We start from the raw sequence: 56,558 nt of genomic DNA on the forward strand, positions 1-56,558 counted from the left end.
CAACCCCTCCCCGCCGTCCCGCTGCTTCTTGGTGTGGTGCCCCCACACAAACAGCTCAATCTAGAACCCACCCTGGGGGCGGCGCCCGTGGAGCCCCCCCCCCTGGCCTCCCCCCCCTCCCCGGGGCCGATGGTCAAATCTCGCTGACACCGATGAGCGCGAACTCAAGTTTGTAGACCTTCTTGACATGGAACTCGGTCTTCACCTTCTTGAGGTCGACATAGGCCGCGAAATGCAGGAACACCGGCCCTACGGGCACATTCAGCGAGTTGGCGACAGTCTCGGCCAGGATGTACACGAACGCGAACACCTCAGGCAGCGACGGCGTCACCAGCACGAGAATTCCGGTGTCGATCTGCACAGACCCTGGTGTTTCGAACAGGTATGTGTTGTAGGTGTTGTCGGACGTCAAATACGCCTGTTTGGCGTCATCGAACGCCGATTTGGAAACGGTCGGGGTGTCCATCGATATCTCCTGGATGAAGTGACATTGGTTGCGGTGGAACCGCTTTCGACTCGACGAACGTATGCAGGGACGCTCTCGATGTTGCAGCCGATCCAGTGAGCGGACCCCTTCTCATCTGACTGGCGGCACGAAACCGCCCTGTTCAGGAGGGACGCCACGGGTTTAGGGCGCCTTCTGACCCGCGCGCGAGCCACGAAGCCGCTCGCGTGCCGATCCGAGCGGATCAGGCCCGCGGGTTACTCGGGGTGAACGGACAGCTGCGCGCCCGCAGCGCAGTTGCCGGCGGGACGCGCACAGCCGATGTCACAGGCAGAGGCGGAGCACGCGAGCCTCTGTTCTCGATGTACTCAGCTGGTGCTGGCTGGTCGACTGTTCACCGAAGCCGGTCAAGCTCGGAAATCAAGAGGTCGATGTGGGCTCGGACGGCGCCGGCGGATGCGATCGTCCGCTGGTCGTCAACTGCCCGGCGGACCTTCGTGTCGCGAGGGCAAGGCGGCGAGTACGTCATCGAGGTTCTCGCCCAGGAGTTCTCGGCTGATGGCCCGCGCGCGGACAGCCAGCTGTTTCAACGGGCCTTTCTTCAAGCCCGCCCGCAGCCTGCCGTGCACGATGTCGGTGCGGTCGTGCTTGCGGTCGTTGTCGATAGCGACGTCGACCGCTGCCACAGCCAGGTCGAGATCGCCGCGCAGGTACGCGGAATAGGTGAGCCGAAGCGCGGCTTGGGTTTGGTCTTCGCCGGTGAGTGCGCGCACCAACCGCGTCCACAGGTACTCGACGGCGGCAGCGTAGGGGGCGTCGGTGAACGCGAACATGACCTGCTGGACCTTGTCGTCACGCAACGCCAAGGCCAGCTCTGCCAGGTCCCGCGGACCGGGTTCCTGGCCCGCGGTGACACGAGCGATCACGGTCAACACCGTGCGCAGGTCAACTGCGGTACTCCCGCTCGCATTCCCCGCCAGGACAGCGGTACGCGTCTGCTGCGCCGTCGAGGCGAACGCCTCGACGGCTTCCCGGGCTGCGGGGTCCGCGGCGACGGTGGTGGCCGCGTCGATCCGAGTCATGCAGTGGCCGAGCGGGTTCGAGCGGATCGGGGACCGTCGGCGGTCCCGGCGACGAACTCGGAGAGGCCGGGGTAGGTCGGGCCCACGAGCAGGAAGTACCAGTTCGCGTTCTTCGGGTCATCGCGGGTGAAGGTCATCGCGCCGTTCACGAGCCCGCCGTCCACGACCCAGTACACGCCGCCGGTGGCGGTCGCGACCTGCTGCGCGTCTACGCTGGTGATCGTGGTGGCCACGATCGACTTCGGCTTGCCGGGTCCCTTGCGGGTAGAGCAGTGCAGCTCGTACCCGGTCTGATCAGGCAGGGCCCATTCGGTAGCAGGTTCGGTGGTCATGATGGCGCCTTCCAGATACAGCGATCCATGTCGCTGAGGGTGTGGAGCCCGGTTTCTTCGGGCTCGGCACCACCCTCGCAGCGTCTATCGATCGCTGTTGCGATCTTGGCAGAGTGCCACCAGGTGAGGCCAGGCGATTGCGGACAGCGAGTGCGAGACGGCGACCGCCGCAGGCGAGCCGAACTCGCCGATGCATTCGGCGGCCGTCTGACCGGCCGCCGAAGTCATCGGTCTTCGACATTCCGAACTCATTCGGAGTGCGCATGGGCGTGGATCGCTGCGTACTCGTCTTCGATAGCCCGCTCGAGCGGAACACTCGGATCCGGTGCGGCCCGGGCGAGCGCTGTCGCGATATCGAAGCAGATCTCGCACGAACTGTCCTCGTCGATCATCGTGCAACTCCTTTTCCTGTCAACATGTTTCAAGCTCTGCATGGCTTAGCCCGGTCGATCAGTCGCGACCGTGAGTGAGGCATCGCATCGATCGCAGGAGCGGCTCGTGGTGGATCATTCAGGCGCATGGGTGATTCGTATGATCACCATCGAGGCGTTGTCGGCGTGGTCCCCGCCCGCGGCGACAGCCTTCCCGGTGACTGCGATGGCGGCGTTGTGCGCTGACGGTGACGCTGCCGCGATCGTGCCGATCTCGTCGTCGGTGAGTACACCGTGCACACCATCGGTGCACAGCACCACTTCGACGACCCGATCGTCGGTGATCGGGCAACTGAATTCGCCGGTGCCGGCGGCGTCGAGAAGGGATCGAAGCAGTTGGTTCGGAGCGGCGGGGTCGTTGTGGTCCGCGGTTACCTGCTGCAGGCGAGGGTTGGAGGTCGTACGGATGTACGCGCGGCTGTCACCACGCCAGCCCACGCTCAATCGACCGGTCGGGGTGATCACGGCAACGACCAGCGTGGTGTCCGGGCAGGTTCCGGCGCAGTGGGCGAAGTCGTCGAGTGCGTGCGCATGTCCCAGTTCGGCGTAAGACCGCAGACGGCGGGGGAGTTCGGTGCGGGTGTAGTCAACGATGTGTGCTGGGGTGAGCCGGAACTCGGAGTAGACGGCGAGCTGGCAGGCGACCGAGACCGCGCCGTGGGCGATCGTTTCCGAGCCGAAGCTTTTCCCGACGCCGTCGGCGATCGCGACCACGATCGCGTGTTCGGTGGTGTGGTCCGGGTGCGCAGCCCAGGTGTAAGCGTCCATGTTGACGCTGCGGGCGCCGATTCGGCTGGCGCCACCCAGCTCGAAGCCACCGATCCGAGCACTGCTGTCCATCGTCATCGTGTCGTCGAGCATGGCAATCTCCTGAATACGCTGAGGTCGTTGTCGAGTTCGATCGTTCCGGCGCAGCAGCGCGGTGTTTCAGAACTGTGCCTGGGATCGGTATCAGGTCTTCGGCGGAATGCCGGTGCTCAGGCAGCAGGGCGCAGGCTTCGGTCGTCGGGGGCGGAGGTGGGTTCGCTCTCGCGCTGGCCTGTGTATTGGCGGTCATTGACTATCAAGGAACTGGCGGCCCCAACTGACGGGAACGCCGTTCTGCGCGAGCTCGATGGCCTTGACCAGCTGATCGACGGAGAGCTCCGGCTTGTCGGTGAGGTACTGGGCGAACAGTTGCGCACACCGCTCGGCGTCGTCGGTCGGGGAAAAGGGTTCGTCTACACGTTCACCGCGGGCGCGTGCGATAGCCCTGATCTGCAGGCTCTTGTCTGTGATCAGCAGGACGAGATCGTTGATGCTGCGGTCTGCAAGGAGCGGACCTAAAAATGCAGCGCCCAAGTCTTTCTCGAATACTCGCCACGCGACTGCGCGGGCGGCGCGGCGCCGCGCCTCAGCGACGTTCGCAAGCTCGGTCCTCTTCGACTCACCTGACATGACTACTTCCTCGACGATTGAACGCGATGAACCGCCATCTGCGCCGATGGTCAATCCAAACTGTCTGTGTCGCAAGTATTTCCGGCAGCGCAGCACTTTACCCAGATGCCGTGGCAGATCAGAAGGTCCTGGATCCTGCGCTGACTTACCCAGACGTCGGGGTCGTCGGGGTCAAGACCTGCGTCGAGGAGAGCCTGTCGGTCGATGGAGTCGTCCATGTTCAGTTCGACGAGGTGACGACTGCGGCGGTTCCGGAGGTGATCTGACCGTCCGGTGGTTGTCCTATGCGTGGTCACTGACCGGAGTCATCAATCATGGCGTGTTGCGGCTGGAAGCCGCCTAGATTGGCGTGGTGCCTGTTTCCGGTTGGAAGCTGCACTGTTTCCCGGCTGAGTTGCCGAAGTCGACGAGGACACCCGCGTTCATGCCGCTGATCGCCGATGACTGGCGAGGGTTGAGGCCAAGGCTATCGAGGCGAAGACCCCTTCCTGCTGCCGCCTGGATTCGATTGCGATGTCGCACTGAACAGTTTCTTCCTGTCCGCCGCGGTCGACGTGGTCGCGCCCGATCCGCCCGCGAATGTCGAATCGCCGCCCTCGGGCCGACACCGACATGCTGATACCGCCGGATCGCCGTGGTCGCGCGTTCGGATTCGAGGCCACGAACAGGCCGGGCCCGTGGGGGAACCCCGAGGGGAAGGCTGCGACCCCACGAGCCCGACACCTGAACCCTCGCAGTGTCCGGCCCGCATGTTGCACGCCGACCGAGGGCGAGATCGCCCGCGCAGCGAAGGTGTCGACGCCGACCGCGTTCGGTTCCCTGCCATTCGACAGCAGTCGAGGTACTCGGACAGGGTCCGCGGTGTGGTCTGTCGAACAGGGGCCGGCCGTGCCCAGGTGTCGGCGGCCGCACGGAGTGTGACATTGACTATCTATCGGCTTCTGCGGGGCCGGAAAGGATGGATCCACAAGTCCATTCGACCCGCCGGCCCACGGCGGAACAGGAGGTTTCGATGAGCGAGCCGACCCCCATGTCATCACGCCGGCGGCGGCGTCGTCCGCGCCCGGCGGCGGCCGCCGCGACCCCGGTATCGGCCTCGGCCGTGCCCGGCCGCTGGGCCGGGGCGGTGACCACGATGTCGCTGGCTGTGGCCGCGCTGACGAGCTTGAGCGTTCAGGTCGCCGTCGGTGTCGATGTCGTTTCGGCCACCGTTGCGGTGACCGGGGTGTTGATGTGCGTCCACCGGATCGCAGGCGGTCCGCGCGGCCCGGAACCGGTCGGGCGCGCAGTCGACCACCGCACCCGGGACCGGCCGTGATCCGGCAGACGCGGGTCCTGGTGCCCGAGTCCGCGATCAACGCACTCGAGGTGATTCGAGAACGTCGAGGGCTGCGGTCCCGCAACCGGGCCATCGTCGCACTACTCGAGGAGTACGTCGAGGTCCAGCGAGTGCTCGATCCGCCCGCGCGACTGACTCACGTGGCGACCGTGATCCGGTACCCGCCTCCGCGCTCGGATCGCTGGTCCCGGACGGTCGGCACGGGACGGTCGCTGGCCCTGCGATGCGATCGAGGGCTGTGGGAGGCAGCGTGCGCGTTGGCCTTTCGACTGCCGGGGCAGTTCGCGTTCCGCGGACACCGCGACTATCAATCTCGCCCCGGCACGGACGCGGTACTGACCGCGATCGCACGCGTGCAGCCACTGGACGATCGTCTGCTGGGCAACCACCAGCTGTTGACCGTCCGCCAGGCGTCCGGGCTGTGGCACCTGGTCGTCGAAGCCACTCGCACTCACGCGGAACGCCTGGTGACCGAACGCGCCGCCGACCACGCACACCAGCGTGAGCGCGAGAAGTCCACGGGGGACAGGACCGACGCGGAACGGGTCGCGGACCAACTCGTTTACGATGTGGGCTGGCTGGGACCGCACCGGTTCACCCTGGCCCGCGAGATCGTGCTCAAGCGCTTGTCCTCGACGTACTCGCGTGCGTACCTGCGGCTGCTGGACGACGACCGCGAACCTCGTTCCAAGGTCTGGACCGAAGAGGTCGAGCACTGGAACCGCGTCGCAACCGGCGGAGACGAGGGCGACCTCGTGCAGGCAGCGCACCGCGGCGCCACCGCGGTGTGGCGCGCCGAACGCGCGGTACGCGCCCACGACATGCTGGCGTGGATTCGCGCGTCCGGAAAGGCGTCGACGCCGGAAACTTTCGTGGTCGATCCTCCGGGCTGGCAGCTGCGCCACCCTCGTGAATGGTTCGCGAGCATGGTCACGACCGAGAAGACGCTGACCGAATGGCACCAGCACATTCGGTGCGGACGTGTCCTACTCATCGACCACAGCGCCGGCCGGTTCGTGTGGCCCACGCGCGCCGCGGCCGACGAGTCCACCGAACCCGTCCCGGGCTTCGAAACGGTCATCGCGCACATGCACGCCCGCGAGGCCCGCGAGGTCATCGAAGTCGTCCTCATGGGCGGGCCGGCCCACGGCGCGATCCACCGGAGCAGGGAGATCGACCTGCGGGTGAGGGTGCCCGCGCCTGTGGCCCACGACCTGGGGCTGATCACCGCCGCCGAACGCGACACCCGGGTCGAGGCGGCCCGGCGGGCCGAATCCGACCTGCGACCACGACCGGGCTGGGAGTTGCCGATCATGAACCACGACATCGTGTTCGACGATCTCGAGCACAGCTATCGGTCCGGCGACGACCGTGCCGCGGCGCGAATGGCCTACGCCGGCGGGCTCCGATCGTTCGTGAAGTTCCTGCGAGAACGACACCACCCGTCGGTGTCCTCGCACTGGTTCTCGTGGCAGTCGTCGATCCCGGATCCGTGGACATGGGACGCGCCCTCGGTCGCCGCGGTGATCGCCGACGGCCGGCTCGGGCAGGACGTGGTCCGCTGGCTTCTGGTCTACCGGGTCGAACAGCGCCGCCGAGCCCTGTCCGTCGATGTCGAGTACCGATGGCGTACCGCCGCTACCTACTCTGACGAGCCGACACCCGTCAGTCAGGCCGAGGTACACGACAACGCGCGGGGAGAGCCGGACCTGCCCGCGCCATTCTGAGGTTCGAGCGGCGCGAGCGATACCGATTGGCGGCCCGCCGTCGGTCGGTCGGCGGGGTCGTGAGCTAGGTGGCGGTGGGAGTGGCGGTGCTCCAGTCGAATTGGAGTTCGCCTTTGGTGGCGATGGTGGCCTGCCACCAGTCGCGGTTCGCGACGTACCAGGCGACGGTCTCGGCGATGCCGCTCTCGAATTCGTGAGTGGGTCGCCAACCGAGTTCGTTCTCGATCTTCGCGGGGTTGATCAGGTAGCGGCGGTCGTGGTTGGGTCGGTCGGGGATGTGTTCGATGGAGTCGGCGGGGTCGAGTCCGAGCTCGGCGGCGATGCGGTGGGCGATGTCGAGGTTGGTGACTTCCTTGCGAGCGGAGATGTCGTAGATCGGCAGCAGCCCGGGGTCGGTGGCGGCGTCGGCGCGGACAGGGTCGAGTTCGGCGTGCAGGACCTGGTGGATGGCGGCGCAGTGGTCTGCGACGTGGAGCCAGTCGCGGCGTTGCAATCCGTCTCCGTAGACGGGGATCTTCTTGCCCCGCAGCAGGTTCGTCACGGCGAGGGGGATGAGCTTCTCGGCGAGCTGGTAGGGGCCGTAGTTGTTGGCGCAGTGCGTCATTCGCAACCGCATGTCGGGGTAGGTCTGCATGTACGCCCGAATGATCTGATCTCCCGCGGCCTTGGACGCCGAGTACGGGGTCTTGGCATTGAGGGGGCTGCGTTCGGTGAACCACTGCTCGCCCTCGGGAAGCTCGCCGTAGACCTCGATGGTCGATACGTGCACATGCGAGGTGACCGGGTGGAGTCGGCTGCATTCGGCGATCGCCTGCGCGCCCAGGGCGTTCGAGCGCATGAACACGCTCGGGTCCAGGATGGCGCGGTCGTTGTGGGACTCGGCGGCGAAGTTGACGACGTAGTCGGGCCGATAGCGTCGGTAGAGCGTTTGCATGGCGGGGAAGTCGGCGATGTCGGCCTGTTCGAAGGTGATTCGGTCGGCGACGGGGGCGAGGTTGGCGGTGTTTCCGGCGAAGCCGATGTAGTCGAGGGCGACGATGTGCGCGTCGGGTTCCCATCGGGTGAGGTGGTGGACATAGTTCGCGCCGATGAATCCGGCAGCGCCGGTGACGAGGTAGACGGGAGCCATGTCGGCGATGCTAGCGGGCGGGTTCGCCGCCGCAGCCCGGTTGTGCGGGGCTGCGGCGGCGGTACCGGTGAGGGTGAGCGTCACTGCTCGGCCAGCGCGCGGTGCACGGTGGCTATCACCTCATCGACGATCGGCGCGCTCATGCCGCGCCACAGGGGCAGGCAGATGTGCCGGTCGGCGAAGTCGTCGGCGAGCGGGTAGAGGTGGCCCAGGCCGAACCCGTCCAGCACCGGCAGGGTGTGCAGCGGCTGGTCGTAGACGCCTTTGCCGAGACCGACACCGCGCGCGCGGAGGTCTTCGCGCAGGCGGTCGCGGTCGATGCCGGGACCGAGCACGGCGATGGCTTTGTGCCCGCTGAGTCGGCCGTGGCGGTCCGGGAAGGTCAGGCCCGCGCCGGTGAGCGCGTCGGTGTAGCGGTCGATGACCTGGGTGCGGGAGTCGATGTCGCGGGAGAGGTGTGCGAGTTGGGCGTTGCCCAGCGCGGCACCGATTTCGGTCATGCGCCAGCTGCCGCCCCACAGGATGTGGGTTCCGGCGTGGTCTTTGCCCTGGTCGCGATACTGGCGGGCGGCGTGATCCAACGCGGGGTCGTCGGTGGTGATCGCGCCGCCTTCCCCGCCGGTGGAGACGACTTTGGTGGTGAAGAACGAGAACGCTGCGGCGTGACCGTGGCTTCCGGCGGGCCGGGTGCCGAGGCTGGAGCCGTGGGCGTGCGCGGCGTCCTCGATCAGGGGAACTCCGGCGGCTGCGCACAGTTCGACCAGGCGGGGCAGTTCGGGGGAGAGGTGGCCGCCGATGTGTACCACGACCACGGCCGCCACGTCGGGGGTGAGCTTGTCGTGCACGTCGGCGAGGTCGGGGTACAGGCCCGAATCGTAGAGTCGCACGCGCGCTCCGGCGTTGATCGCCGCCGCTGCGGTGGCGTAGTTGGTGTTGGTCGGCACGAGCACGGTGCGCCCGTCCACGCCGAGGCTGCGGAAGATGATCTCGAGGGCGATCGTGCCGGAGTTGACCGCGATGGCGTAGCGGGTTCCGGCCATGTCGGCCACGGCGGCTTCGAACGCGGTGGTGTGCTCGCCCAGGATCAGCTGTCCCGAACTCAGGATGTCACGTACGGCAGCGACGGTGGTTTCGATCTCGTCGGCGGGGATCTGGGCGGTGAACGGCGGAATCATCGGATTACCTCTTCGGTGTCGGTGGCCCAGGGGGCGCGGGTGACGTTGATGGTGTCGGGGTCGGTGAACGGGGAGTGCGCGGGAACGGGCAGGGGCAGCGGCTGCGGGCGGCCCGTGATTGCGGCGGCGGCGTCCCGCGAGGCGTGCAGCGCGAGCGTCATCTTGCCGGGAAGCACTGTCCACCAGCCTTTTACGCCGTCGTGGGCGTCGTGGTCGATCACCGAGTAGTTCGGCTGCGTGCCCCAGCTGTCGGAGGACTTTCCGGCGTGTTCGGTCTTGCTGCACACCCACGCCAGTCCGCTGTGCGGGTCGATCGTGTCCTCGCCGAGCAGGTCGAGGACCTCACGGGTGAGTTCGGCCGCGTACGCCAGCGGCACGGGCCACCGGCCACGTCCGGTGATGAATTGCTGCGGCGCGCCGTATCGCGAGGCCAGTACCGTCCCGCCCACAGCCGCCGGTGCCAGCGCGGGCAGTCCGAATTCCAGGCCGATGACCGGTCCGGCCACCTCGCCGCGAAAGGCCATGAGAACCTCGAGCCGCGAGCGGAGTTCGTCGGCGACGACGGACCGGGAGTTGGTGAGCAGTTCGTGTGTGCCGATTCCGCCGCAGACGATCACCGACGATCCGGCGATGAAACCGTCGGCGGTTTCGACGCCGATCACACGGCCGCGTTCGGTGACCACGCGGCGAGCGTGCGCACCGGTGAACAGGGTGGCCCCGTGAGCGAGAGCGTCGGCGGCCAGGTCCGTGAGCATGGAGCGGGTGTCGATGACCAGTTCGCGTACTGCGGCGACGTGGAAGTCGCGCTGGGGCATGCTCGCGAGCAGGGCAGCGGATTCGTCGGGATCGACCGTGCTCGTGGTGAACCCGTGTTCGCGCCACAGCCGCTGATACTCGCTCAGCGTCGCCTCGGTGCCCACGTACCGGCACTCGCGCGGCTCGACGATGCGTGCGGGGAACGACTCGTGGAATGCGTGCTGGGCCTCGGCGCACAGGGCGGCGACGTGGGGGTGGTGGCGGGCGTAGAGCGCGCCGCTGTGAATGATGCCGTGGTTGCCGGTGGTCGCGCCAGCGCCGAGGGCGTCGCGCTCGACGAGGGCGGTGCGGAGTCCGGCGTGGCTCAGGCGCACAGCGGTCATGAGTCCTGCGATGCCGCCGCCGATCACGATGGCCTCGAATGGGTCAGACACTGACATCTCCTTTTCTATAAAGACGTTTCCTACGTTTCGGAGTCGTGGTGCGTGACGCCCCGTGCATCTCCGTCGGTCTTGCTGATGTCTCCAGTCTCCGAGCCCTCGAACTCGATGTTGCAGATCGTCGAGCGTCGATAACGTCTGTGCAGCACCACCTTTCGAAACCGCCGGACAGCGCCGCGCTCGCGCGTGCACTGCCGGGCGACGTGGCGGCGCACTCGGCGCACGGCTCACCGGCCAGGAGCACCTGCCCGCTCACCACTGCTGACGTGCAGGTCACCGCCGCCGAGAGCGCATCCATCGGCCCAGGTGCGCGCCGCACAGGATCGAGCCGTACCGTCGGCCGGTGGAGCCCGGCATTCCCGATCGACCAGAACCCGCTGTGCCGCAGCAGATTCGGACAGCCCGCGTCGACGACTCACGCACCGACAGCGTTCGACAGCTGCGGCCACCGCCGGCGCCCTTCCGCACGAGGGCACCGCCCGGGCCCGATCGGGCACAACTCGACCTCTGCCCGCGCAAGGCCCGCGGCGGTGCCGCGAACTGCCCCTGGCTTGGCCCTGCGCCGCGCGGCCTGGGAGATGAGGGACTTGTAGAGTTCGGGCCATGGGCTCGGGTGTGGAGATCATCGAAACCGAGGTGCTGCGCGATCATTGGTCCGCGATGTGGAGAAAGGCTGCGGACGGACAGGTCGTCCAAGTGAACCGGTACGGCCGAGCCCCGTCCGCGATGCTGATATCGACCGGGCTGTGGCGCGAAGGCCAGCACGCGCATCCTGAACTGGCCGTAGCGGATTCGAGAGTCATCGAACGGACATCGACCACCGCGCGGATCGCGGTCAGCGAAATCATCGACGATCTAGAGCAGGGCAACCACACGCTCGTGCTGTTCCGCGGCCGCCCGCAGGCGGTGTTCGCGCCCTACGACTGGGTGCGCGCCGCGTTCCCGGAACTGAGACTGGCGGCCATCGAGGACCGGGCCGGCAACGACCTCGTCGACCAGGTGCTCGTCGTATATCGCAAAGCCCGCACCGAACAGCGACTGATACGGGAATTCGCGGCAGAAGCGGACCCGGTCTGGGAAGCCGACCGGAGACTGACATCGTTGAGAGGGCCGATTCCCGTGCGCCGGCGCGAGATCCTGCATGGCGTGGTCTACGTCGTGGACGGCAGGGTCGCCCGAGTGCGCGCGCTCGAGCCGTCGGGACACTGGCACGAAGCAGGGGCAGCGGTGAGCCTGGCGCCGGTGTCGAAGATACTGTCGCGCAAACAGATCGACGAACTGCTCCCCACTCTCCGCATGTATCCCGGCGATGCTCGGGCCGCGTCGGTAGGCGCGTCGCGCGAGTACGTGAACCTGTAGAGGACCCGCCTCGGCTCATGGGCGTGCGAACCCATGCAACGGCGATGGTGTGCGCTTCGGCGGCTGCGGTGATCGCCGAAGGCCGACTCGGACCAGGCGTGGACTGCTGGCTCCTGCCCTACCGAGTTGAACAGCGACGCAGCCGCACCTGGACCAGCGTGGTGCATCGACGGGCGCCGGGTCAGAACCCTCGCGGTGCGCACGGGGGCGGGAGTGAACGGACGCCCTGAGATGCGGTGTGCCCGTGGACCGGACAGTCGAGGACACGGCCGCTTCTGATCACCCTGGAACACCCGCATCTGGTAGCGGCGAGAATCTCGGCCATGACGAACTATGCGGGTGTGCCGGTCACCGGCCCTGGTTGGACGTTGGCCGAGCACGGCGTCGACGACCCTGACACCTGGTGGCGCACAGTCGAGTTCCCTCGGTTGGCCACCGCGATGCTCGCGCGCGACCCGCTCATCTCCCAGATCAGTGTCATGGCCCGCAACGTCGAGCGGTTCGGTGTTCCGCTGGTCGGCAGGACACGCGCGGTGTTCCGGCCCAGCGACGGCTATGTCATCAAGGTCGCTCACACCGAGGAAGGTCTGGAAGCGAACGCGTTGGAAGCAACGGTGTCACAAGCACCGAACCCGGCTGTCCCGGTCACACCCACCGAACTGCTCGATGACGGATCCGCACGCGCACAAGAGGTCCAGGTGTTGGTGGTAACCGACTATCGCACCGTGCCGAGCTGGGTAGGGTCGGTCGATTGCGCTCAGGTCGGGTACCTGGCTGATGGCCGGCTGGTCGCGTACGACCTGTGACCGTGTCCGGCAAGCTCGTTCGTTCCGCCGCGGCACGCCATCAGGGGGTCGGCCGGGTGCGGGGCAGAGCAGTACGCGGCGTGGACATGGAAGTCGTTCGCTGAGGTCGGGCCTCGACGTATCCGACTTCCCAGTCGGGGTCGGGCACTTCGTTGACGAGCCCGGCTACCTGGTGCGTGTCTCGGTCAGCAGTTGTCGAACTGCCACCGACCATCGATGACGGTCCATGTCCGCGGCGCCATCGCCGATGCTGGTGCGTTCGGGTCCGAATCCACGGTCACGACCTGTCCGGATGAGCCGTCGACCTTCACGACCCAGTCGGTGTATGCCGGGTTCCGGCCGGCGTAGAAGAGGTCGAGCATGTGCCCGTACGCCTCCTGAGACACCAGTTCGTTCTTGCAACGCTGGGAGTAGAAACTCCACGCTGTCGCCACATCGCGAGCCGACGCCGCACGGTCCAGCTTCTCCGCAGCGTCACGAAGCGAAGCCGAATCCGCCGCAGCTGCTGAGGGTTTGACCGCAGCCGAGGAGGTCACGGCCTGGGACGACGGGGCCGGAGACGGTGCCGGCTCCTGGGAAGAGCAGCCGACCAGGGCGAGTGCTGCCACACCCGCTACGACGTAGTTACGCATGCCGGGGACGATATCGGACACTTCGGACATTCGATAATCAGCCCAGCGAACCCCGTGAACCGAGTGGTTCTACCCGGCACGCCAGACGTTGCAACGCTCCGGTCCCGGTCCCGGTCCCGGACTCGAAATCGGTTGAGGCATGCACGAACTGCCCTGCTTTCGGATGAGGGCCCTGGTGGGTGCCGGCATGATTGACCCGCGGTCGACCGCCCGGCACCGAACGACCGATGGTGGTGGACGGGACCGGGCGGCGTGTGTCGTGGTGCCGCGGATCTTCGGATTCGGGATCTGCCCAATCGATTTCGCTGCGACGGTTTGTCGGGAAGGATGATGGACACGATGGGGCGGCGGATACGCCGACGACGATGGGGTGGTCATGGAGATCGAACTGGGCGACGCGGTCGCGGCTCTGCGCGATGAACTGGTGCGAGCGGCCGCGCGCCGCAGCGAGTCTGATCTGGCGTTCGCGGTGGGACCGATCGAGTTGTCGTTCGAGGTCGAACTGCGCAAGGACGCCAAAGCCAAGGCGGGTTTCAAAGCCTGGGTGGTCACCGGAGACGTCGAGGCCGGTGCCGGGCGCACACGCAAACAGCGTGTGAGCGTGACCCTCACCCCCCAGGCACCCGGCGGCGGGGACGTCCTGGTCGGTCGCACACCCGATGACGACGATCACGGTCAGGGCGTGCCCGACCGGATCGAACCCTAACCGAAACACGGCGTGGGCCCGGACCCGCACGGGCGGTAGAGGATTCCAGGACGGAGCAGCCCATGCCCATGGAAGAGACGCAGCTGATCGAGGTCTCGGGCGTGCGGACCGGTTCGGGGTACCTGATCGCGGCGCGGCTGGTCCTGACCTCCGCGCACGTGGTCGGGAGCCTGGACGCACGGGTGCGTCTGTCCCGGCCCACTGTCGCAGTCGGCGACCGCTACGACGGCACGGTGGTGTGGTGTGGTCGTGCGGGTGAGCGTGACGACGCCGCCCTGGTCCACGTCGATGACCCGCGGTGGCGGCCGCCGAGAGTGACGCCGGTGGTGTGGGGGCGTCTGGTGACCCACCGACCCGGCACCCGGTGCCAGGTATGGGGATTGCCGGACTTCGCGCGCCACCACAACAGGTCCGAGCTGCAACAAGTACTCGGGACGATAAGTCCGGGCAGCGGGCTCGTCGGTAACCGCCACATCGTCGAAGTCGCCACACAACCACCCGCTGATCTGGGGGACTCCCCGTGGGCGGGGATCTCCGGGGCCGCGGTGTACTGCGGTGACCTGTTGACCGGCGTGGTAGCCGCCGACCCCGAACACCGTCGCCACGGCGCGCTCGTGGCCGTCCCGGCCTACGTGCTGCTCGCGGATCCCCGATTCCGGGCCGCCCTCGACCTTCACACCGGACCGGGCGGAACGCGCTGGGAGCCGGTCGAGTTGCAGCCGCTGATGGACGTGCAGTCCTCACCGCGTACAGGTACAGGACCGGCCTCGCCGTCGTCGCTGCTTCTCGCGCGGCACGCGGTGGTGCCGTTCCGGCCGGGCCGCGAGGAACTCCTGGAGCAACTCCACCGCTGGGCCCAGACCGACGACGGTGCCGGGGCGTGGCTGTTGCACGGGCGCGGCGGGCAAGGAAAGACACGACTCGCCCAGCAGTTCGCCGACCAGCTCACCGCAGCGCGGTGGAGCGTGCTGTGGCTCGCCCGCCGGCCATCGGGCCCCGAGTTGGCGGTCACCGCCGAGGTCAGAACTCCGCTGCTGGTGATCGTCGACTACGCCGAAACCCGCACCACCCAGATCAGGGACCTACTGACCACGCTCGCCGGCTCCAGGAGTCAACGGCCCGTGAAAGTGCTGCTGCTGGCACGCTTTCTGGGGGAGTGGTGGAATCAGATCGCCTACGGCAGCAGCAACGCCGGGGACATCATCGAGCGCGCAACCGTGACCGAACTGCGAGCGCTCGACGATTCGCCTGTCGCGCGGCAGGACACCTACCGAGCCGCGGTCACCGCGTTCGCGGCCGCGCTACCAGCGCTGCCCGGACCGAACACCGACGTGGACTGGCCGGGCACCGCGCACCAGATCATGCGCGCACCTGTCCCGGCATTCGACACCGCGGCCACCGCACTGACGGTGCAGATGGGTGCCTTGCTCGCACTGCTCGACACGACTATCACCTCACCGAGCACGCCGGTGCCCGGGCGAAGTTTCGAGGACCGAGTCCTCGAGCACGAACACCGGTATTGGGAACACGCCGCCGCCTCCTACGGCCTCGTCGAAAAGCTCGGTCTGCCTACTCTCAAGGACGCCGTGGCCGCCACAGCGGTCCTTGCTCCGACCACCACCGGCGAACTCGACGACGTCTTGGCCAAGATGCCGGAACTGACCGATCAGCCCACGCATATCCGGAAAAGCGTCCACGCATGGCTGATGGGTTTGTATCCCGGCCACACAGTCGGCGGGTTCTCGGGACTGGCACCGGACCGGCTCGCCGAGCACGTCGTGGGGCGTCTCATGATCGACTCACGCCGCTGCGTCATCGACGACGTGATCAGCACACCACTGGTCGATCCACAGATCCAGCAGCTGCTGACAGTCTGTACGCGCGCGAGCGCGCATCCCGCTTTCCAGCCCACCGCAGGGCAGCAACTCACCGACTGGTGCCGCCGCCACCCCGCCACCTTGCTGATCAACGCGGTCACAGTAGCCACCCGCGTCGAAGTGCCCGGCCCCCTCATCGACGCTCTCGAGCAGTCCATCGAAGATCCCGCGACCTCGCTCGAGACCTTGGAGCGGCTGCGTGGAGCTGTGCCCCGCTCCACGCACGCACTCGCGTCGCTGGCCGCCGATCTCACTGGGAGGCTCACCGAGCGCTACCGCAGCGACGGCCAGTCACCCGCAACCAACCCCCGCCTCGCCCTCGCCCTGAACGACCTCACCGCCCGGATGGGGGAACTGGGACGACTCGAAGACGGGCTGACTGCGGCAGACGAAGCGATCCGCATCTACCGGACATTGGCCGACGCACGCCCCGACGACTACGTGCACGACCTCACGATGACCCTGATCAATACAGCTAACCTGCTCGGTCTACTGCAGCGATTCGACGACGGGCTGACCATGGCCGCCGAAGCCGTCAGCGTATGTCGAACCCAGGCGAGAGCCCCCGCCGAAACCCGCCTGCCCGACCTGGCAGCGAGTCTGGCCACGCTCACCGCCCGGCTGGGTGACCTGGGGCGGTTCGAGGAGGCGCTGGCCGCAGCCGAGGAAGCCACCCAGCTCTACGGCAGGCTCGCGGACGCAGATCCCGGCAGACACCTGCCCGACTACGCCCTTGTCCTGAACAGCCTCGCGATCCGACACCGCGAGCTGAGCCGGTTCGAGGAGGCGCTGGCCGCGGCCGAGAGAGCCGTCGAGATCTACCGCGGACTCGCTGACGCGGATCCCGATGCCTACCTCGGCTTCTACGCTCGGAACCTCACCCACCTTGCGGAGTATCGAGGTGCCCTGAACGGGTTCGAAGAGGCGCTGGCCGCTGCTGAAGGCGCTGTCGAGATCTACCGGAGACTGGTCCGTAGCCGTCCCGGCACCTACCTTCTTCCCGACTTCGCTCTGAGCCTGGTCGGCCTGGCGATCCGCCGACGTGATCTGGGACAGCTCGACGACGCGCTGACCGCAGGAGAGGAGGCTGTCGAGATCTATCGGACCTTGGTCGACACCCGCCCCGACGACCTCTACCGTCCCGAACGCGCCGTGAGCCTGGGCGTTGTTGCGGACATACACACTGATCGGGGACAGTCCGACAACGCGCTGACGGTGGCTTACGAAGCCTCCCAAGTCTTTCACGGGCTGGCCGTGGACAGACCCGACCAGCACATCGCTGACTACGCCGTGAGTCTGAACAAACTCGCAGCTCGGCTCGATGACGTGAACCGGTTCGAGGACGGGCTGACCGTAACCGAAACGGTAGTAGGGATCTATCGGAGCCTGGTCGATAAGCGCCCCAACTACCTTCCAGACCTCGCCACGACCTTGATCAACCTCACCGCTCGACGCGGTGCCCTCCGCCGAAACGAGGAAGCGCTGACCGCGATCGAGGACGCGGTGCAGATCTTGCGGAGACTGGCCGCAGTACATCCCGATACGTACGGATCTGACCTGGCCACCAGTCTGTACAACCTCGCAGTGGTGCTGCGTAGCCTGGGGCGGTTCAAAGCAGCGCTGACTGCGATCAGCGAAGCCGTTCAGATTCTCGGACGACATGTCGCAGCACAGCCCGCAGCCGTCCTTCCTCTCTTGTCCACCGTGCTGGTACAGCAAGCGATACAGCTCGGTGAACTGCACCGTTTCGGTGAGGGGCTGTCTGCTATCAAGTTGGCGGTCAAGGGCTATCAGAAGCTCACCGAGATGCACGGTAGTCCGCCACCAGAGCTCGACCAGGCATTGGCAATACTGGCCTGGATGAAATCCCAAGCTATGGCCTAAGCTTCGGTCGCCCTGACGTGAATCGATCGCCTTTCGAAGGTCGGAAGCGAGCAATCCGCGTCGGGTGCCGCCGCCGCGGTAGGCTTCGCTGTCACGCTTTCGGTGTGTTGCAGGGCTACGGGATGTCACCGGTTCCAGAGTTCGGTGAGGCGCGGCCAGAGCTCTTCTCTGTGTTTGGCCGCAGAATAAAGCATGGCCTGCTCGACGAGCAGGCGCCGACTGCTGCGGTTAGGCGCGGCGGACGCGAGGGCAAGAAGCGTTGCGACATCCACCTTTTCTTTCCACGCGAAAGGAATCAAATGCCCTTCGGGAGTGGTTCCAGTTGTCGCGATGTGTGTAGCAATGTCGAGAACTACAGACCTTCGATCATCATCATGGCCGCCGATGGTTCTCAATCCCAATATTGGCGACCATCCAACCTTTGGGATGAACTCCTTGGCTGCATCCCAGTAGATATCCCATGTCATCTTCGTAGAAATCGCATGGCCAGGACTGCGTAGCAGTTCTATTGTGTTCATTTTACTGACCTCAAAGGAGTAGGTCCAATATCGATCGTCATTGGCTTCGTATAATTCGACAGCGATCGGGATGATTTCCGGGCAGGGGTTGTTGTCGAGCCATCGGAGTGCGTGATTGGCTTCGATCAGCGGACCGGGGTCGGTGGCAGGCCGATGCAACTGGCCGCGAAGAGCGGTAATGGCCCGAATGGCACGCTGAAGATCCCATCGACCTGGTGGGGGTTTCAGGGGGCGATCCTGCGAACTGATCGCTCTGGACTCGCTTCCGAAGGCATGTCCCAGTAATGCCCACGGGCTGGCGTCATCGAGTTGAGTTCCTGGTGCAAATCGTCCTGCCGCGAGGGCGAATTCGGGCCCCTGGTTGCCCAATAAGAGTGAGGCGAGCGTTGTCAGGGGAGGCAATTCTCCCCCGTTCTCGAGAAAACCTTCCGGGTCGGTCGCTGTGATGTGCATCCGCTCGAACAACTCCAGCACCGGTGCAGATACGACGCGGCGTACTCGGTCCATGCGATGGCCTGGTTCGAAATTGGTCAGATTGGACACGATGTTGTTCTGGACAACCAGCTTTGCCTCACGCAGCTTATCGAGCAGGCGGGCAACGGATTCCTCCCTGAAATTCCGGAAATCTCGATATATGAGATCATCGCTCACAACCCGATCTACGATAATCGTCTCGACCAGGTCGGGGCGCGCCAACGACAGTGTTTCGAGCGAGTCTACGACTACCTGAAAATTTGCAGGCACCTCCCTCGCTATGTATTCGAGAATTGTTGCGCTTTTCAGGTCGAATGGGTCCAGTCGTTTCGCAAGGAGGGTGTGCTCTTCCCACTGCACCGACCCGCGCGGACCGCGGAAGATGTGGTCGACTGTCGTGGCGGGGTCGATCTGATGGGCCAAGAAGTAGTTGGCGTTGGCGAGAGCGGCCAGGACTCTGTGCTCGGCTGTCGGGATCGTTGGATCGGCGTGTGGGAGCAGGGCTGTGTCGATGGTGTTGCGTAGGTAGTTGTCGGGGTCGCCGGCGGCCGCGAAGTCTTCAAGGTCGGCGAGCAGAACGTCTTGGTGGTCGGGGGCCAGTTGTCCTATGGCGTGTTGGAGCGTGGTGAGCCATTCCGGTCGCAGGACGGCGGTCCGAGCGAGCGCTGTCGCGGCGGTTGCGTCGCGGGTCATGAGGTCGGCCAGATGACGTCCGGCGAGGTGCTCGTGGATGGTGCGGTGTAGCCAGCGGTAGTGGTGCTCGAGGGGGCTGAGTTGGGGGTTGGGGCTCCCGTGCAGGGTCAGCAGTCCGTCGGCGTGTAGGAGTTCGGACAGGTGTGGGCGGTGGTGATCTGGGGTGTGGTTCAGGAGTTGGTCGACGGTGTTGGTGTCGTGCCACTGACCGAGCGGGCTGCGCGTCCCGGTCATGGTCGCCATGCCCCAGGCGATGTCGGTGGCGGTGGTTTCGAGTTCGGCGATACGAATCGGGTCGCGGCGTTGCTGCGCCGCGGGTTTCCATCGTCGTTCCAGGAAGCGGGTGATGTACCGCTTGTACAGGATGTGTGTGCGGGTGGGAACGGCCTCGTCCTGGGCGACGAAGGCGACCAGACCAGCCATGACCGGGATCGCGACCAGGTCCCGCACTTCCTGGGAGGTACGGCGTGCGGTGGCGACTCGCTCGAGTCCGGCGCCGGGGTGGTGGGTGAACCAGGCTGCGAAGAACGCGTCGGCTTGGGCGGTGTCGAGCTCGTCGGTCAGGTACTCCACTTGCTGGTGCAGGGGCCGGTCGTAGCCGGTGATCCGTGAGGTGAGCACGATCCGTCCCGGGATCGGGTCGAGCAGCTTCAGCAGGCCGCGAATGTTCTCCCGGTCCGCTGGCTCGTACACCTCGTCCCAACTGTCGAGTGCGAGCAACGTGTGTGGGTTCTTCACGATCATCGAAGCGATGGCCTGTGCGCGGGCATCCGAGGAGTGCGGTCCCACACCGGGACCGTGCGCGAACCATCTGCCCGATCCGCAGTCGGCGATGAGTTCGGCTGCGTGTGTGATCGAGGTGGCTCGCTGTGTCCTCAGTGCCGCGGCGAGATCGGGCAGTGTGAGCGCGAGTGTGGGCCCGCGACGTTCGGAGCGGGCGCGGTGCGTGGCGAGCGCGGTCAGGATCGTGGATTTTCCGCTGCCGGGGTTGCCGAGCAGGACAGCGCGGTGGGCCTCGGTGAGGGTCCGCACCGCTGGAGTTCCGTCGGCGCGAACGATGTCCGCGTACAGCTCGGTCTGCGGTGAATTGCCGGGATGCTGTGTGAGCCAGTCTGGCTGGAGCTGGGTGATGCTCATCGATCCCGCGAGCGCGGTAGGTGTGAGCTGGGGCGGGTAGTAGATCGGGGCGGTATCGACCGCATCGTAGGCAGCCAGGAGCGCGGTATGGATCTGCTGGTCGAGTTCGGGGCCGCGGAGCTCGGCGCGGATCGCGAGGGCGATCGCGGCGCGAGGTAGAGGATCGAGCGCGGGCCGGGGGGCGGTGAGCAGTTGTCTCAGGTGCGGTTCGTTCTCGAGGCCGACTCCACGCGTCAGCTCGTCGGCTAGGTGTTCTGTGAGCGGTTCCCCGCGGGTGAAGTAGGCGCGAAGTTTGCTCTGGCGGTGCCGAAAGCGGTCGTGCAGCGACGCGCGCGGGCGGGTGCCGGCATGGATCGCCGCGATGTCGTTCACGGTGAGCGGGCCGGCGTTCTGCGGCTGTTGGGCAGCGACCATGAGCAGCGCGAGCGTGCTCCAACCGGGGACCACCACCGTGTCGATCGTGTCGTAACGGTCCAAGTGCGCAGCGGCCGCGAGGACGAGCTGTATGCGGTCGGAGCATCGAAGGGCGATGGTGACGAGTACACGAGCGGAATCTGGCAACACCAGCTCAGGCATGAGATGAGGGTAGTAGTCCTGGGCTGCTCAGTCGGCTGGGATGAGTATGCAGTATGTGCAGTCGATAGGTGCCCCGCATGGGCAGTGCCAGGACGGTTCGCTGACCGCAGTCTCGATTGTGTTGATATCCACCATGATCGGGAAGGACGACAGTGTCGGAACAGGACAGCGAACGAGGAGGAACCGGACAGTCGGCGGGGGAGCCAGCGCCCCCGGCGCGGGCTTCACGGCCACGCTTTCGTCACTCGCGGCAGGTGAGCGTGTGTCTGGAAGCGGTTGGGCTGGCGTTGCAGGTCAGCGGCCACGAGGAGCTGGGATCGCTCGTGCAGCAAGCAAGTTGGCTGGTGCGTCTGGCCGGCATCGTCGCTGGCCTTGTCGACACGCTGGAAAGGTGACATGAAGGGTGTTGTGAGCCAGTTGGTTCCGGCCAACCGCGCCGATCCGGTCGCTGCAGGTTTTGTCGGCGCGTGGACCCAGCAGCCGCATGCACCCCCTGTCGAACCCCTCCGAATAGCGTGTATCGGTGAGGTGATCACTGTGACGGCGCTGGTACCGAGGCACGTGCGTCGGTACCAGCGCTCACGACGGTCAGCACGTTGCAAGGGCGGCAGCCAGTGCCGTGCTGTAGACGGTGCCGGATCCGGTCAGCCCGACGACGATGTCGATCGCGGCGTGGGAGGGCGGTTGCGTGAGGGGGAGAACGCGAACCAAGGCCGGGTCGACGGGCATCGCCGCGGGGACGCGGAGACCGTACCCGAACATCCCAGTGACTGTGAGCGAGAGTGTGTCTCGCGCATCTCGACTCGGCACGACGTGCAGCAACGCGCGGGTGTCGAGGTTGTACAGCCAGGCGTCGCCGTACGGCGACCGGTCGGTGACCGGGCCGGAGCGAACATGCCAGGGCTCGCCCAACGATCGACTGATCGCGCTCACATAGGCGTCCAGCGCCGCGAGCACGAACGGTGCATGGCCGCCGGTGAGTGCTGCGTTCACTCGTGCGGCTACGACATCGGGAGAGGCGTCCGCGTCCACGACCACCGTGTGCTCGGTCTCGACGAGGATGGGTCCCCAGCCGAGCGCTCCGGTGACGGTGATGGATTCGGTTCCGTTGTGGCCGGGCGCGATGGCCACATGCAGGGCAGTCGAGCGGTCCAGGTGGTGGATGCGGACGTATCCGTTGGGGTAGTCGCGGTTGGGCTGTTGACGTTCGCTCGCCCAGTCGGGTCCCAGGCGGGCAGCGAGGTCGTCGGCGAGATGGATGAGGTGTCGAGGCATGAGCGGTTGTCCTGAACTCGTGTTCGGGTTGGCGGCGCGTCGGCCGCCGAGACGGGATGAGGCGGGTGTGGCGGCCGAGCCGTTCGCGGTCACCAGCGGGTTGTGTGCGTGAGAGTCAAGTACGGGCATCGCAGCGAGAGCCGGCGCTGCAGCCGACAGAGGTGCTTGTACGACCTGAACGGAATCTCTGGGGCCTACGCATTCACTTCCGTCGGTCGGCTCCGCGCCGGTCCGAGATCGGGGGAGTGAGGAGGGCGCGATGTCTTTCCGGCCGCTCACTCGACTGGGTCGGGAATCGCTTCATGCTGGCCGCCCTCGTCCCACGGCGTGCAGTACGGGCACCATGGCCGGAGACGATGATGTATCCACATCGAGAACATCGTCAGCGTGAGGAACGAGTCGACCGCGATCGCTACCGGCAACCAGCTGTAGAAGATCACTCCGACCGTCATGACCAGCGCGAACGCGATGATCGTCCGGAGCTTGTCCGACCAATGATCGAAGCGAAGGAACCACCTGTATCGCTGAGCCTGCCTGGCCGCGTCCGGGGGCACATCTTCCATGCAGCGAATGCACAGACGTGCGAGTTCGTGATGGACGGGGGGACCCGCAGCAGCCAGCACGGTCAGGCCGACCCCGATCAGCGCCAAAGGCACACTCTCGTACCCGAAATAGAGCGGGATGTGCACCAGAACGTTGATGGCGAGCAAATACGGAATCGCGTGAGCTGTGCCCCGGAGTACCCGTTGTAGTCGAGAGTCGTAGTTGTTGAAGGCATGGTCGATGACCGCCACCAGAAATCCCTTTCTGCCAAGTACTGAAATCGAAGTCGACCGAGATCGTGTCATCGGACTTGACCGTTGTTGCAAACCTCGGTGATCGATGCGCCTGGCCGGAAGTCGCTGTCCCACAGCCTGTTTGCCGACCGCATCCGATCGGCAACCTCGGGTGCTCCTCGTAGTGCTCGAGGTGGTAGGCGCGGTGCGCCGGCAGTACGCCGCGGTGGTCCCCGCTGGCGGCCTGGTCGCCCGGACAGCGCGTGGCGCCGAGGCTGCAGTTCGCGAGCCTGCTACTTGGCGGGCGCAGTCTTCTGCCGACTTTGGTCGTGGTTCGCGGCTCTGATCTGGTGGACAGCTCGGATCCTTCCGGGAGCTCGTCAGCCCAGATCGATGAGGCTTCGCGCCGGCCGGTGACCCCCGGCGACCTGCGGTGTTGTCAGGTTCAACTATCGCTGCGGCTGCAACGAGCCGGTGGCGGTTCGACAGTGTGGATTGCGCTCGCACCAGCAGGCACCATCCAAACAGGGCCTGCTCAACGAAAGGTCTCCCATGTCAATACCTCGCACACCGGCCCGCACGGACGCCCTGAACTCGGCGAAATGGATCGCCAGCGCAGTATCCGCCCTCTACGAACTCGAAGTCGCCGAGTGCGGTTGCGGCTTCCATATCGGGCTCGATGCCACGTTCGTCGACCAAGTGGCCGACTTCGTCATCATTTGTCCCGCATGCCATTCGGTGATCGACACCGCTGCGACTTTCGGCGCCGAACCGTCCACGATCCATCGAGTTGTCACAGGTGACCTGGGAAACGACATCTCGAATTCGACAAAGGCGCGGCGGTCTGTCGCGATGTAGTTGTCGTTTCCGGACGCATTCTCAGTTGTGCCGTCGCTTTGGCCGCTGTCGGTCTCGCCGGGGCAGCAGCGCGGGTCCGGTTGATCGAGAGTGGTGAGCGGACCTGTGTCAGTGTTCGGGCCGGTCGGTCGTGGTGGTGCCGGGTCCCCAGATGTCGTTGACTGCATTGCGGGACAAGGGATCTCGGTCGCGGGCGTATCCGATCACGGTTTTCGGGTCGCGGTGCCCGGTCTGCTTCATGATCTCGTCGAGGCTCTTGCCGTTGCGCAGGCTCTGGGTGACGAATCCCGCGCGCAGCGAATGGCCGCCGAGCAGGGCGATGACCGCCTCGTCCAGGCCCGCGACGCGGGCGCGGTCCCGCAGGATCAGGTTGACGCTCTGGTCACTCAGGGCCGCGTCGCCGAGGTTGCCGCCCTTGAGGATTCGCCGGAACAGCGCCGACCGGGCAGGCACGCTGGGCAGGGTACCGCGGCAGAGGTGGTCGTCGAAGGCGTGGGTGTCGGCGATCGCGCGGATGATCGCGGAACGGCGTTGGCGCGGGGTCCGCCCGGACTCGTGTGCGGCGAGCACGTGCATCCATCGTACGAACGCGCACGGGGTGCAGAGCCGGTGGTCGTGCGCGTAGGGGAAGGCTTTGAGGTTGCCGTGGCCTGCCTGGTCGGTCTTGGACACCGCGATCGTGACGTGGAGTCCGTCTTCGCGGTCACGAACGAGGTCACCGACTCGCAGTGAGGTCAGTTCGCCGCGGCGGAATCCGCCGGGCCAGCCCAGTAGCAGCAGGAGCGCGTCGCGTCGTTCGGCGACCGAGGCCTGCCAGCTCATCTGGCCGGCGGTCCGGGTCGCACCGAGCACGGTGACGATGTCGCGTTGGAGCAACGCTACCCGTTTGCGTTGTGGGCGGGCCTGCTCGCGGGCGTAGACGCGGGTGATGGCCGCGAGGGCGATCTTGACCAGTTCGTGTTCGCCGGGTTTGAGATACCCGCCGGTGGCGTGGATCCAGTTGATCGCCGCGACCCAACGGGCCAGGGTGGCGCGGGCGTAGACACGGGTGCCGTCCCGGGGGTCGCCGGGCAGGTCGTGGCGTTGCTCGGCGCTGGTGAGCAGGTAGTCGGCGACGGTGACCGCGCTCGCGGGCAGGGCGATGAGATCCTTGGCCCGGCACCAGGTCTCGAACTGGGTCCAGGCAGTGCGGTAGCTGCGGACGGTGCTGGTGGCGCGGCTGTCGACCAATGCCGCGCGGATCCGTGCCTGGGTGTCGGCCGGGGCCGCGGCGAGTTCGAGGCGCCAGTCGCGATGATCGGTGCCGCGGCCGGCCAGATCGAGCACGAGTTCGGTGACCGTCGGCAGCCGGACGAGTTCGGATGATGTGATGTCCTCGGCGTCGGTCACCGTGCACCCGCCGTGTGGGCGTGAGATACTTCGATGATTGGACGGGTCGGCATATCCTCGACTTCCGTCACTGTGACATAAGCAGCTAGCTGTACGGAAAACGACATGTGGATCGGCGGCGACGAGGTGGCGCCGGGGCCATCATCTTCGTGTGAGATGTTCTGGTCAACGCTGACCAGGCGAATGACAGATACGTCGCGACACATTCGAGCGTTCTCGGAGGAAATCATGTCTCGACCGGCCACCTTTCGGTTTTATTAGTGAGAATTCCCATTCTCACTAGTAAAACACAGGAGACGGTACTCGACCCGGCAACATGCCTCCGGATACGTCCTACGCACTGGACTGGCTGCGAGCGAAGGCCGAGCGCCGCAGGGAAAGACACGGCCCTGAACGATCTGGCCGTTTCCATTCGACTTTCGGCGAGTCCGAGCTGCTGACCGTACCCGTTTGACACCTCCTGTGACCTGCGGCGTTGTGCCGTCACTGCACAGACCTCCTTCCAGCCATCCCCCAGAACCTGGGGACACCTCCAGATCGGGTTATCTGCGCTGGTCAGCGAGTTGGACAGACCTCGAAGGTTGCCACAGTCCACTCATTACTCCCCGGCGAACTGAGGATCGCGTCGAATTCTCAGGGCAAGGGCGATGGAGCCAAGTTCGCCGACTGTCTCAGGTCACCAACTGTTGCTGGCGAGGGCTCGGTCTGTGCGGTCGAGAACGGTCTCGGCGAGGCGGTCGATGGTGGCATACGGGTGGCGTGGTGTGAGTCCGCCGACGACGGGGCCGGAGTTGATCTCGAGCAGAATGGAGTAGACGGCTTGAGACCCGCTGATACGCGAGATGCCGCGACCATACCCATACCTCACCTCCGTCGTACGCCCCAAACGGTGAGATCGAGCCTCACAGGCTAACGCTCAGAAACCAGCCGCCATCATTGATGGTGCCACCACCATCCAATCGCCGACAAAGTCGAGCTACGTATCCCCTTCAAACAATTGGGACTGCCTGGGGCACACTGGGTCCTCCCGACATTCATCCTCGCCACTCGACAGAGTTTCATTCGCCTGTCGGCACGAGCGGATCCCCGACTTCACGCTGAAGTTCAATGACGGCTTCGTGAAGGAGTTTCCATTCGCCTGTCGGCGAGAGCGGGCCTCCGACAACATGCTTCTGCTGTTACAAGGATACTGGAAGCTGCCTACGAGTTTCCATTCGCCTGGTCGGCGAGAGAGGGCAACCGACCCTACCCCTGTGGCACGCCCTTCGACCAGCCGTCTTCCGATCGGGTTCCACAGACCCCTCGGCCGCGTTGCGCGTGTGCCGACGAACTCCGGCACCGGGGCGCGTTTGCGCTGTTAGCAGCGGTGCACAGACCTCGCCCTTTCCTCACGTCCACTCACCACCCCGATATGTCTCAGAACACTGCTCAGAACAGCTCCTGGGTCGGCCGTGGGGATTGACCGATGACATGGCGCTGGTCCCAGCATGACCCGCCCGCACTTGACAACCGGAATCGCCAGCCGTGCGAAGACCTGCTACGAGCCGGCACCGGACCCCGCATGCCTCTCCCAGCACACGGCACGGGTCAGCGGAACAGCGGTCTCCCCTTTCGCATCATCCAGCCATCGTGGCTGCTGACATTCTTCATGACGAGAAGCCGGTGACATTTCCACGACAGCCGGTTCGCTGCTGCGGTGCTTGGACCGGCTGCCCGATCACGTGGTGGCACAGCCAGGTTGGTGGGAACGGCACGTGGTGGAGGTGCTGACCGGCCTGCCTCCCGATCCCGCGTGGGGCGCGGCACGGAGTCAGCGAACGGACCGTCCATCAAGCACTGAAATCGGCATGGCCCCAACCCCGCAAGCAGTATCCACTGCGGCCCTTACGCCTGGATGCCTACCTCCCCGCCCCTCGAGGAATCCCTCGCCCAGCACCTCCGTGACGGGATCGCTCCCCACGGAACGATCCAGAGCCTCTACAACCGACTCGTCCCCGGGCACGGCGCGACCGGGTATCAGCTACAGCATGGTCCGCACCTACCTCAGCCGCCGTCGCAGCACCACGCCCGGGCGTCGCCCGGCGAATACGCTGAGGTCCATGATCATCTGGTTGAACGGAACCTTCGGAGCCGGAAAGACCACCACAGCAAAGGAATTGACCACGCTCTTGCCCGGATCGCGCGTCTTCGACACCGAGGAAGTCGGGGTCATGCTCCGCCACGTCCTGTCCACCGAGACCGTCCGCGACTTCCAGGACTGGCAGCCCTGGCGCGTACTGGTCGTCGCCGCGGCAACCCAGATCCTCGACTACGTCGGCGGAACCCTGGTCATCCCGCAATCGGTTCTGGTCCACCAATACTGGCAAGAGATCCGTGCAGGACTCGAAACCGCCAGCATCCCGCTACAGCATTTCGTCCTGCACGCCGAACGCCGCGAACTGCTGCGCCGCATCGAGACCGACCCCACCATGCCCAACTCCGCCTGGCGTCTCGAACACCTCGACGACTACGAAGACGCCCGCTCCTGGCACCGCCAAGAGGCCCACATCATCGACACCACCGATCTGAAACCCGCACAGGTCGCGACGCGCATCGCCACCGCGGCGACCCCCACACAGACAGGCTGGAAGCCATGACGTTCCACGCGGGTATCAGGTGGCCGCCGAACTGATGGAGCCCGGCCAGCACCGGCTGGCCGGACGCCTCACCCGCGCGCTCAGCGACATGAGTCAATCGCTCAAGGCCTACTCCATCGAACCGAACGCGGTGGGCACGCGACCCGGCGTCGAACCGGCCAGAAAATCCGACACCGGCAAGAAACCGACCGTGATGAGCAGCGCCCCGGGCGAATACGCCAAGCACCTGCGCCAACTCCAGGGCCTGTCCTCGGAGAAGGCGAGCGATGTCCTCGGCTGGGAAACCTCCGACATCCGCCTGTTCGAACTCGGCTACTTCGAACCGGACAAAAGCAACATCCGACGCCTGCTCCAACTCTACGAAGTCACCGAACAGAAGATCCACCGCGAGTTCATCAGGGTCGCGGAGAACGCAGAGTAGCGCGCTGCCTCCGCCAACAGATGCTGGCGGAGGCAGTCGATGTTCGGCACGTGTTCTCAGCGCGTGGAGGTCGGCAGGACGAGCTGGTCGGCCAATTGGTTCACCGCCTGCAGACCCTGATACACCACATCATTGACCTGCGACACCGCCGTGGCCGGCACGAACGCCGGGACCTGCGCCGCGAAACCCGCGACGGTGGAATCGACCGTGCCGACCACACTGTCGATCACAGCGGACACCGGTGCCGCAACCGCGGCATCACGTTGCTGCGCATCGCCGGGAGCAGGTGAAGCGATTCGCTCAGGCATGTCGAGGGCGGCGGCTGCCGATTCCCGAACGACGTCGGGCGCAGGAGCCGCGGATTCGCGGACCGCGTCGGGGGCGGGAGCGGCCTGTTCGACCTGGCTTCCGATGAAGGGCAACAGCCCGGAGCCATCGGCCATACCCAACCCGCCTCCGTATGCGGCACCGAGGAAGCCGCCGATGGTGGCGCCGAGAACCGAGCCGATCACCATTCCGATCGGGCACCCGATGAGAAAGAACGGCAACCCGACCACACATCCCACACCCATGCCGACGAAACCGCCGAAAAGGCCGCCCTTGAAACCGATTTCCACGCCGCGCTGAATGGCCAGTTCGGCCATCCGGTCGGAATTGGGTCCCGGGTTGCTCACCGGGGTGACACCGGCGACGCTGTCCCGATCCGAGGAATCGGTGGTGGCCGCTCGAGGCTCCGCGGCGGGGTTCCGGCGCCCGGCCGTCTGCGGGAGCGAGTCGATCACCGCCTCGATCGAAGCCCGCGGCAATGGCAGGAGCGAGGTGGTCGTGATCGATGCCGGGGCGGCGGCTGCCGACGCGACGGGTGAACCGGCCCCTGCCAGTAGCGCTGATACCGTGACGATCGCCGGTACGACCAGCGATACCGACACTGTCCTTGCGGTGGCGATTCCGAAACTCATACTCTGACCCCTTTTCAATCGTTGACCCGATGAATCAGGCAGCCTGAACATGCGAAGGCCGCACATCGACGTGCTTTCCTCTGCGGAGATATGACCGGATCTGCGGGTCGTATCTCGTGAATCAGGCTGCCCGCGGTGTCGGCATGCGGTCATCACCTCATCGGGGCGAAACAGCGATCAGGTCGCGCGAACACGGTTAACTCGCAAGCGGTTTCACTGGCCGAACCAGCCGGTCACGGCACGCACACCAGCCGAAGAGACTCAGTCGGCGCACATCACGACATGCCGGCGCGGCGTCCAGTGTGTGGGTTCGCCCGTTTGAGGTGAGGCCCCCGACAGGTGGGTGCCGATATCGTCCGAACGTGATCGATCGGTGCAGTTCAGCGCCGATCGGATGTGGATCGCGGCCCGTGTACCCGATCACACCGACGGCAGGCGTCGGCACGCGCTCGCCTGTGCCCACCGTTACGAAAGCCCCTCGCGCCGAAGCACATCGGAAAGGACCATTTGCTCATGCCGACCATGACCGACGACCAATGGCGAGCGTTCGTCTCCACCGGCACTCGCACCGGCAAACTCGCCACCGTGAGCGCCGACGGCGGCCCGCACGTGGCCCCGGTGTGGTTCGACCTCGACGGCGACGACCTCGTCTTCCACACCCGGAAGGGCTCGGTCAAGGCCCGCAACCTCGCACGCGACCCACGTGCGGTGATCTCGGTGGACAACGACCGGCCCCCATTCTCCTTCGTTCTGCTGCGCGGGCGCGCCACGACCTCGGACGACCCCGGCGACGTGCGGTACTGGGCCCGGCGCCTGGCAGTCCGGTACGTGGGCGAAGCCCGCGCCCGGGAGTACGCGGTGCGCAACAGCGGACCCGAGACGGTCGTGGTCCGCATTCCGATCGAGGAGATCACCTCGTTCGCCGAGATCGCCGACCGTGCAGCCGATTCGGCGTAGCTCGGTGGAAACGACGAATCGGGGCGGACCGCGGCGGTGTTTCTGTCATGATGTGCTCGAACGAACTGAGACCACGAATTCTCACAATTCGTTCGGCTGAGTCCGACACCGTCACCGCTGTCACCACCCGCCGCGACGCGGGACTCCGCCCGCGCCCCAGGATCACCCGCCGAGTCGGGCCGATGTCAGCGAGCCCGCGCGCAAGGACCATCCCATGACCGTTTTCAACACCGGCGCAAGCCTTCTCGCCATCTCCGGACACCCGGTGTCGACGCCGCTACGCGATGTCCACGCACTGTCCCGGGAGATGGTTCGCCACTTCACCGAGCACTCCGGCCCGTGTCGGGCGTTGCCGGGCCGCGACGCCACCACGGAATTCACTCGCCTCTGTCTCGAGCTGGCGGTCAGCAGACTCGACGGGACCAACGCGCCGGGTCTGGCGGATCAGCTACGCGACATCGCGACTCGTTGGGTCCGGGCGGGAGTGCCGGTGAGCGGCGTCCTGCGCACGGTGCACGAAGCGTTCCGCGCCGGATTCACCCTGGTGGTGCAGTCCGCGACCGAGCGATGGCCGATGCCGACCTGGGGTGAGACACCCCACGCCGGATCGGTCGACCCCGCCGATGTCGCCGCGTTCACCCACAGCTGCACGGTCATGGTCGAGGTTCTCGAGGCCGTGACCACGATCATTTCCACGGCCTACGCCGGGAACATACGCAATCCCGGCACCGCGCACGACGCCGCCGCACGGACGGTGACCGCCGCACTGCTGGGCGGACGGCCCACCGCGGCGATGGCCCGCGAACTCGGTATCGCGATCGCCACGCAGTATTCGGTGCTGGCCATGTCCATGCCTCCCCTCCCGGGCCAGGACTGCCCGCAGGCCCTGGCGTACCGGCTGCGCCGAGTCCGCGCCGAACTCGTCGAACAGTGTGGTGAGCTCGCGCTGTCGATCCTGAGCACCGACGGCGGAACGATCCTGTTGCCGTGCGCGGACTTCCAACACAGCGGTATGCAGGATCTGGTGACCGCGCTGTCGAACGCCGCGCACGCTCCCCTGACAGCTGCCGTCATCACCGCAGCCCCCGCGAGTGTTCCCGCGGCGGCCGAACTTGCACACGAACTCCTCGATGTCATCCAGCGCCTACACCGCCCGCCCCGGCTCTACCGATTCCACGATCTCGCGCTGGAGTACCAGCTCACCAGGCCCGGGCAAGCCCGCGACTCGCTGGCCGCGCTGCTCGATCCGCTCGCCGACCATCCCGAGCTGATGCACACCCTGCGTGTACATCTCGGCAATCACCTCAATCGTCAGCGCACCGCGCACATGTTGGGTGTACACGCGAACACCGTCGACTACAGGCTCAAACGCGTGCACGACCTGGTCGGCTTGGACGCGACCCGACCCGCTTCCCAGCAATACCTGCACGCGGCGTTGATCGCGCGCGACTGCGAAACCCCGTGAAGCGGCCCGATCAGCAGTCGAACGACGACGGTGAACTCCCCCTCACCCCGAGCACGACCGCGCGAGGGGATCGGTCGATCAGGCGTACCGCTCGACCAACGTCGATATCGCAGCGCAGCACTTTCAACACTGACACCCGGGCGCCCGGAGTTCGGGCTGTGACCACGCACCCAAACACCAGACAGGTCCGTGACCGCACCTGGCGCCCTGGATACTTCGCGTGCACGGGCAGCGATGCTCACAGGCCGATGGCTTCGACCACCGCAAGACACGGTCACTTACCGTGCTGCTTGCGCGAAGACCGTAAGGTGCACCGGATCAGGTAGGGTCAAGCGCGTTGCGTGCGTTCGGAGTCGTTGCCCGGCAACAGCATCGGGACGAGGAAATCGCGGGCGAGCATCGCCAGCTGCTCATCGTCGTCGATGTCGACGACCTGGCTCGGGATCGCCAGGAACGAGGCGCAGATCCGGACCATCACCTCGGCGACCATGTCGATACGCACATCAGGGCAGATCGCGCCGGCGCGCTGTTCCCGGGCCAACTGCAGGACGACGAACTCTCGAACCACGGCGATCATGTGCCCGGGACGGCCGATGTGCGAGGGATCGAGCCGGTCGGCGTCGACGCCGATCATGGTGCCGATCAACGGGTTCGCGCGCAGCGCGCGCAGGGAGCCGACGAAACCCCGGACCACGCGTTCGCCCGGGGTGTTCGCCTCGGCGACCTCGATGAGGAACCGGTCGAAGTACCGACCGAACTCGCGCACGATGACCTGCTCGACCAGATCGTCCTTGGACGCGAACCGGCGGTAGACCGTCACGCGGGAAACGCCCGCCAGGCGGGCGACATCCTCCATCGTCGAGCGCTGAACTCCCCAGCGCCGGAACTGTTCCCCCGCCGCGTCGAGGATGCGCGTGCGGACCGGGTCCGCGTCCTGCTGCCCGTCGGCCGTCGTCGCGGCCGGGTACGCGCGCTCGAGCAGAGCTTTCGCGAACGCCGTGTCCGATCCTTGCCCCGATACCACCGATGTCCTCCTGTCCCAACCGACCGCCGCGCACCTACGGGCATCCGCATGCAGAGCACCAGCGCGGGGCCGCCTCGGACCCGGTTCGGCGACAACGACCGCGCATCATGCTCCCACATTGTTAGACGTCTATGACTAACGATTCGATCGTGGAGGACACCGCACCGCAGGTGGTAGCGAGCACGGTATGAGTCGGGCTATGAGTGGTGTCCTGGCAGTGCGTGGCCGGCCCGCGAGAAGATCACAGTCCTGTCCGGTCATGCGCCCGCAGGTGGACGGACAGGCTCGGAGCAAGGGCTGTTCTCGATCCCTCAGTTCAATCGCCCTCGTGGACGGCCCTTCTCCCCTGCCCGGTGCACGCCGGATGTTCGACCACAGCGCCCGGAGGCCAGCCAACCGGATCCTCGGCTATGGCCGGGGCACTTGGCCGGGACCGCGTACCGAAGGTGGAGCACAGTCGATGTGGCACACCCTGCAACAGTGCTCGGCCGCGCGGGTACCCCCTCAAACGAACGCCTGCTCACCGCGGCCGCGGTCGAAAGAACTCGCCGCGCTCCATGCGCGCGACGAGGAGCGAGACTCGCGTGAACGTAATGAGACATGGTCGAACCGAGCGCCGGTTCGCTCGCCGGAGGTTCGCATTCCGAGGTAACAGGCCACCACCGGCACGCGGTGACCTGAAGCGGCCCGCCGCGTGCGATGCAGCGGGCGTGTGTGCTCAGGGTGGATGTCGCCAACTGGGCGCGGGCTGGTGCACCGAATAGTCGCGGGGCACAGGACGATCGACGCCCTACACTTCTCTCAGCAGGTGGATCTGCGCCCCGTCGGGCAGCGCCCGGAACGCTCGAATCGCACTGTCGACGAAGCCCGCGTACTTCTTGCCCCACAGCTGCACCAACTCCAAAAACTCCTTGGCGGTTGCGAAGCTCACGGTGTCCGGCGCCGCGGCCGCCACCGCAGAGGTTCTGGCCATCTCCGCATAGGTTTCCCGAAGATCGGCCGGGCACCCCGGCCACAGCGTCGTTCCCCAGAAAGATGGAGTCGCAGAGGACAGGATCGACTGCGCCAGAGCGAAGATCCCCTGTACCGAGTCCGCCGGCACCACCGTCATGGCCACGTCCCCGTAGTCCAGATCGGCGAGCTGGATGATCTCTCGCTCGAACCGCGCGATGTCTGCGGGCGAGCATTCGGTCAACGCGTACACATCCGGACTCACCCGTACCGAGAGCTGCTCGCCACTGACCGAGGGCATCTGATGATCGAGGTCGATGTGCTCAGCGGTCTCCAGAACCTTCGGCTGCTGGACTGTGATTTCCCGAACTCGCTCCACGGCTTCGCCCACACTGGTCTCCAGAACCACCCGCGTGTTGCCGGGGCCGGTGAGGTCGACCTTCTTGATCCGATCGATCAGGCTGCCCAAGCGTTCTCGGAACAGCAGGACGACTCCACACACCAGGGCGGGCCATCTCAAGGTGTCGATGTACTCCAGAACCAGCTCGGGTGTACCCACCCAAAGATCGTAGGTACCGTCACCGTCCGACCACCGGAATTGGGCGAGTGTCGCTACCGCATCGGACTAGTCGAGACCGAACTCGACCAGTCGACCGCTTCAGTGTCCCTAGCCCCGCTGGTGACAGGCCGGTCCATCTCAGCCGATGCCTGGAAGATAATGAGTCGGTGACCGAACTGGGTGGGCCTGTCTCCTCGACCGCGGCTGTCGCTGACATGATCGGATGGAGTCCAGAATCGGTGGGCCGGTTCTGGTTCTGGTTCGCCGATCAGCGCTGGCAGTGGTCCGACCAGGTCGCGATCCTGCACGGTTACACTCCCGGCGAGGTGTCACCCACCACCGAACTGTTGCTCTCACACAAACATCCGCAGGACCGACCGCACGTCGCGGACGCTCTCGCGACCGCGGTACACGAGGGCGAGGCGTTCTCGAGTCGGCACCGGATCATCGACACCAATGGCGAGGTCCACCACGTCCTGGTCGTGGCGGATCGGCTGCACGACGCCACCGGCACTACCGTCGGGACCAGCGGCTACTACATCGACCTCACCGCCGATCGCGCCTACGATCGGCAGGTCGTCATCGAGGAAACGATGTCCGAGATGGTCAAGGACCGCGCGGCGATCGAGCAGGCCAAAGGCGTACTCATGGTCATGTACTCGGTCACCGCCGATCAGGCCTTCGACGTCTTGCGGTGGCGGTCACAGGAAACCAACACCAAACTCCGTGACCTGGCCCGCAAACTCTTGGCCGGGATGAGCGACGTCGGTGGCGGGTCACCGCGTCAGCGCACCCGGTTCGACCATCTGCTGCTGACCGTGCACGAGCACCCGGACCCTGTGGAATAGACCACAGGTCCAGATGTGTTGGGGCAGAACCTTTCCGGGTATTCGCGCGGTATGGCCGCAGGGTGGCGGGAGATCTCTCCCGGAAGAACGACGCTCATGAGCGTGCTGCTGATCATCGCGACGCCGGTACTGGCGGTCACGGCGGGATTTGTGATGGTGGCGGTGAGTTCGTGGTGGGCCGCACGCGGCACCCGCACCGCGTTGTACCCGCCCCGGTTCGGGTACGTGCGGATCGAGGAAGTCCCCGCCGGCGACCGCATCCGGTGGCCCTGAAGCCGGGACACCGGCCACCACCGGCCACCCTGTACCGCGCGCTGGCCGCATCGACGAGGTTCGGGCCCGGGCGGCTCGACGGGGTCTACTCCGATACCGCCGCGACAGCGTCGATTTCGACCAGCGCGCCGGGTACCGCCAGTCCGGCGACCTTGGCCACGGTGATGGCGGGCGGGTTGGGGCGCTGCCCCCACACCTGCTGGAAGGCCGCGAACCCCGCGCGCACGTCATGGCCGTCGACGATGAGGATCGTCCACTTCACCACGTCCTCGATCGTGGCCCCCGAGGCCGCCAGGCAGGCCTGAAGATTGGCCAGCGCCTGCCGGGATTGGGATTCGACATCCGGTCCTGCCAGGTGCCCGTCGGCGTCGAGGCCGTTCTGGCCTCCGACGTAGATCAGGTCCGCGCCCGCCCGAACCCGCACCGCTTGAGTGAAGGCCGGATTGTTGTGCATGGTCTCGGGATTGATGTGCGTCGCGATTGCCATGAACCGACTGTAACCAGTTAAACTAGTTTCATGCAATCCCGAGCGGAACTTCCACCCGCACTGCGCCGCCGGTTCAGAAGCGGCCACGCCGCACTGGATTTCGTACACACCGGCGGTGACGGGGAACTGGCCGCGTGGGAGCTCGTGCACACCGTCGATGACCTCCGACGATGGATCTGCGTCCTTCTCGAACTCGACGAGGTATCCGCCACCCCAGCGGATCTGACCGCGCTGCGCGCCCTGCGCACAGCCGTCACACACATCGCCTACGGGCTCGCTACCGGCAATCCCCCACGGCCCGAAGATATCTCGGCGGTGAACACAGCCGCCGCCGCACCGCCCCTGGTTCCCGTGCTCGACACCGACCGCACCCGCACCTACACCGCACCGTCCGCTCGAGCGGCGCTGTCGACTCTCGCGCGCGACGCCATCGACCTGTTCACCAGCCCGCTGGCGGACAGGATCCGGATCTGCGCCGCCGACGATTGCGGGCTCCTGTTCGTCGACAGCTCACGCCCGGGCCGCCGCCGATGGTGCTCGATGGAGCGTTGCGGCAATCTCACCAAAGTCCGCAAACATCGAGACGCTCAACTCCCCTGACGCGCGGGGCGGCCTCCCAGGAACTGGGATCGGATGACCCTCGAGATGTTACCGGTCGCCGACATCGACCGTGTCCGTCGCGTTCCAGGTAACCGCGACCGACGGCAACGACGCCCGCCGCGGCTCGGCTTCGGGGACGCCCGTCAGTGTCCGAGCCGCCGCGAACGCCGTGGAATCACGCGGCCATGTGGGTCGTGCCGCACGCGAATCCGGATCTGGAATCGACTCTCTCGCCCTGGACCGTTCAGCGACGATGCGGAGTCCGCTCCGTTCGGTGGGACAGTCTCTCGGCGAATGTCTCGGTCCACGCCTGGGACTCCGATTCGAGCTCATCGCCGGACGGCGGTCGGGTGACGAACGAATCGCCGTAGTCGGCCCGCCGCGACTGGGTGCCCGAACGTGAGCGCGCGGTCACAATCCGCACACACCAGCAGATGTAGTCCTGCACACTCATTCCCGCCGTGTCAGCGGCTTCAGCGAGCGCCTCCCAGTCCTGCTCGGTCACCGACACCACAATCTCCCTGTCAGCCATACGAGACGACGGTAGTACCTCTCATGCCCGCGGGCGCGAGCACGCGCTGACCGCCCACCTGGACGGCTTGTCACGGATTTCCGAGAATCCCCGCTTCCCTGCCCATCCGCTGCCCGGTCCACGCAGTGCGGGTGTAGCGGCAAGGGAGCTCAAGTGGTCACAACGCGGCGCACGGGAGCGATCATGCGAGCGGTGACCACGACAGCTCGCGATCGATCGGGTGAGGCTCACCGGCTCATGGTTCGTCAACGCGTTCTTCACCGAACCGATGGGGTCTTCGTTTCGGCGAGAAGACCATCCGCCCGATAGATGGCTCGCGCCGGCCGTCTCGGCGGTACTGGTGTCGCAGGGAAGCTGTCGGTTAAACCGGGCGCGGGCGGCCGGGCAGAGCCGTCATCTTGACTGCGAGCACGACCGCGATGCCCAGGCCGAGTCCTCCCGCGGTGGCCGTGGTGTAGGAGCCGGTGAGTGCGGCCAGACCGAGGAACAGCACCAGGCAGGTCAGCGCGGTGAGCGCGGCGGTGGTCAGATCGGTCCGGGAACGAGCGAATCGGTAACGCGCGGTAGGGCTGATCATGTTCGCTGGTTATCCTGGGTGCTGGTTATGAAACCGTGATCGCCGGGTACGTTCCGCCCATATCCACGCATCGACGCTGGTGAAGGCAAGGAAAGTTTCTGTGCAGTCGGGGGACGATGTGGGCGAACCAGGCACCGCGGGGGTTCAGACCGCCAGCGGGCGCGGTAACAGCGTTGATCGTCCGAGGGCCAAGACCTCGTTCAGGCCCGGGAAGCTCGCCACATCCACATAGCGCGGACGCGGACGTGTGAGGCGCTGGCGTCCGGGCTGTTGACACATCACGACCAGGTTCGCGTTCGTGGTCACGACCAGTTCGCAACCGGGTCCGCAGCCGCCCACCAAGCCTCGGCACCCACCCACGCTCCAGCCGACCACCGTGATCGAGGCCCGCCGACGTGTGCTCGCGCCATGGAAATGCTGGGTCGGGCGAACCCCGGCGGCAACCAACTCACCGATGAATCCACGAATCCTGGCGCGTGCGGCGTCTCCGGCTCGGCGACGGCGCTGACCGCGTGAAGTGGAAGTGGTTGTCATGACAGGCCTTTCGGTGAAGCAACCAGCCCCGCAGACGGGTATGCGTGGGTAATTGCCGCGAACACCCGCTCCAAACCTCGCCGTACCGCTGAGCGCGGACTGACCCGACTCTCTGGACTTCTGCTCCCCGACAAGACATTTGGGCAACAGCCCGCCCGGATCGATCCCACGAGATGGGCTGGTTCGCGGCCACCTGGACCGCGCTGCACCCCTGAACCGTTCGTACAGCAACGCAGATCTCACGCGATCCCGGCCCCGAACGCGCGGGCGCGCTCCGCGATACCTCCGATATCTACCGGATCCGCGGGCCCGAGACGTTGCGCCCGCGCCCTGCACGTGTCAGCGCGCCGGCGAGCGGGCGACGCCGACCGCCTTGGGCCGGCACGGTTGACCGTTCGATATCGAGGTACCCCGAGATCACACCGCAGATCCGACCGGATCCACCGACCCGAGGAGGACATCGTGCCCGAGAAAAGTCACCGATCCGCTGAGACCGGGGAATACGTGAGCGAGGAAACCGCACGCGAGAACCCGAGGACCACGCTCGGAGAGAACGAACCCCACGACGGCGACAACCGGCGAGATCGCTCCGCGATCAGCGGACACTTCGTCACACCCGATACCAGCCGTCGTCACCCCGACACCACCGTCACCGAGAACCGCTGAACCTCGACCGCTCGGGCCTCGACTACCGGCAGCGGCGGGTGGAACCGAGACCTTCGGCAGGGTCGGTCGAGGCCGACTCACCCCCTGGTCTCGGGTGCCCGGTCGCCGGAAGCTCGGTGGTCGGGTAGTCCAACATCAGGTACAGGTGCGCGCAAAAGGCGTCGATACTGCCGTACCGGGCCAGCACCTGCGCCGCGAGCTTGTGCAGATTCGCGCTGGTGCGGGAACAATCCACCACACACCCTCCTCGTCGAGGTCCATCACCCGGAATCGCTCATTGACAGGGCGGCCCCTGGCGGGAGCAATGTAGAAGTTGGGTGGCTCCCGCCAGGGGCGCGTATCCGCTGGAGTTCCCGCCGTCGCGGCACAGGTGAAGGGTCGCTTGGGCATACGACCGATTCACCCGCACCGTCGCCCCTGACCGGGCAGAAGACTCCAGCGCCATGAATAACCCCGAACCACACCCCCCAAACATCATTCAGCAAATCTGTCGCGAATGTCCGACTAGTGCTGTTGTCGCGCACGAACACTGACACACGTAGCATCGGACCGCGCATCGCCACACGGCCCGAATCAGAGCGCCAAATCCTGAACATGCGCTACGGCAAGAACATGACCCAGACTCAGATCGGCAAGGACCCGAGCGTCGCACAAAGATGCAGGTCTCACCCCTGCTGTCCCGCATCCTGACCACTCTTCGAGGCCAGGCGTTTGATACCGGTCCCCGAGCCGCCTGATCCCGACTGCGGGGGCTGGTTCACGCTCGCGCGGCGTCGAGAGCCTCGGCGAGTGTGTCGTGGACCTGCAGGACGGTGTGCAAGCCGGTGACCTGGATCGGGCGCTGCACCGCGGGTGAGGCCACCACGTGCAGTGGGCACTCCTGAACGCAGGAGGCCAGCACCGCGAGCCCTGCCGAGCCCAGGAACGCCACCCGGGACAAGTCCACCACCACGGTGGGCGGGTCCGCGCGCAGTACTTGCCGTATACCGCGCTCGAGCAGCGGCGCGGACAGCACATCGACCTCACCGGTCGCGGACACAACATGGACCTGGCCATGTGTGTGAGCCTGGATCTCGAGCAATTGTGTGGGATCTGTCCCGTTCATCGGGGCCCCTTCTCCGGCATCCTCGCGCGCCCGTTCGGTTCGAGCGCCACAGACGCGAGTCCGGCAGGACTCGGCCTCACACCCATCCAGATTTTTCTACCACGCCCGCCGGTGGAGACGAAGCTGTGGGACACACGGGCGATCCGGCCCCGGGTTCGACCATGTGCTCTCACCCGGATCGAGGCGGGGCGAGGCTCTGACGTGCCCGGTGAGCGTGGCCGAAGCGTCAGAACAACCAGTCACCTCGCCACTGTCGCAATGGATGCGCAACCGGTTCAATGCTGTGGAGTCTTCGTCGGCACGGCCACCCTTGCGCGCCGGTGACGATGAAAGCTGCGCCACTGTGGTCACCGCGATCCCGACAATGACGAGAATGCCCCTGTGTGGGACGTACCCCGACCTTGCACCGCTATTCGGCAGCGATCCAGGATCGGGCAGTTCGCGCAGCCAGGACGGCCGATGATGCTGCCAGGGGTGCGCGGTCGTTTACGCGCACGCGCGCCGGGCATCTCCGATCGTGAAAGCGTTCGTCCGCAGGTGATGCTCGAGAAAGGTCGTCCCCGTGACGAAGGCGGAAGAGGTGACCTTCGGCGTCGAAGAGGAATTCCTTCTGGTCGACCCGAGCACGGGCGTCCCCGTCCCCAAGAATGCCGATGTCGCCCGCACGGCGCGCGAGTCGGGTCTGGCGCTGCAGTTGGAACTGACCCGGTGTCAGGTCGAAACCAGTACGAGTGTCCACACCGACACCTACTCGCTGCTGTCCCAGCTCGCGGCGCTGCGCGGTGGGGCCGCGGACTGCGCGCGTCGCAACCACGCACGACTGCTCGCTGTGGGTGTGCCTCCCACCGAGCCGGAGGAATTTCCGGTCACCGACACCCCGCGCTATCGGCGCATCGCCGATCGTTTCGGGATGCTGGCCGGCGAACAGGGCCTGTGCGGCTGCCACGTGCATGTCGGGGTGCCCGACAAGGACACAGCGTTGCAGATCAGCAACTACCTGCGCCCATGGCTCCCGGTCTATCTGGCGTTGACCGCCAACTCGCCGATCTATCGCGGCCGTGACACCGGGTACGCGAGCTGGCGCAGCATTCTGTGGCATCGCTGGCCGAGCGCGGGCCCCCCACCCTACTTCGAGTCCGTCGCCGACTACGGCGCGCTGGTCGATCTGATGATCTCGAGCGGCAGCATCCTCGATACGAAGATGGTGTATTGGGACATCCGGCCCTCGGAATCGTTTCCCACGATCGAAGTCCGGATCAGCGACATTCCCGCCACCGTCGCCGAATCCGCCCTGCTGGCCACGTTGATCCGAGCAACCGTCGCCACCGCCTGCACCGAGCTCGCTCGCGGTGCGCGCGCACCGGCGGTTCCTGCGGAGGTACTACGAGCCGCCTACTGGAACGCCGCACGTTACGGTCTCGACGGAAAAGGTCTCGATCCTCGTACCCGCCGGGTCATGCCCGCGGCCTCGCTGGTGTCCGACCTGGTCGACTACCTCACTCCCGCACTGGAAAGCCTTGGCGCGCAATCGTTCGTCGCCGACACCCTGGCAGGGGTCCTACAGGTCGGCAACGGTGCACAGCGGCAACGTGCGGTATTTCGCGAAGGCGGCGATGTCGCCGCGGTCATCACCGATCTCACGCGCACGACCGTGCAAGGGTGCCCGCGGACGGGCCCCTCGGAACCGACAGCACCGACAGCGCCGTTGCACAGCGGATCCGAACCCGCACCGAGTCAACCGGGTGTGGACGGGGTGCGGTGATCACCTCGACCACCGGACCCCGTCCACATCGACAGCGAGCGCCGCCCAGATCGGCGCAGGCCCCTGCCTCGGAGATCTTCTGCACCACGGCCACCACCGTCTTCCGTTCGCGCGAAGAGGGTCCGGTATCGAGTGTTGCGTCGTGGTTCACTCCTCACAGGCACGAACCGACCGCCCAGAGGGTCAGGCATCGTGCTCGGCCGCCCGAAGTCTGGTCAGCAGCGGGGCAGCGACCTCGGCAAGGAAACGGTCCTGCTGGTCATCTCCGATCTGTACCAGCGCCAAGTCCGTGAAACCCGCGTCCCGGAACGGACGAACCGCCTCGACGACAGCGTCCAAGTCCGGTCCACATGGAATCGACTCGGCGAGGTCCTGCGGACGCACGAATTCGGTCGCGGCGGCGAAACCAGCCGGTGTCGGCAGATTCGCGTTCACGTCCCAGCTGCCGACCGACCAACGGAACTGCTCATGTGCACGGTGGATCGCCTTGTCTCGATCGCTGTCCCAGCTGATCGGCAACTGGCCGGTCACCCGGGTCGGCATGCTCGAATCATGCGCGCGCTGCCAGGACCGGACGATTTCGGGATCCGGATCGGTACCGACCATCTCGTCGGCCAAAGGCGCGAACAGGTCAACAGACTTCGCGCCGGAGACCGCGACCGCGATCGGCACCGGCCGCTGTGGCAGATCCCAGAGCTTGGCGGCGTCGACCCGGTACCAGCGACCGTGCAGGTCCACCGTCTCGCCCGTATGCAACGCGCGAATGATGCCGATGGCCTCGGCCAGCCGATCGTGGCGCTCCTGCAGCCCCGGCCAGCCCGCGCCGACTACATGCTCGTTGAGGCTCTCCCCGCTGCCGAGCCCGAGGGTGAAGCGCCCTTCGGCCAGAATCTGCAGGGTCGCGGCCTGCTGCGCGACGACCGCGGGGTGGTATCGCAGGGTCGGGCAGGTCACGTAGGTCATGAACGGGATGTTGCGGGTGGCCTGCGCGACCGCGCCGAGGGTGGTCCACGCGTTCGGCGCGTGCCCTTGCTCGGCGAGCCACGGCGAGTAGTGGTCGCTGCTGACCAGGAAGTCGAAACCGGCCGCCTCGGCCGCGACCGCGTAGCGGACCAGCTCACGCGGGCCGCTCTGCTCCGTCATCAGGGTGTATCCGAATTTCACTGTCGCCTCCTGGTCATTCGGAAAACGTGATGTCGTCGGTGCCTGCCCAGATGGAGGTGCCCGCTTCCGTGCCGAATACACACCGCCCGACCATCAACCGGGTCCCTGGTCATCGGGACCCGATTCAGGGCGGCACCGCCCGGGATTGCCGCGCCGGTGCTAACACCGTGCGGAGGGCGCCGACGTCGCGGCTTCGTTCCGGAGTCCGGGTCACTACGTTCGGATGGTGTGTGGGTGGATGCCATCGCCCGGCACCGAGGCTTGCGGTGAACGCACCCGCCCTCACCTCGGGACAAGCCCGACCGGAAAGCTTGTCGAGTGTGTGGCGCGCGCGGTCCGATCCAACCGAACTCGTGCGGTTCGCGGAGGTCTGTGTGCCCCTCAACCCCCAGGGAGCGTCGTACACTAACCGAATTTGGCAAGTCCACAGCAAACACTGTTCTCGGGAAGAGAGACACATGCGTGTAGGACTGATCGGAACCGGTCGCATCGGCGGCACTCTGGCTCGGCTCCTGGTCGCCGCAGGCGATCAGGTACTGCTCAGCGCCACCGACCCCAACGGACCAGAACGGCTGGCCGCGGACCTCGGCGACCACGCCATCGCGACCGACCCGGCGGGGGCGATCGCCGAGGCCGAGGTAATCATCATCGCGGTGTGGTGGCCCGCGTTCGAGCAGATCGGGCGCGACTACGGCGACGCGTTGCGCGGCAAGATCGTCATCGATCCGTCCAACCCGATCGTCGAACGGGACGGTCAACTCCTCACCCTGCCCATTCCCAACGGGCTCACCAGCCCGCAATACCAGCTCACCCGCCTGGGCGATGTCCGTTTGGTCCGCACCTTCGGAGACCGCTTCGCCGCCGACCTGCTCGCGGACGGCCAAGCAGGCCAAGCGGGCGGACAACGCACGACCATGCGCTACTGGAGCGACGACCCCGACGCAGCAGCGCAGGTAGTCCCGTTGATCGACGATGCCGGATTCCACCCCGTGGCCGCGGGTGACCTCACGCAGTCGAAGAACGCCGGCGAATAACACGCACCTTGTGAGCCTGGCGAACCACAGACACCGACCCGTGAGCGTCCGGCACCGGACGCGGGCCCAGATCACCTATTTGGCACACCCACAGTCACGGGCCTGCGATGGTGGCACCCACGATGTCGACCAGCTCCTTCCGCCGTTATCCGGGGTGCAATCCAGCACCGCCACGAGGCGCTCCGCGGTCAGAGCGGTGTCGTGCGCCCGTCGGGTTCGTCCGGACCTGGCCCGGGTTCCCCGAGCACCGGTGCAGCCAGGGCCGCGCCGAGGGGCATCGGCCATTCCGGTCACCGCGATCGGCCGGAGTACAGGCGGGGAACAGGCCACCACGTGTAGCGGCTGCGCACAGGCTCTGATGTATCGGTCCAGCACGGCGAGCCCGCTGGACCCCAGAAAAATGACCGCGGACAAGCCCACCACGATGGTCAGTCGGTCCTGGCGCAGAACTCGGGCCAGCGCGCTCTCGAGCCACGGGACCGTCAACCCATCGATCTCTCCGATCGCGGTCACCACCGGGCAACCGCGCGTCGAGTTCGAAGGATATGGCGATTGGGCAACGATCGAGCCGTCGGGCTGGCGCGGGAGCCCGACAGTGGTGTGCGATGAAGCGGTCGGCGCACGATGGAGCCTGCCCGGGTGTCCGAGCCGATACGAGGGTCGCGCTCCACGTGCCTCTCCGAGACCTGGGGCGAGACCCTTGTCCACCGCGTCAGGACAACCGTATGACCGTCACAACGACGAATATCCTCGCCGCCCGATGGCGTTCGGTCAGGGCATATCTGCGCGCCTTGCTCGCGGCACCGGACGATAGGAGCCGCTGGAACAATGACCGCGCCGGGCGTCCCAGAACTCAGCGGCGTGCGCGTATCGCTCGGCGCTGACGGCGACCACCGTCGACATGTCGACCCGTAGTTGGGTGTGTCGCAGACGACCGCGTGGGCCGTTGCGGGCAAACATGGAACCTATGGCCGATTTCGAATCGTCGAAGAGGTCCACCAGTCGGTACCGCGCCGGTACACCGACCCCCAGCGACATCTGCCAGGCTGCGGCCTGGGACGCGATCGGGCACGAGGTAGACCTGTATTCCGAACGTGAGCTACAGCAGGCTCTGTTCGACGAGCTCGCGCTCCCGCCCACTCCCGATCTGGTCACCGACACCGCCTCGCTGCGCGCCTTGGATCGAGTAGCCACGCATCCGTTCCTGACTCATCTGCTGGCGTACCGTGATGCCCGCGCCGCGGTCGGCGACCTCGGCTGACACACCACGCCGGACGAGCGCGCGCGACCCGGTCGATCTATCGGAACACGTTCCAGCCCTTGAGTGCTCGTTCGCCGGTGGCCACTTTTCGTCGAATCAACGCGGCTTGGGCATGGAGCTCGGAGGCCGCGTGTGCCAAGGGAATCATCACTTCCCACAGCACCAGCGGATGCCCGTCATCCCAGAACGACTCGCCCGGGACCTCCCACAGCTCATCAGAATGCGCGGTCTTGGTGCGGGCGTCCTGGCGGATCCGCACCGCCAGCTCATCGATTGCGGAGATGATTTGCGCGCAGGTCCCCGCGTGCTCGACGCGCCACCAGGTGCCCCCGGTCGACGGTCGTACGACGATATGGCACTTGAACTCCCGAGGTGCGTACCGACTCACGCGCCTACCCTGCCACCCCGAGAACCTGATGCGGCCGATCCGCGGGAATGTGTCCTGCACCGACGGTGCCCGGCCCGTCCATGAGAAGTCTGTACCAGCGAGGCGTACACGAGTTCGTCACCGCGGGCCGGTCCGCAGCATCAACAGCGCGCGAAGCGGCGCGGCGCGGGCAGTTCCTCATCTCGGCGCCGCAGGAAAGAGCTGTTCTCGATCCCTCACCATCGTGGACCGCCCATCTCTTCCTTGGCCCGCACGCGCCGCCACAGCGCGCCGGCCCCTCGAACACCCGAAGGGATTCGATCGAGCCGGCCGCGGATTCGACTGCGGTTCAGGCGAACTTGTCGAGGATCGACGCGAGTTCGTGGGCGTGGAACACCAGATCGATGTGTCCGGCGTCGAGGTAGTGGACATCGAAGCGGTTGCCAGGGGTCAGCCGGTCGGCGTCGGTGATCATCTTGGTGGCCAGGGCCTCGGGGACGAGGTTGTCTTGCGTGAGGCGGATGAAGCTGTGCCGAACCCGGCCCCAAGTATCGGGGTCGATGCGTGCGTCGGCGAGGGCGGGTTGAGCCGCGTCTTCGGGTTGGAAACCGACATTGAGGAGCGCGAGCAGTTGATCCATCGTCCCCGCGGGCATGTTCGCGACCCTGAAGTCCTCCAAGCCAGCGGGATCGGCCGAGCGCAGGTTGTAGCGCAGGAACCCGCGTGAGGCCGGGTCCACCTCCATGATCAGGGCTTCGCGGTCGAAGTCCGGAACCCCTGTCGATGCTTCGGGCGATTCGAGCAGAGCCACGGCATTGGGGGCCTGCTCGGTGGATGGGCACAACGCGGAGAGGTAGACCAGGTGATCGATCGCCTCGGGGATCGCGTTGGCGACCTGGCCGATCGTGATGCCTCCGAGGCTGTGTCCGACAAGAATCACCGGTCCGTGGCGGCGGGCCTGGCGCACGACCTCGATGACATGGTTGACGTTGTCCTGCAACGTGATTGCCGCCATCGGTGACGGTTCGTTCAGGTAGGCGTCCAGGTCCTGAGCCTGATAGGACAACGGCGTCGAGGCATCGAGGCCGTGGCCGGGCAGGTCCACCGGCAGGCTTCGGTGGCCGAGCAACGCGAGTTCACGAACGACCGGGGTCCAGAAGAAGCTGTTGCCGATCATGCCGTGCACAAACACGAACGTCGGCGACGCAGTGGCCGGCGGGCCGTCGGGGCCGGACACGGGGCTACCGCCGCCCGGGGCAGACTCCGGGGCACCGCCCCTGCGTAAGGAGTCCACCGCAACCGCGCCGCCCCCGACCACCGCTCCCGTGACCGCGGCCGCCGCGGCCCCCAGCAGCGCCCCTCGACGCGAAACCGTCGTACCCGGGTCGGCCGGGGGCTCATCGTGTGTCTGTCCGGTTGTCATACCTCACGATAAAGCTGGCGAACTATTGGCTACCTCACCCTGATGAGGTGATTCGCCGAACCCGGACGCGCGCTCTTCTCGGGGTTTGCGACCTCACCGACTCGGCGATCAGGAAATTGGCCGAGGCCTTGTCACACAACCGCATTCCGGCCCACCGGCTCCCAGCGGCGATGCTCAGGCGGGATCTGGGAACAGAGCCAGTCGTTCCGGCGGCATGCCGGGGCCGGGGCGGGCTCCGATGTCGGCGGGATCGACCGGGCCGCAGTGCGCGCAGACGACCTGCGCGGCGACCGGGTGCCCGCAGGTCGAGTGGGTGTACAGGATCGGGGGTTCGCCGTCGGTGGCCCAGCGGTCGCCCCAGTCGGTCAACGCCACCAACGCCGGAGCGAGGGCTCGGCCCTTGTCGGTGAGCAGGTATTCGTACATCTCGGGCTGATCACTGTATTTGCGGCGGTGCATGATTCGCGCGTCGACGAAGCCGTCGAGGCGGGCCTTGAGGATGTTGGGTGCCACCCCGAGCGAGCGCTGGAAGTCGGTGAATCGCGTGGTGCCCACGAACACGGCGTCGCGAATGATCAGCAAACTCCAGCGTTCGCCGATCAGCTCGAGTGAGCGCGCGATCGAGCACACCTGGGAGTCGTAGGTCTTTCCTAGCATGATTCCAGTCTATCAAACCGCTTGCATGATGAAAGTTCGCTGGCTATCGTCGCTTGTGTGATGCAAGTACGCAGGTGCATCACCTATTCGATAATCCGAGCCCGGGCAACGGTGCCCGCGAGCCCCGAACCCCCTTCCTCCACAGCAAAGGAGATCGCTATGTCCACCCTCACAGTCGGCAGCATCCTGTTGGGAACCACCCGCCCGCAGCAACTGCGCGAGTGGTACCGCCGGGTCCTGGCACCCGAGCACACCGGGGACGGCCCGTTCGATCTGGGCGGTGTGTTGCTGGTGATCGATCAGCGCGACGATGTCACCCCGGCCAACGTCGAACCGGGCCGGGTGATCGTGAACTTCCACGTCGAGGACTTCGACGCCACCGCTGAGCACTTGCACGCGGCGGGTGTGGAATGGGTTGTGCCCGTGGCCGATCGGGCGATGGGACGCTTCGGCACCTTCGCCGACCCGGACGGCAACCTGCTGCAGGTCATCGAATTCGCCCCGAACGCACACGCCGCAGTCTCGGCCTGATCACCCACTCCCCGAGGCTCCCGCACTCGGGCGGGAACCTCGGCCGAGAGCGGAAGGAAAGTGCCATGCCTCAGAGATATCTCGTGCTGGCGGTGATGTGCCTGGCCGAATTGCTGGTCATGATCGACAACTCGATCGTGAACGTCGCGTTGCCGACCCTGGCCCGCGACCTCGGCGCCGACGGGTCCGGGCTGCAATGGGTGGTCGACGCCTACACCCTGGTCTTCGCCGGATTACTGCTCACCGGCGGCTATCTGGGAGACCGGTTCGGGCGGCGGCGGATCCTGCTGACCGGCGTGGCGGGATTCACCGCGGTGTCGGTGGCGGCCGCGCTCGCGCCGTCGCTGGCGGTACTGATCGGCGCGCGGGCCGGGCTGGGCGGGTTCGCGGCCCTGGTGTTCCCGGCGACCTTGGCGATCATCACGGTGAGTTTCCGCGATCCACGCGAACGCGCGACGGCACTCGGAATCTGGGCGGCCACCGCCGGTGCCGCGCTCGCGATCGGCCCCGTGGTGGGCGGGGCGCTGCTGACGCACTTGTCCTGGTCGTCGGTGTTCTGGATCAACCTCCCGGTCGGGGTCGCGGTCACCGCCGCCACGCTGGCGTGGGTGCCCGCGGGATCGCAGTACGCGGTGGGCCGCTTCGACATCGCCGGTGTGCTGGCCTCGATCGTAGGCGTGAGCGCGCTGGTCTGGAGTCTGATCCAAGGCCCCGAGCACGGCTGGACCTCGAGCACGAGCATCACCGGATTCGTTGTCGCAGCGGGGTTCCTGGCCGCGTTCGTGGTGCGTGAGCTCACCGCGCGCGAGCCGATCCTGGATGTGCGCCTGTTCTCGAATCGGGCCTTTTCCGCGGCGTCGGTGTCGATCGCGGTGGCGTTCTCGAGCCTGTTCGGGTTCATCTTCCTGGCCACCATGTACTTCCAGGCCGTGCTGGGCTACAGCACCCTGTCCGCGGGCGTGCGCTTGCTGCCGTTCGCCGCGGTCATGGCCGTGTGTTCGCCGCTGGCGGCCGCCGCGAGCAGGATCCTGCGCCCGGCGGTGATCGTCTCCGCGGGCTTGGCCCTGATGAGCGCAGGATTCTTCATCATGACCACCGTCGGGGTCGACGCCGACTACTGGCCCACGATCGTGGTGTCCATGGCACTGGTCGCTTCGGGCCTGGCGTTGGTGCAGACCGCCGCGACGGTAGTGATCATGAACGCGCTGCCCGAAGCCCGCGCCGGGGCCGGGTCGGCGGTCAACGACACCACCCGCGAACTCGGCGGCGCCCTCGGGGTGGCGATCCTGGGATCGATCCTGGCCGCGACCTACACCCACCGTGTTCATACCGGTCTCGGCGCGCTCGGGCTGTCCGCGGACCAGCAGGAGGCCGCCGGCACGTCGGTCGTCGCGGGCGTGAGCGCGGCCCTGCGCCTGCCCACTGAGCAGTCGTCGCGCGTGCTGGCGGTGGTGCAGCAGGGCTTCGTCGACGGAATGCACACCGCCACCATGGTGTCGGTGCTGATGTGCCTGGCCGGAGCCGTGTTCGCGCTCATCACCCTGTGGCGGCCCACCACACCCAGCGAGGTCGGCACCGTGACGGACCCTGGACCCGCGACCGCGCCGCACATCGAACCCGCCGCCTCGGGCGCACGCTGAGGCCACGCGCGCTCCGCCCTCGCAATCGGGTTGTGAACGCACCACATTCGCTCCGACCGCCGGACGGCGTCGAGTCTTCGAATTCCCTTCTCGAACAAAGGAGTACATCCATGTCCATGGCAACCGTGATCAGGGCATTGGCCCCGAGCGAGGAATCGTTCACCTTCAGTACCGGGCTCTATGTGGGCTACGGCGTCGAGACCATCGGCGACCTCGATATCGCCGGGCTGAGCCGGGCGGTGCAGGTGGTGAGCGAACGCTATCCGGTGCTGTGTGCTCGCCTGGACGGCGACGCGCGCGGGCACATGCTCGCCGAGGGCCACGCCCCCACCGTGATCGTGCACGAGGCCGATAACAGCAACTCCGATGTCCTCGACGGGTTGACCGTGACGCAGTCGGAGGCGGTGGTCGCGGTCTATGTGCAGCGCTACCCGCACCGGCGTCAGGTGGTGAGCGTGGTGGCCCACCACGGCATCGCCGACGCGCGGCACGCGCTCGCGCTGCTCGAGGAGATCTTCTCGACCTACACCGACCTGCTCACCGGCACGACCCCCAGCCGCCGGGACCCCCGCCCGCTGCCCGAACCGGTCGAGCAGTTCCTGCACAGCCGCGGTATCGACCCCGCCCCCGACAGTGAACCCCCACACGCGCCCACGACAACCGCCGTCGCGCCCCCCGACCCCGGCCAAGGCCCGCCGCCGGCGACGATTCCGATGCGGCGCGTGCAGCTCTCGCGTGAGCAGACCGCCGCCCTCGTGCGGCGCGGGCGCCGGTACGACCTGACGATCAACGAGCAGATCTCCGCGGCGTTCGTGCGCGCGGCCGCGGCCACGCACCAGGTCCCGGCCTCGCAAGTGGGCTACGTGTACATGGTCGACCTGCGCGAACGGGTCCAACCGGCGGCCGGGTACACCGACATCACCAACGCCCTCGGATTCGCCCACTTCCGCACCCGCACACTCGATCCCGCGAGCATCGACCTCGCCGCCGAGATCGGCGCCGCGTTCCGCCACGACATGGACACCGGCGTCATCACGCGCACCCCGTTCCACGCCCAACAGGTCTTCGACAGCCTCGGACCGGTCCCGGTTCTGCTGACCAACTGGGGACGCGTCCCCCACCTGCGGACCCCGAAATCCTTGACCGTCACCGGATTCGAGCCCCGATTCCACGTCCGGTACTCCCCTGCGAACATGGCGAGCCCACCCCACGCCAGCTTCGCCATGTTCGACCTGCTCCAACACCTGCACGCCGGGGTGATCTTCTGGTTCGACGACCGGCTCGCGATCGACCTGCTGGCCACCTCACCCGCCATCGAACCTCTCGCGACCCATCTGAGCGCACTGCTGGACAAGACACTGCACTGACCCCCGCGCCGACACGACCGCGCGAACGGTATCCGCGACAAGCGGGCATCTCGCGCGGGCCGCGGCGCACAGGTGACCCGGAACCGGGTGCGGCGCACGTGAGTCGAGAGCTGTTGTCGCCGACAGTTTTCGGGTAGAACGGCGAGAACGGCCGCAGCGCTGCGGGAACCCCCTTCCCGAAGGAGCCGCTCATGACCTGGACCGTGCTGATCATCGTCGCGGCGCTGGTGCCGGTGCTGGCCACCGGCGCAGCGTATGCCACTGTCGCGGTGGCCTCGTGGTCCGCCCACACCGGCTCGCGACCACGCCGATTCCGAACTCGTGCTCCTCTCCGCGCCCCGCCCACCGGCCCGGCTGCCGGTCACCGCGCGACGCGGGTGGGCGAGGGATCGATCAGTGGCGGGGTCGAGGTCCGCCAGCGCCTGGGCGGAGCGCCGAATCGGCGGGCGAAGGCCCGGCTGAACGCGGCCTCGGAGTCATATCCGACCAGCCCCGCGATCGCACCGACCGAGCGATCGTCCGATCGCAGCAGGTGGGCAGCGCGATCGAGCCGACAGTCGGTGACATAGGCGCCGGGTGAGCGGCCCAGCACGCGGGTGAACCGTTCGGTGAACCCCGACCGCGACACCAGCGCGAGCTCGGCCAGCGCGGTCACGGTCCACCGGCGGGCCGGATCACGATGCACGGCACTGAGTACCGGCGCGAGTACCGGGTCCAACGCGGCGGTGAGCCAGCCCGGTGGAGCGTCTCGGCGTGCGGCCCATTCGCGCAAGGTGTGGATGAACAGCAGATCCAGGATGCGGGAAATCATCACCGCCGCACCGGGACTCGGGGTGTTCACCTCGGCGAGCAGCAGTCGCAGGCTGACCGCGAGCCATTCCCGCTCAGGTGCGCCCGGCACGACGATCGCCGGCGGGAGCACACTCAGCAGCGGCACCGCGGCAGTGTCCTCGACCGCGAAACGCCCGGTGACCCACCGTGTTCCATCGTCCGCCTCGAGGTCATCGCAACGGTCCCGCGGTGGCTCCCCCGCGGGTGCCCGGGTGCCGGCGCGCAGCGTGTGCGGGTCCGCGGTGGGCAGCAGACACAGATCTCCCGCGGTCAGCGTGAGCGGTTCGGGGAGGGTGTCCACGCACAACTCGACGCCGCCGTGCTCGACCAGATGCATCACCCGCGTCCCGGCCCGCATGCGGACCGCGAACGGCTCGGACGGGGCCCAGCGCACCACGCCGTCGCCGCGCAGACGCACGGTATGCAGGATCTCCGACAACGCGTCGATCTCCGAAGCCGCCGCGAACACTTCTCCACGCTCTGGCTGATCGGCAAAATATCTCGGTAATTCGGTCATGGTTCATGCCTCATCGTCCAAATATGGTGGGTAGTGCTCGCGTCGGTCAAGGCGCCCGCACTCTCATCACCGGGGCGAAGCCCGTACGACACCGGCCCTTCGGGGTCGGTGAGAGGTGATATCCGATGCTCGTTCCAGGGAAAGGAAACACGGTGGCGAACAAGCCGACGATCGTTCTGGTTCATGGTTTCTGGGGAGGTGCCGCCCATTGGGCGAAGGTCATCGTCGAGTTGCGCGCACGCGGCTACACCTCGCTGTTCGCGGTGGAGAACCCGCTCACCTCACTCGCCGATGACGCCGAGCGCACCCGCAAGATGGTCGCGCAGGTGCAAGGGCCGGTGTTGCTGGTCGGGCACTCCTACGGCGGCGCGGTGATCACCGAGGCCGGTGACCTGCCCAACGTGGTGGGACTGGTGTACATCGCGGCGTTCGCGCCCGATGCCGGGGAGAGTCCCGGCGCGATCAGCGAGCAGCTGCCGCCGGCCGCGATCGCGAACCTGGCTCCGGATTCGGACGGCTACCTGTGGATCGCGCAGGACAAGTTCGCCGAGAGCTTCGCCCAGGACCTGCCCGAGGACCAGACCCTGGTCATGGCCGTCACCCAGAAGGCTCCGTTGGCCTCGACGTTCGGTGACACGGTCACCGCGCCGGCGTGGAAGGTCAAACCCACCTGGTATCAGGTCTCGACCGAGGACCGAATGATCAACCCGGACAACGAACGCCGCATGGCGCAGCGCATGAACCCGCGCAAGATCATCGAGCTGGAGGCGAGTCACGCCTCGCTGGCCTCGCAGCCCGGCGCGGTGGCCGATCTCATCGACGAGGCGGCGACCGCGCTCACCCAGTCCTGATCCGCGTCCTGTGTCTTGGCTCCGAGACGGAGCCGTGAAGCCGGGCACCGGTATCGGTTGTGAGCCGCCCACCGGCGCCCCCGGGGTCTGCCGATCCATCCTGCACGCGATCACTCGCGGGGATCGGCAGACCCCTTTTCGTGCCGCCGGGCGGCCTTGCCCGCATGGGTATGGGGCGTGCAGTGTCGGATCAAGCGGGTTCGATGTCGGGCAGTGTCCAGGTTTTGTCCAGCAGAGCGGGTTGGGGGCCGTAGAAGCGGGCCATGATCTCGATCGTGCTACCGGCCTTGGTGGGAAGCCAGTTGCTGGTTCCCTTTCCTGCGGGAGGGGTGGGGCCGATGTAGATCCGGACCGATCCGTCGCTGTCGGTGACCAGCCCCGGAGTGTTGGACGCGCGGCTGGGCCAGTCCACGTCACGGATGAGGGTGTGGGTGCCGCGATCGTAGGCGGTCAGTGACCAGTACAGGCTGACCGGCGCGTCCGCGGGGACGGTCAGGGTGTAGTTCTTGGCGCCGTCGAGGTCGTGGCCGTCGCGGTCGGTGATCGTTTCGAGGTAGAACTGGCCTGATCCGAGAGTTTTGGCGGCGAAGTAGATGAACGAATACGTCAGCCCGCGCGCATCGATTGGGTAGACCGCGGGATCGGCGTAGCCGTTCTGCAGGGCGGCGATCAGGTTCTGGTTCACCGGCACCGCCCAGTGCGAGCCCGGGTAGAAGGGCGGGTCGAACGCGGCGACGTATTGCTGCTCGAGCCAGTCCCGGGCGCGGACCGCCGCGGCATCCAGTGTGCTGGTCAGGGTCGGATCAGGTTGGTACGTCGCGCCTTTGACGATGCCGATGGTGCGGAGTTGGTCGATCATCGCCATGTCCCGGGCCAGCCACGGCTCGGCCTGCACCTGCCGGTTCAGTGCGGTGAAGAACTCGCGGTCATAGGGAATGGTCGCGTCGAATTCCTTGCCCGAGGCATCGACGTAGGAGGTGGCGGTCGGTGCCGCGCCGAGGGGGTAGAAGCCGATCCGGGTGCCGTAGGCGACCGCGCGCGCGAGGTCCGCGTCGTCGCCGGTGGTCAGATTCGAGCGCAGCAACGCGAACCCGGCGTTGGTTTCCGAGCGCAGCACGATGTACCCGTCCGGGATGTCACCGGCATAGCCGGGCGGCAGGATCAGGTACCGTCCGCCCGCGCCTCGGTCGGTGCCGGCCGGACCGACATCGGCCAGCGGGGTCTGCCAGGCGGAGTCGATCGACCCGGTGATCGTCGAATCACCCTGGGCGGGTGGGATATCGAGCACCATCGGGCCGGTGCTGGTGTCGTAGAACGGCATCAGGTAGATCGCGTTCGGGTTGGGGGTCAAGGTCTGGTTCTTCCAGTCCACCAGCCGAGACCAGTACACGATCGTGTTCGCGCCCGCGCCCACCGCGATCGAGGCCTGCAGCATCCGATCGAAATTCACGATCGGCATACCCCACACCACCGCCTCGAACGCGCGGGAGCCGACCAGCGCGTCATCGACCGACTCCCCGCCCGGGACCGGCGTACCGCCCCCGGACGGAGAGTCCTCACCATCGCGGGTGGACACCGCGATCGCGCCGCCCCCGACCAGCGCTCCCGCGACCGCGGCGGCCGCGGCCCCCAGCAACGCCCCTCGACGCGAAACCCTCGAGCCCGGGTCCGCGGGGACCTCATCGTGTGTCTGTCCGGTTGTCATACCTCACGGTAAATCTGGCGAATTACCAGCTACCTCACCTGGATGGGGTGATTCACCGAACCCGAACCCGAACGCGCACACTCACTGCCCGATGTGGGCCAGGCGCACGCTGGCCGCGGCCAGCGCTCGAGGGTCCGCGCCGACGAAATCGGGGGCATCGAATTCGAGCGTGCGGGTATCGGTCAGCGTCCCGAGATCGGACGGGGCGAAACCCGCGTCCCGGATCAGGTGCGCCACAGCGGTTTTGGATGCGGGGTCATCGCCGCCGAAGAACATCGCGGCCCGTTCGGCCAGCCCGTTCTGGCCGTAGCGGCCCAGCCGCAGCAGGTCCGGGGCCTGGAAGTGACCGAACGCGGTGACCACATGCGAGCGGGGCAGGCGCGATTGCTGGAGCTGGGCCGCGGTGATGTTCGGGGGCCGGGGCACCGCCTCGATCCCGGTGGCGGTGCGGATCATGGGCTGGGTCGGGTCGATCACGATCTTGCCCGCGAGCGCACCACCGTAGCGGGCCGCGAGAGCGTCGACGCTCTCGAACGGGACCGACAGCACGACGATCTCACCGAACTCGATCACTTCGCGCGCCGACCCCGTGCCGGCGGTGACCGCCGCGGCGGCGGCCGAGGCGACCATGCGCGTGTCGAGACTGGTGAAACACACCCGATGTCCCGCGTCGGCCAAGATCCGCCCGAGTGCGGACCCGAGCGCTCCCGCGCCGATGATCGCGACCCGGCGGGCCTGCCCACGGCCATCGATGGTCGCCGCCTGTGCACCTGTGGAGCGGGTGGGTGCGGCGGGCGGGGTCACAGCGACCCCCACGCCTGCAGCATGTAGGTGATGTTCGACATGATCGAGGTGACCGTGTCGGCGAGATTGATCGCGGCCGAGCCCAGGTCGATGATCGGGAAATTCATGATGTACCTCACATGGTTGTCGTGCCAATTCCCTTGCACCATCGCCGCATTCGGACCACCGAACCTCACCCGCGCCGGGTGATACGAGCACCCGGCCCCATGAGACAACTCACGCCGCCACCCGCTGACGCGGCCCGCCCGAGAGATCACCCCGGCCAGGTGAGGTCCGCTCCGCGTTGCCACTGCAGCATCGACACCGAGCGAGCCATCGCAAGGGGACCTGCCCGATCGCGCACCGCTCCCCCACCCAGAGAAAGGACGCGCAGCATGGCATCGGACACCGGATTTGTCGGCAAATCGGTCATCGTGACCGGAGCGGGGTCGGGAATCGGGCGCGCGAGCGCGCTGCGGTTCGCCGCCGAGGGCGCTCGCATCCTGGTGGCTGATGTCAACGAGGACACCGCCATCGATACGGCCACGCAGATCCGCGTAGCGGGTGGGGAGGCGGTCACCGCGATCGGGGACCTGTCCGACCCGGCGGTGGCCGACTCGGTGGCCTCGGCCGCGGTCAGCGCGTTCGGCGGCATCGATGTGCTGGTCAACAACGCCGGGGTCATGGACAGCATGTCCGCTGTCGCGGACACACCACTCACCGAATGGGATCGGGTCCTGCGGATCAACCTGCACGCGCCGTTCCTGCTCACCCGCGCGGCGATGCCGAGCCTGCTCGCCTCCGGTGCGGGAGCGATC

Annotated in this window: 56 protein-coding genes (1 of these 56 running past the window's edge); 25 read left to right on the plus strand and 31 right to left on the minus strand. The window is 66.7% G+C overall.

Features of this window, described 5'->3' with window-relative positions; all coding sequences use genetic code 11:
* Positions 1–133: 133 nt before the first annotated feature.
* The 6 genes from ACWIGI_RS37465 to ACWIGI_RS37490 form a co-directional block, all read right to left on the minus strand.
* Positions 134–466, minus strand: coding sequence for a hypothetical protein (locus ACWIGI_RS37465; protein WP_454208329.1), 333 nt, complete (start codon positions 464–466; stop codon positions 134–136).
* Positions 467–921: 455 nt separating this feature from the next.
* A complete protein-coding gene (locus tag ACWIGI_RS37470; RefSeq protein ID WP_454208330.1) occupies positions 922–1,527 on the minus strand; it encodes a DUF4192 family protein in 606 nt (201 codons plus the stop codon).
* A complete protein-coding gene (locus tag ACWIGI_RS37475; RefSeq protein WP_454208331.1) occupies positions 1,524–1,859 on the minus strand; it encodes a hypothetical protein in 336 nt (111 codons plus the stop codon). The genes ACWIGI_RS37470 and ACWIGI_RS37475 overlap by 4 nt, the downstream gene beginning before the upstream one ends.
* A 248-nt stretch (positions 1,860–2,107) precedes the next feature.
* Positions 2,108–2,251: a hypothetical protein gene (locus tag ACWIGI_RS37480; protein WP_454208332.1), complete on the minus strand. Its 144-nt coding sequence runs from the start codon at positions 2,249–2,251 to the stop codon at positions 2,108–2,110.
* A gap of 114 nt (positions 2,252–2,365) precedes the next feature.
* Positions 2,366–3,151 carry a PP2C family protein-serine/threonine phosphatase gene (locus ACWIGI_RS37485; protein ID WP_454208333.1) on the minus strand — a complete coding sequence of 262 codons (786 nt, stop codon included), beginning with the start codon at positions 3,149–3,151 and terminating at the stop codon, positions 2,366–2,368.
* Positions 3,152–3,343: 192 nt separating this feature from the next.
* Positions 3,344–3,727, minus strand: a complete 384-nt coding sequence (locus ACWIGI_RS37490) for a hypothetical protein (protein ID WP_454208334.1) — start codon at positions 3,725–3,727, stop codon at positions 3,344–3,346.
* A 26-nt stretch (positions 3,728–3,753) separates the two neighbouring features.
* On the opposite strand from ACWIGI_RS37490, the gene ACWIGI_RS37495 reads away from it, so the two are divergent.
* From ACWIGI_RS37495 to ACWIGI_RS37505, 3 genes are all read left to right on the plus strand, one after another.
* A complete protein-coding gene (locus ACWIGI_RS37495) occupies positions 3,754–3,993 on the plus strand; it encodes a hypothetical protein (protein WP_454208336.1) in 240 nt (79 codons plus the stop codon).
* Positions 3,994–4,739: 746 nt separating this feature from the next.
* Positions 4,740–5,045, plus strand: a complete 306-nt coding sequence (locus ACWIGI_RS37500; protein ID WP_454208337.1) for a hypothetical protein — start codon at positions 4,740–4,742, stop codon at positions 5,043–5,045.
* Entirely contained in the window at positions 5,042–6,793 is a 1,752-nt protein-coding gene (locus ACWIGI_RS37505; RefSeq protein WP_454208338.1) for a hypothetical protein, read from the plus strand. Before ACWIGI_RS37500 ends, ACWIGI_RS37505 begins: the two co-directional genes overlap by 4 nt.
* 64 nt (positions 6,794–6,857) lie before the next feature.
* On the opposite strand, the gene ACWIGI_RS37510 is transcribed toward ACWIGI_RS37505, so the two are convergent.
* The 3 genes from ACWIGI_RS37510 to ACWIGI_RS37520 form a co-directional block, all read right to left on the minus strand.
* On the minus strand, positions 6,858–7,922 hold the full coding sequence (locus ACWIGI_RS37510; protein WP_454208339.1) for a dTDP-glucose 4,6-dehydratase: 1,065 nt from the start codon (positions 7,920–7,922) through the stop codon (positions 6,858–6,860).
* A gap of 80 nt (positions 7,923–8,002) precedes the next feature.
* Entirely contained in the window at positions 8,003–9,097 is a 1,095-nt protein-coding gene (locus ACWIGI_RS37515) for a DegT/DnrJ/EryC1/StrS family aminotransferase (RefSeq protein WP_454208340.1), read from the minus strand.
* The gene (locus ACWIGI_RS37520; RefSeq protein WP_454208341.1) at positions 9,094–10,287 is read right to left on the minus strand and encodes an NAD(P)/FAD-dependent oxidoreductase; all 1,194 of its coding nucleotides are present in this window, start codon (positions 10,285–10,287) and stop codon (positions 9,094–9,096) included. Before ACWIGI_RS37520 ends, ACWIGI_RS37515 begins: the two co-directional genes overlap by 4 nt.
* Before the next feature lie 609 nt (positions 10,288–10,896).
* Between ACWIGI_RS37520 and ACWIGI_RS37525 the strand changes: the two genes are divergently transcribed.
* Together ACWIGI_RS37525 and ACWIGI_RS37530 are read left to right on the plus strand one after the other, a co-directional pair.
* The gene (locus ACWIGI_RS37525; RefSeq protein ID WP_454208342.1) at positions 10,897–11,652 is read left to right on the plus strand and encodes a hypothetical protein; all 756 of its coding nucleotides are present in this window, start codon (positions 10,897–10,899) and stop codon (positions 11,650–11,652) included.
* A 341-nt stretch (positions 11,653–11,993) separates the two neighbouring features.
* Positions 11,994–12,458 (plus strand): hypothetical protein, encoded by a 465-nt coding sequence (locus ACWIGI_RS37530; protein ID WP_454208343.1) that lies wholly within the window; start codon positions 11,994–11,996, stop codon positions 12,456–12,458.
* Positions 12,459–12,643: 185 nt separating this feature from the next.
* Here ACWIGI_RS37530 and ACWIGI_RS37535 read toward each other — a convergent pair whose 3' ends face one another.
* Positions 12,644–13,111, minus strand: a complete 468-nt coding sequence (locus ACWIGI_RS37535; RefSeq protein ID WP_454208344.1) for a hypothetical protein — start codon at positions 13,109–13,111, stop codon at positions 12,644–12,646.
* A gap of 355 nt (positions 13,112–13,466) precedes the next feature.
* On the opposite strand from ACWIGI_RS37535, the gene ACWIGI_RS37540 reads away from it, so the two are divergent.
* Both ACWIGI_RS37540 and ACWIGI_RS37545 read left to right on the plus strand, forming a co-directional pair.
* Positions 13,467–13,796, plus strand: a complete 330-nt coding sequence (locus ACWIGI_RS37540; RefSeq protein ID WP_454208345.1) for a trypco2 family protein — start codon at positions 13,467–13,469, stop codon at positions 13,794–13,796.
* A gap of 68 nt (positions 13,797–13,864) precedes the next feature.
* On the plus strand, positions 13,865–17,557 hold the full coding sequence (locus ACWIGI_RS37545) for a tetratricopeptide repeat protein (RefSeq protein ID WP_454208396.1): 3,693 nt from the start codon (positions 13,865–13,867) through the stop codon (positions 17,555–17,557).
* Between the two features lie 125 nt (positions 17,558–17,682).
* On the opposite strand, the gene ACWIGI_RS37550 is transcribed toward ACWIGI_RS37545, so the two are convergent.
* Entirely contained in the window at positions 17,683–20,955 is a 3,273-nt protein-coding gene (locus tag ACWIGI_RS37550; protein WP_454208347.1) for an NACHT domain-containing protein, read from the minus strand.
* Positions 20,956–21,209: 254 nt separating this feature from the next.
* Here ACWIGI_RS37550 and ACWIGI_RS37555 point away from each other — a divergent pair, with 254 nt between their 5' ends.
* Positions 21,210–21,350 (plus strand): hypothetical protein, encoded by a 141-nt coding sequence (locus ACWIGI_RS37555; protein ID WP_454208349.1) that lies wholly within the window; start codon positions 21,210–21,212, stop codon positions 21,348–21,350.
* Positions 21,351–21,543: 193 nt separating this feature from the next.
* Here ACWIGI_RS37555 and ACWIGI_RS37560 read toward each other — a convergent pair whose 3' ends face one another.
* Positions 21,544–22,230 (minus strand): hypothetical protein, encoded by a 687-nt coding sequence (locus tag ACWIGI_RS37560; protein ID WP_454208350.1) that lies wholly within the window; start codon positions 22,228–22,230, stop codon positions 21,544–21,546.
* Between the two features lie 275 nt (positions 22,231–22,505).
* Positions 22,506–23,024 carry a hypothetical protein gene (locus tag ACWIGI_RS37565; protein ID WP_454208351.1) on the minus strand — a complete coding sequence of 173 codons (519 nt, stop codon included), beginning with the start codon at positions 23,022–23,024 and terminating at the stop codon, positions 22,506–22,508.
* Positions 23,025–23,501: 477 nt separating this feature from the next.
* Between ACWIGI_RS37565 and ACWIGI_RS37570 the strand changes: the two genes are divergently transcribed.
* Positions 23,502–23,864 carry a hypothetical protein gene (locus ACWIGI_RS37570; RefSeq protein WP_454208352.1) on the plus strand — a complete coding sequence of 121 codons (363 nt, stop codon included), beginning with the start codon at positions 23,502–23,504 and terminating at the stop codon, positions 23,862–23,864.
* Positions 23,865–23,972: 108 nt separating this feature from the next.
* Here ACWIGI_RS37570 and ACWIGI_RS37575 read toward each other — a convergent pair whose 3' ends face one another.
* Together ACWIGI_RS37575 and ACWIGI_RS37580 are read right to left on the minus strand one after the other, a co-directional pair.
* Positions 23,973–25,253, minus strand: coding sequence for an integrase (locus ACWIGI_RS37575; protein ID WP_454208353.1), 1,281 nt, complete (start codon positions 25,251–25,253; stop codon positions 23,973–23,975).
* The gene (locus ACWIGI_RS37580) at positions 25,250–25,483 is read right to left on the minus strand and encodes a hypothetical protein (protein WP_454208354.1); all 234 of its coding nucleotides are present in this window, start codon (positions 25,481–25,483) and stop codon (positions 25,250–25,252) included. The genes ACWIGI_RS37575 and ACWIGI_RS37580 overlap by 4 nt, the downstream gene beginning before the upstream one ends.
* 1,869 nt (positions 25,484–27,352) lie before the next feature.
* On the opposite strand from ACWIGI_RS37580, the gene ACWIGI_RS37585 reads away from it, so the two are divergent.
* Complete coding sequence (locus ACWIGI_RS37585; RefSeq protein WP_454208355.1) at positions 27,353–27,889, plus strand: ATP-binding protein; 537 nt, start codon at positions 27,353–27,355, stop codon at positions 27,887–27,889.
* 19 nt (positions 27,890–27,908) lie between these two features.
* Positions 27,909–28,310 (plus strand): hypothetical protein, encoded by a 402-nt coding sequence (locus tag ACWIGI_RS37590; protein WP_454208356.1) that lies wholly within the window; start codon positions 27,909–27,911, stop codon positions 28,308–28,310.
* A gap of 56 nt (positions 28,311–28,366) precedes the next feature.
* On the opposite strand, the gene ACWIGI_RS37595 is transcribed toward ACWIGI_RS37590, so the two are convergent.
* On the minus strand, positions 28,367–28,954 hold the full coding sequence (locus ACWIGI_RS37595) for a hypothetical protein (protein WP_454208357.1): 588 nt from the start codon (positions 28,952–28,954) through the stop codon (positions 28,367–28,369).
* A gap of 22 nt (positions 28,955–28,976) precedes the next feature.
* Between ACWIGI_RS37595 and ACWIGI_RS37600 the strand changes: the two genes are divergently transcribed.
* The 3 genes from ACWIGI_RS37600 to ACWIGI_RS37610 all read left to right on the plus strand — a co-directional run bounded on the left by ACWIGI_RS37600 (position 28,977) and on the right by ACWIGI_RS37610 (position 31,691).
* Positions 28,977–29,276: a hypothetical protein gene (locus ACWIGI_RS37600; RefSeq protein WP_454208358.1), complete on the plus strand. Its 300-nt coding sequence runs from the start codon at positions 28,977–28,979 to the stop codon at positions 29,274–29,276.
* Positions 29,277–29,782: 506 nt separating this feature from the next.
* A complete protein-coding gene (locus ACWIGI_RS37605) occupies positions 29,783–30,226 on the plus strand; it encodes a PPOX class F420-dependent oxidoreductase (protein ID WP_454208359.1) in 444 nt (147 codons plus the stop codon).
* A 214-nt stretch (positions 30,227–30,440) separates the two neighbouring features.
* The gene (locus ACWIGI_RS37610; RefSeq protein WP_454208360.1) at positions 30,441–31,691 is read left to right on the plus strand and encodes a PucR family transcriptional regulator; all 1,251 of its coding nucleotides are present in this window, start codon (positions 30,441–30,443) and stop codon (positions 31,689–31,691) included.
* Between the two features lie 328 nt (positions 31,692–32,019).
* Here ACWIGI_RS37610 and ACWIGI_RS37615 read toward each other — a convergent pair whose 3' ends face one another.
* Both ACWIGI_RS37615 and ACWIGI_RS37620 read right to left on the minus strand, forming a co-directional pair.
* Complete coding sequence (locus ACWIGI_RS37615) at positions 32,020–32,715, minus strand: TetR/AcrR family transcriptional regulator (protein ID WP_454208361.1); 696 nt, start codon at positions 32,713–32,715, stop codon at positions 32,020–32,022.
* A gap of 790 nt (positions 32,716–33,505) precedes the next feature.
* The gene (locus tag ACWIGI_RS37620; RefSeq protein WP_454208362.1) at positions 33,506–34,135 is read right to left on the minus strand and encodes a hypothetical protein; all 630 of its coding nucleotides are present in this window, start codon (positions 34,133–34,135) and stop codon (positions 33,506–33,508) included.
* 257 nt (positions 34,136–34,392) lie between these two features.
* Here ACWIGI_RS37620 and ACWIGI_RS37625 point away from each other — a divergent pair, with 257 nt between their 5' ends.
* Complete coding sequence (locus ACWIGI_RS37625; protein ID WP_454208363.1) at positions 34,393–35,073, plus strand: PAS and ANTAR domain-containing protein; 681 nt, start codon at positions 34,393–34,395, stop codon at positions 35,071–35,073.
* 96 nt (positions 35,074–35,169) lie between these two features.
* Positions 35,170–35,346 carry a hypothetical protein gene (locus tag ACWIGI_RS37630; protein ID WP_454208364.1) on the plus strand — a complete coding sequence of 59 codons (177 nt, stop codon included), beginning with the start codon at positions 35,170–35,172 and terminating at the stop codon, positions 35,344–35,346.
* 85 nt (positions 35,347–35,431) lie between these two features.
* Here ACWIGI_RS37630 and ACWIGI_RS37635 read toward each other — a convergent pair whose 3' ends face one another.
* On the minus strand, positions 35,432–35,833 hold the full coding sequence (locus ACWIGI_RS37635; protein ID WP_454208365.1) for a RidA family protein: 402 nt from the start codon (positions 35,831–35,833) through the stop codon (positions 35,432–35,434).
* A 30-nt stretch (positions 35,834–35,863) separates the two neighbouring features.
* Between ACWIGI_RS37635 and ACWIGI_RS37640 the strand changes: the two genes are divergently transcribed.
* A complete protein-coding gene (locus ACWIGI_RS37640; RefSeq protein WP_454208366.1) occupies positions 35,864–36,433 on the plus strand; it encodes a CGNR zinc finger domain-containing protein in 570 nt (189 codons plus the stop codon).
* A gap of 244 nt (positions 36,434–36,677) precedes the next feature.
* Here the strand turns inward: ACWIGI_RS37640 and ACWIGI_RS37645 are convergent, their stop codons facing one another.
* The 4 genes from ACWIGI_RS37645 to ACWIGI_RS37660 all read right to left on the minus strand — a co-directional run bounded on the left by ACWIGI_RS37645 (position 36,678) and on the right by ACWIGI_RS37660 (position 39,847).
* Positions 36,678–36,965, minus strand: a complete 288-nt coding sequence (locus ACWIGI_RS37645; protein ID WP_454208368.1) for a hypothetical protein — start codon at positions 36,963–36,965, stop codon at positions 36,678–36,680.
* 361 nt (positions 36,966–37,326) lie between these two features.
* A complete protein-coding gene (locus tag ACWIGI_RS37650) occupies positions 37,327–37,542 on the minus strand; it encodes a hypothetical protein (RefSeq protein ID WP_454208369.1) in 216 nt (71 codons plus the stop codon).
* 1,222 nt (positions 37,543–38,764) lie between these two features.
* Positions 38,765–38,980, minus strand: coding sequence for a hypothetical protein (locus ACWIGI_RS37655; RefSeq protein WP_454208370.1), 216 nt, complete (start codon positions 38,978–38,980; stop codon positions 38,765–38,767).
* A 519-nt stretch (positions 38,981–39,499) separates the two neighbouring features.
* Positions 39,500–39,847, minus strand: a complete 348-nt coding sequence (locus ACWIGI_RS37660; protein ID WP_454208371.1) for an STAS domain-containing protein — start codon at positions 39,845–39,847, stop codon at positions 39,500–39,502.
* A 562-nt stretch (positions 39,848–40,409) separates the two neighbouring features.
* Between ACWIGI_RS37660 and ACWIGI_RS37665 the strand changes: the two genes are divergently transcribed.
* Positions 40,410–41,609, plus strand: coding sequence for a carboxylate-amine ligase (locus tag ACWIGI_RS37665; RefSeq protein WP_454208372.1), 1,200 nt, complete (start codon positions 40,410–40,412; stop codon positions 41,607–41,609).
* Positions 41,610–41,792: 183 nt separating this feature from the next.
* Here ACWIGI_RS37665 and ACWIGI_RS37670 read toward each other — a convergent pair whose 3' ends face one another.
* Complete coding sequence (locus tag ACWIGI_RS37670) at positions 41,793–42,752, minus strand: TIGR03557 family F420-dependent LLM class oxidoreductase (RefSeq protein WP_454208397.1); 960 nt, start codon at positions 42,750–42,752, stop codon at positions 41,793–41,795.
* A gap of 479 nt (positions 42,753–43,231) precedes the next feature.
* Between ACWIGI_RS37670 and ACWIGI_RS37675 the strand changes: the two genes are divergently transcribed.
* Complete coding sequence (locus ACWIGI_RS37675) at positions 43,232–43,807, plus strand: NADPH-dependent F420 reductase (protein ID WP_454208373.1); 576 nt, start codon at positions 43,232–43,234, stop codon at positions 43,805–43,807.
* 75 nt (positions 43,808–43,882) lie between these two features.
* Here the strand turns inward: ACWIGI_RS37675 and ACWIGI_RS37680 are convergent, their stop codons facing one another.
* Positions 43,883–44,515: an STAS domain-containing protein gene (locus ACWIGI_RS37680; RefSeq protein ID WP_454208374.1), complete on the minus strand. Its 633-nt coding sequence runs from the start codon at positions 44,513–44,515 to the stop codon at positions 43,883–43,885.
* A 259-nt stretch (positions 44,516–44,774) separates the two neighbouring features.
* On the opposite strand from ACWIGI_RS37680, the gene ACWIGI_RS37685 reads away from it, so the two are divergent.
* On the plus strand, positions 44,775–45,068 hold the full coding sequence (locus ACWIGI_RS37685; RefSeq protein ID WP_454208375.1) for a hypothetical protein: 294 nt from the start codon (positions 44,775–44,777) through the stop codon (positions 45,066–45,068).
* A 37-nt stretch (positions 45,069–45,105) separates the two neighbouring features.
* Here ACWIGI_RS37685 and ACWIGI_RS37690 read toward each other — a convergent pair whose 3' ends face one another.
* From ACWIGI_RS37690 to ACWIGI_RS37700, 3 genes are all read right to left on the minus strand, one after another.
* Positions 45,106–45,456, minus strand: a complete 351-nt coding sequence (locus ACWIGI_RS37690) for a hypothetical protein (RefSeq protein WP_454208376.1) — start codon at positions 45,454–45,456, stop codon at positions 45,106–45,108.
* 328 nt (positions 45,457–45,784) lie between these two features.
* Entirely contained in the window at positions 45,785–46,672 is an 888-nt protein-coding gene (locus tag ACWIGI_RS37695; RefSeq protein WP_454208377.1) for an alpha/beta fold hydrolase, read from the minus strand.
* Positions 46,673–47,032: 360 nt separating this feature from the next.
* The gene (locus ACWIGI_RS37700; RefSeq protein ID WP_454208378.1) at positions 47,033–47,515 is read right to left on the minus strand and encodes a winged helix-turn-helix transcriptional regulator; all 483 of its coding nucleotides are present in this window, start codon (positions 47,513–47,515) and stop codon (positions 47,033–47,035) included.
* Between the two features lie 159 nt (positions 47,516–47,674).
* Between ACWIGI_RS37700 and ACWIGI_RS37705 the strand changes: the two genes are divergently transcribed.
* The 3 genes from ACWIGI_RS37705 (at position 47,675) to ACWIGI_RS37715 (ending at position 51,053) form a co-directional block, all read left to right on the plus strand.
* Complete coding sequence (locus ACWIGI_RS37705) at positions 47,675–48,046, plus strand: VOC family protein (protein WP_454208379.1); 372 nt, start codon at positions 47,675–47,677, stop codon at positions 48,044–48,046.
* Between the two features lie 65 nt (positions 48,047–48,111).
* Positions 48,112–49,686 carry a DHA2 family efflux MFS transporter permease subunit gene (locus tag ACWIGI_RS37710; RefSeq protein WP_454208380.1) on the plus strand — a complete coding sequence of 525 codons (1,575 nt, stop codon included), beginning with the start codon at positions 48,112–48,114 and terminating at the stop codon, positions 49,684–49,686.
* Between the two features lie 110 nt (positions 49,687–49,796).
* A complete protein-coding gene (locus ACWIGI_RS37715) occupies positions 49,797–51,053 on the plus strand; it encodes a phthiocerol/phthiodiolone dimycocerosyl transferase family protein (protein ID WP_454208381.1) in 1,257 nt (418 codons plus the stop codon).
* 361 nt (positions 51,054–51,414) lie between these two features.
* Here the strand turns inward: ACWIGI_RS37715 and ACWIGI_RS37720 are convergent, their stop codons facing one another.
* The gene (locus ACWIGI_RS37720; protein WP_454208382.1) at positions 51,415–52,401 is read right to left on the minus strand and encodes a cupin domain-containing protein; all 987 of its coding nucleotides are present in this window, start codon (positions 52,399–52,401) and stop codon (positions 51,415–51,417) included.
* Positions 52,402–52,553: 152 nt separating this feature from the next.
* On the opposite strand from ACWIGI_RS37720, the gene ACWIGI_RS37725 reads away from it, so the two are divergent.
* Positions 52,554–53,252 carry an alpha/beta hydrolase gene (locus tag ACWIGI_RS37725; RefSeq protein ID WP_454208384.1) on the plus strand — a complete coding sequence of 233 codons (699 nt, stop codon included), beginning with the start codon at positions 52,554–52,556 and terminating at the stop codon, positions 53,250–53,252.
* A 190-nt stretch (positions 53,253–53,442) separates the two neighbouring features.
* Here the strand turns inward: ACWIGI_RS37725 and ACWIGI_RS37730 are convergent, their stop codons facing one another.
* Together ACWIGI_RS37730 and ACWIGI_RS37735 are read right to left on the minus strand one after the other, a co-directional pair.
* Positions 53,443–54,957 (minus strand): DUF1254 domain-containing protein, encoded by a 1,515-nt coding sequence (locus tag ACWIGI_RS37730; RefSeq protein WP_454208385.1) that lies wholly within the window; start codon positions 54,955–54,957, stop codon positions 53,443–53,445.
* Between the two features lie 81 nt (positions 54,958–55,038).
* Positions 55,039–55,773, minus strand: a complete 735-nt coding sequence (locus ACWIGI_RS37735; RefSeq protein ID WP_454208386.1) for an NADPH-dependent F420 reductase — start codon at positions 55,771–55,773, stop codon at positions 55,039–55,041.
* 362 nt (positions 55,774–56,135) lie between these two features.
* Here ACWIGI_RS37735 and ACWIGI_RS37740 point away from each other — a divergent pair, with 362 nt between their 5' ends.
* Positions 56,136–56,558, plus strand: the 5' portion of a protein-coding gene (locus ACWIGI_RS37740; RefSeq protein ID WP_454208387.1) for an SDR family NAD(P)-dependent oxidoreductase. Its footprint extends 345 nt past the window's final position; the window shows 423 of its 768 coding nt (coding positions 1–423); the start codon lies at positions 56,136–56,138; the stop codon falls past the right edge of the window.

This window comes from Nocardia sp. NPDC055321 (assembly GCF_053645575.1).

Excerpts from the sequence above, each read along its gene's own strand:
- ACWIGI_RS37465 (WP_454208329.1), bottom strand. The coding sequence starts at position 466 with ATGGACACCCCGACCGTTTCCAAATCGGCGTTCGATGACGCCAAACAG.
- ACWIGI_RS37470 (WP_454208330.1), bottom strand. The coding sequence starts at position 1,527 with ATGACTCGGATCGACGCGGCCACCACCGTCGCCGCGGACCCCGCAGCC.
- ACWIGI_RS37475 (WP_454208331.1), bottom strand. The coding sequence starts at position 1,859 with ATGACCACCGAACCTGCTACCGAATGGGCCCTGCCTGATCAGACCGGG.
- ACWIGI_RS37480 (WP_454208332.1), bottom strand. The coding sequence starts at position 2,251 with ATGATCGACGAGGACAGTTCGTGCGAGATCTGCTTCGATATCGCGACA.
- ACWIGI_RS37485 (WP_454208333.1), bottom strand. The coding sequence starts at position 3,151 with ATGCTCGACGACACGATGACGATGGACAGCAGTGCTCGGATCGGTGGC.
- ACWIGI_RS37490 (WP_454208334.1), bottom strand. The coding sequence starts at position 3,727 with ATGTCAGGTGAGTCGAAGAGGACCGAGCTTGCGAACGTCGCTGAGGCG.
- ACWIGI_RS37495 (WP_454208336.1), top strand. The coding sequence starts at position 3,754 with ATGAACCGCCATCTGCGCCGATGGTCAATCCAAACTGTCTGTGTCGCA.
- ACWIGI_RS37500 (WP_454208337.1), top strand. The coding sequence starts at position 4,740 with ATGAGCGAGCCGACCCCCATGTCATCACGCCGGCGGCGGCGTCGTCCG.
- ACWIGI_RS37510 (WP_454208339.1), bottom strand. The coding sequence starts at position 7,922 with ATGGCTCCCGTCTACCTCGTCACCGGCGCTGCCGGATTCATCGGCGCG.
- ACWIGI_RS37515 (WP_454208340.1), bottom strand. The coding sequence starts at position 9,097 with ATGATTCCGCCGTTCACCGCCCAGATCCCCGCCGACGAGATCGAAACC.
- ACWIGI_RS37525 (WP_454208342.1), top strand. The coding sequence starts at position 10,897 with ATGGGCTCGGGTGTGGAGATCATCGAAACCGAGGTGCTGCGCGATCAT.
- ACWIGI_RS37540 (WP_454208345.1), top strand. The coding sequence starts at position 13,467 with ATGGAGATCGAACTGGGCGACGCGGTCGCGGCTCTGCGCGATGAACTG.
- ACWIGI_RS37545 (WP_454208396.1), top strand. The coding sequence starts at position 13,865 with ATGGAAGAGACGCAGCTGATCGAGGTCTCGGGCGTGCGGACCGGTTCG.
- ACWIGI_RS37550 (WP_454208347.1), bottom strand. The coding sequence starts at position 20,955 with ATGCCTGAGCTGGTGTTGCCAGATTCCGCTCGTGTACTCGTCACCATC.
- ACWIGI_RS37560 (WP_454208350.1), bottom strand. The coding sequence starts at position 22,230 with ATGCCTCGACACCTCATCCATCTCGCCGACGACCTCGCTGCCCGCCTG.
- ACWIGI_RS37580 (WP_454208354.1), bottom strand. The coding sequence starts at position 25,483 with ATGATTTCCTCCGAGAACGCTCGAATGTGTCGCGACGTATCTGTCATT.
- ACWIGI_RS37585 (WP_454208355.1), top strand. The coding sequence starts at position 27,353 with ATGATCATCTGGTTGAACGGAACCTTCGGAGCCGGAAAGACCACCACA.
- ACWIGI_RS37595 (WP_454208357.1), bottom strand. The coding sequence starts at position 28,954 with ATGGCCGAACTGGCCATTCAGCGCGGCGTGGAAATCGGTTTCAAGGGC.
- ACWIGI_RS37605 (WP_454208359.1), top strand. The coding sequence starts at position 29,783 with ATGCCGACCATGACCGACGACCAATGGCGAGCGTTCGTCTCCACCGGC.
- ACWIGI_RS37610 (WP_454208360.1), top strand. The coding sequence starts at position 30,441 with ATGACCGTTTTCAACACCGGCGCAAGCCTTCTCGCCATCTCCGGACAC.
- ACWIGI_RS37630 (WP_454208364.1), top strand. The coding sequence starts at position 35,170 with ATGAGCGTGCTGCTGATCATCGCGACGCCGGTACTGGCGGTCACGGCG.
- ACWIGI_RS37635 (WP_454208365.1), bottom strand. The coding sequence starts at position 35,833 with ATGGCAATCGCGACGCACATCAATCCCGAGACCATGCACAACAATCCG.
- ACWIGI_RS37640 (WP_454208366.1), top strand. The coding sequence starts at position 35,864 with ATGCAATCCCGAGCGGAACTTCCACCCGCACTGCGCCGCCGGTTCAGA.
- ACWIGI_RS37645 (WP_454208368.1), bottom strand. The coding sequence starts at position 36,965 with ATGGCTGACAGGGAGATTGTGGTGTCGGTGACCGAGCAGGACTGGGAG.
- ACWIGI_RS37650 (WP_454208369.1), bottom strand. The coding sequence starts at position 37,542 with ATGATCAGCCCTACCGCGCGTTACCGATTCGCTCGTTCCCGGACCGAT.
- ACWIGI_RS37660 (WP_454208371.1), bottom strand. The coding sequence starts at position 39,847 with ATGAACGGGACAGATCCCACACAATTGCTCGAGATCCAGGCTCACACA.
- ACWIGI_RS37670 (WP_454208397.1), bottom strand. The coding sequence starts at position 42,752 with ATGACGGAGCAGAGCGGCCCGCGTGAGCTGGTCCGCTACGCGGTCGCG.
- ACWIGI_RS37675 (WP_454208373.1), top strand. The coding sequence starts at position 43,232 with ATGCGTGTAGGACTGATCGGAACCGGTCGCATCGGCGGCACTCTGGCT.
- ACWIGI_RS37685 (WP_454208375.1), top strand. The coding sequence starts at position 44,775 with ATGGCCGATTTCGAATCGTCGAAGAGGTCCACCAGTCGGTACCGCGCC.
- ACWIGI_RS37700 (WP_454208378.1), bottom strand. The coding sequence starts at position 47,515 with ATGCTAGGAAAGACCTACGACTCCCAGGTGTGCTCGATCGCGCGCTCA.
- ACWIGI_RS37705 (WP_454208379.1), top strand. The coding sequence starts at position 47,675 with ATGTCCACCCTCACAGTCGGCAGCATCCTGTTGGGAACCACCCGCCCG.
- ACWIGI_RS37710 (WP_454208380.1), top strand. The coding sequence starts at position 48,112 with ATGCCTCAGAGATATCTCGTGCTGGCGGTGATGTGCCTGGCCGAATTG.
- ACWIGI_RS37715 (WP_454208381.1), top strand. The coding sequence starts at position 49,797 with ATGTCCATGGCAACCGTGATCAGGGCATTGGCCCCGAGCGAGGAATCG.
- ACWIGI_RS37720 (WP_454208382.1), bottom strand. The coding sequence starts at position 52,401 with ATGACCGAATTACCGAGATATTTTGCCGATCAGCCAGAGCGTGGAGAA.
- ACWIGI_RS37730 (WP_454208385.1), bottom strand. The coding sequence starts at position 54,957 with ATGACAACCGGACAGACACACGATGAGGTCCCCGCGGACCCGGGCTCG.